At 48.7% G+C, this 57,671-nt stretch carries 53 protein-coding genes and 2 tRNA genes (1 of these 55 running past the window's edge); 14 read left to right on the top strand and 41 right to left on the bottom strand.

The annotated features are described in order from the left end of the window. Positions 1-74 precede the first annotated feature (74 nt). Both tilS and ACO5JD_RS07430 read right to left on the bottom strand, forming a co-directional pair. Positions 75-1,589: a tRNA lysidine(34) synthetase TilS gene (gene tilS / locus ACO5JD_RS07425; RefSeq protein WP_484988830.1), complete on the bottom strand. Its 1,515-nt coding sequence runs from the start codon at positions 1,587-1,589 to the stop codon at positions 75-77. Between the two features lie 196 nt (positions 1,590-1,785). Further along, positions 1,786-2,211: an Hsp20 family protein gene (locus ACO5JD_RS07430; protein WP_035437894.1), complete on the bottom strand. Its 426-nt coding sequence runs from the start codon at positions 2,209-2,211 to the stop codon at positions 1,786-1,788. A gap of 261 nt (positions 2,212-2,472) precedes the next feature. Between ACO5JD_RS07430 and ACO5JD_RS07435 the strand changes: the two genes are divergently transcribed. Next, on the top strand, positions 2,473-2,925 hold the full coding sequence (locus tag ACO5JD_RS07435; RefSeq protein WP_021625156.1) for a hypothetical protein: 453 nt from the start codon (positions 2,473-2,475) through the stop codon (positions 2,923-2,925). Positions 2,926-2,995: 70 nt separating this feature from the next. Here ACO5JD_RS07435 and ACO5JD_RS07440 read toward each other — a convergent pair whose 3' ends face one another. The 3 genes from ACO5JD_RS07440 to clpB all read right to left on the bottom strand — a co-directional run bounded on the left by ACO5JD_RS07440 (position 2,996) and on the right by clpB (position 7,387). Then, positions 2,996-3,238 carry a hypothetical protein gene (locus ACO5JD_RS07440; RefSeq protein WP_484988832.1) on the bottom strand — a complete coding sequence of 81 codons (243 nt, stop codon included), beginning with the start codon at positions 3,236-3,238 and terminating at the stop codon, positions 2,996-2,998. A 12-nt stretch (positions 3,239-3,250) separates the two neighbouring features. Continuing rightward, a complete protein-coding gene (locus tag ACO5JD_RS07445) occupies positions 3,251-4,672 on the bottom strand; it encodes a PASTA domain-containing protein (protein WP_484988834.1) in 1,422 nt (473 codons plus the stop codon). Between the two features lie 108 nt (positions 4,673-4,780). Further along, on the bottom strand, positions 4,781-7,387 hold the full coding sequence (gene clpB / locus ACO5JD_RS07450; RefSeq protein WP_484988836.1) for an ATP-dependent chaperone ClpB: 2,607 nt from the start codon (positions 7,385-7,387) through the stop codon (positions 4,781-4,783). 319 nt (positions 7,388-7,706) lie between these two features. Between clpB and ACO5JD_RS07455 the strand changes: the two genes are divergently transcribed. Further along, positions 7,707-8,681 (top strand): type I phosphomannose isomerase catalytic subunit, encoded by a 975-nt coding sequence (locus ACO5JD_RS07455; protein ID WP_484988838.1) that lies wholly within the window; start codon positions 7,707-7,709, stop codon positions 8,679-8,681. A 30-nt stretch (positions 8,682-8,711) separates the two neighbouring features. Here ACO5JD_RS07455 and ACO5JD_RS07460 read toward each other — a convergent pair whose 3' ends face one another. The 7 genes from ACO5JD_RS07460 to ACO5JD_RS07490 all read right to left on the bottom strand — a co-directional run bounded on the left by ACO5JD_RS07460 (position 8,712) and on the right by ACO5JD_RS07490 (position 14,906). Continuing rightward, a complete protein-coding gene (locus ACO5JD_RS07460; protein WP_484988840.1) occupies positions 8,712-9,326 on the bottom strand; it encodes an HAD family hydrolase in 615 nt (204 codons plus the stop codon). Continuing rightward, the gene (locus tag ACO5JD_RS07465) at positions 9,323-9,748 is read right to left on the bottom strand and encodes a heat shock protein transcriptional repressor HspR (protein WP_484988842.1); all 426 of its coding nucleotides are present in this window, start codon (positions 9,746-9,748) and stop codon (positions 9,323-9,325) included. Before ACO5JD_RS07465 ends, ACO5JD_RS07460 begins: the two co-directional genes overlap by 4 nt. Beyond that, on the bottom strand, positions 9,738-10,691 hold the full coding sequence (locus ACO5JD_RS07470; RefSeq protein WP_484988844.1) for a DnaJ C-terminal domain-containing protein: 954 nt from the start codon (positions 10,689-10,691) through the stop codon (positions 9,738-9,740). The genes ACO5JD_RS07465 and ACO5JD_RS07470 overlap by 11 nt, the downstream gene beginning before the upstream one ends. Positions 10,692-10,796: 105 nt before the next feature. Beyond that, positions 10,797-11,636, bottom strand: coding sequence for a nucleotide exchange factor GrpE (locus ACO5JD_RS07475; RefSeq protein WP_484988846.1), 840 nt, complete (start codon positions 11,634-11,636; stop codon positions 10,797-10,799). Positions 11,637-11,648: 12 nt separating this feature from the next. Then, positions 11,649-13,556, bottom strand: a complete 1,908-nt coding sequence (dnaK, locus tag ACO5JD_RS07480) for a molecular chaperone DnaK (RefSeq protein ID WP_484988848.1) — start codon at positions 13,554-13,556, stop codon at positions 11,649-11,651. A 469-nt stretch (positions 13,557-14,025) separates the two neighbouring features. Continuing rightward, on the bottom strand, positions 14,026-14,370 hold the full coding sequence (locus ACO5JD_RS07485; protein ID WP_484988850.1) for a hypothetical protein: 345 nt from the start codon (positions 14,368-14,370) through the stop codon (positions 14,026-14,028). Between the two features lie 41 nt (positions 14,371-14,411). Then, on the bottom strand, positions 14,412-14,906 hold the full coding sequence (locus ACO5JD_RS07490) for a DUF5067 domain-containing protein (protein ID WP_484988852.1): 495 nt from the start codon (positions 14,904-14,906) through the stop codon (positions 14,412-14,414). A 403-nt stretch (positions 14,907-15,309) separates the two neighbouring features. On the opposite strand from ACO5JD_RS07490, the gene yfcE reads away from it, so the two are divergent. From yfcE to ACO5JD_RS07515, 5 genes are all read left to right on the top strand, one after another. Then, complete coding sequence (yfcE, locus tag ACO5JD_RS07495; protein ID WP_484988854.1) at positions 15,310-15,867, top strand: phosphodiesterase; 558 nt, start codon at positions 15,310-15,312, stop codon at positions 15,865-15,867. Positions 15,868-16,771: 904 nt separating this feature from the next. After that, entirely contained in the window at positions 16,772-18,256 is a 1,485-nt protein-coding gene (locus tag ACO5JD_RS07500) for a glycoside hydrolase family 32 protein (RefSeq protein WP_484988856.1), read from the top strand. A 23-nt stretch (positions 18,257-18,279) separates the two neighbouring features. Further along, positions 18,280-19,578 (top strand): glycoside hydrolase family 32 protein, encoded by a 1,299-nt coding sequence (locus ACO5JD_RS07505; RefSeq protein ID WP_484988858.1) that lies wholly within the window; start codon positions 18,280-18,282, stop codon positions 19,576-19,578. A gap of 64 nt (positions 19,579-19,642) precedes the next feature. Further along, positions 19,643-21,058 carry a sucrose phosphorylase gene (gene gtfA, locus ACO5JD_RS07510; RefSeq protein WP_484988860.1) on the top strand — a complete coding sequence of 472 codons (1,416 nt, stop codon included), beginning with the start codon at positions 19,643-19,645 and terminating at the stop codon, positions 21,056-21,058. Positions 21,059-21,072: 14 nt separating this feature from the next. Continuing rightward, positions 21,073-21,972 carry a Cof-type HAD-IIB family hydrolase gene (locus tag ACO5JD_RS07515; protein ID WP_484988862.1) on the top strand — a complete coding sequence of 300 codons (900 nt, stop codon included), beginning with the start codon at positions 21,073-21,075 and terminating at the stop codon, positions 21,970-21,972. A gap of 532 nt (positions 21,973-22,504) precedes the next feature. On the opposite strand, the gene ACO5JD_RS07520 is transcribed toward ACO5JD_RS07515, so the two are convergent. From ACO5JD_RS07520 to ACO5JD_RS07555, 8 genes are all read right to left on the bottom strand, one after another. Further along, positions 22,505-23,311 (bottom strand): Cof-type HAD-IIB family hydrolase, encoded by an 807-nt coding sequence (locus ACO5JD_RS07520; protein WP_484988864.1) that lies wholly within the window; start codon positions 23,309-23,311, stop codon positions 22,505-22,507. 62 nt (positions 23,312-23,373) lie between these two features. Then, positions 23,374-23,838: a MarR family winged helix-turn-helix transcriptional regulator gene (locus tag ACO5JD_RS07525; protein WP_484988866.1), complete on the bottom strand. Its 465-nt coding sequence runs from the start codon at positions 23,836-23,838 to the stop codon at positions 23,374-23,376. Between the two features lie 154 nt (positions 23,839-23,992). Continuing rightward, on the bottom strand, positions 23,993-24,421 hold the full coding sequence (locus tag ACO5JD_RS07530) for a hypothetical protein (protein WP_484988868.1): 429 nt from the start codon (positions 24,419-24,421) through the stop codon (positions 23,993-23,995). 123 nt (positions 24,422-24,544) lie between these two features. Then, a complete protein-coding gene (locus ACO5JD_RS07535) occupies positions 24,545-25,396 on the bottom strand; it encodes a PTS system mannose/fructose/sorbose family transporter subunit IID (RefSeq protein WP_484988870.1) in 852 nt (283 codons plus the stop codon). Between the two features lie 2 nt (positions 25,397-25,398). After that, a complete protein-coding gene (locus tag ACO5JD_RS07540) occupies positions 25,399-25,653 on the bottom strand; it encodes a PTS sugar transporter subunit IIC (protein ID WP_232204011.1) in 255 nt (84 codons plus the stop codon). Positions 25,654-25,729: 76 nt separating this feature from the next. After that, a complete protein-coding gene (locus tag ACO5JD_RS07545; protein WP_484988872.1) occupies positions 25,730-27,253 on the bottom strand; it encodes a GH32 C-terminal domain-containing protein in 1,524 nt (507 codons plus the stop codon). Positions 27,254-27,310: 57 nt separating this feature from the next. Then, on the bottom strand, positions 27,311-28,261 hold the full coding sequence (locus ACO5JD_RS07550) for a carbohydrate kinase family protein (RefSeq protein WP_484988874.1): 951 nt from the start codon (positions 28,259-28,261) through the stop codon (positions 27,311-27,313). 112 nt (positions 28,262-28,373) lie between these two features. Beyond that, the gene (locus ACO5JD_RS07555) at positions 28,374-30,338 is read right to left on the bottom strand and encodes a PTS sucrose transporter subunit IIABC (protein ID WP_021625188.1); all 1,965 of its coding nucleotides are present in this window, start codon (positions 30,336-30,338) and stop codon (positions 28,374-28,376) included. A 402-nt stretch (positions 30,339-30,740) separates the two neighbouring features. Between ACO5JD_RS07555 and ACO5JD_RS07560 the strand changes: the two genes are divergently transcribed. Further along, entirely contained in the window at positions 30,741-31,169 is a 429-nt protein-coding gene (locus ACO5JD_RS07560) for a hypothetical protein (protein ID WP_021625190.1), read from the top strand. Between the two features lie 431 nt (positions 31,170-31,600). Here ACO5JD_RS07560 and ACO5JD_RS07565 read toward each other — a convergent pair whose 3' ends face one another. The 3 genes from ACO5JD_RS07565 to ACO5JD_RS07575 all read right to left on the bottom strand — a co-directional run bounded on the left by ACO5JD_RS07565 (position 31,601) and on the right by ACO5JD_RS07575 (position 35,294). Beyond that, positions 31,601-32,593: a LacI family DNA-binding transcriptional regulator gene (locus tag ACO5JD_RS07565; protein WP_484988876.1), complete on the bottom strand. Its 993-nt coding sequence runs from the start codon at positions 32,591-32,593 to the stop codon at positions 31,601-31,603. Between the two features lie 10 nt (positions 32,594-32,603). Next, complete coding sequence (locus ACO5JD_RS07570; RefSeq protein ID WP_021625193.1) at positions 32,604-33,560, bottom strand: homoserine O-succinyltransferase; 957 nt, start codon at positions 33,558-33,560, stop codon at positions 32,604-32,606. A 120-nt stretch (positions 33,561-33,680) separates the two neighbouring features. After that, a complete protein-coding gene (locus ACO5JD_RS07575) occupies positions 33,681-35,294 on the bottom strand; it encodes a helicase HerA-like domain-containing protein (RefSeq protein WP_484988878.1) in 1,614 nt (537 codons plus the stop codon). Between the two features lie 121 nt (positions 35,295-35,415). On the opposite strand from ACO5JD_RS07575, the gene ACO5JD_RS07580 reads away from it, so the two are divergent. Further along, complete coding sequence (locus ACO5JD_RS07580; RefSeq protein ID WP_484988880.1) at positions 35,416-36,723, top strand: DEAD/DEAH box helicase; 1,308 nt, start codon at positions 35,416-35,418, stop codon at positions 36,721-36,723. A gap of 108 nt (positions 36,724-36,831) precedes the next feature. Then, positions 36,832-37,641 carry a DeoR/GlpR family DNA-binding transcription regulator gene (locus ACO5JD_RS07585; RefSeq protein ID WP_484988882.1) on the top strand — a complete coding sequence of 270 codons (810 nt, stop codon included), beginning with the start codon at positions 36,832-36,834 and terminating at the stop codon, positions 37,639-37,641. Between the two features lie 96 nt (positions 37,642-37,737). Here the strand turns inward: ACO5JD_RS07585 and deoC are convergent, their stop codons facing one another. The 7 genes from deoC to ACO5JD_RS07620 all read right to left on the bottom strand — a co-directional run bounded on the left by deoC (position 37,738) and on the right by ACO5JD_RS07620 (position 43,940). Next, positions 37,738-39,141, bottom strand: a complete 1,404-nt coding sequence (deoC, locus tag ACO5JD_RS07590; protein ID WP_484988884.1) for a deoxyribose-phosphate aldolase — start codon at positions 39,139-39,141, stop codon at positions 37,738-37,740. Positions 39,142-39,182: 41 nt separating this feature from the next. Continuing rightward, on the bottom strand, positions 39,183-40,034 hold the full coding sequence (locus tag ACO5JD_RS07595; protein ID WP_021625199.1) for a class II fructose-bisphosphate aldolase: 852 nt from the start codon (positions 40,032-40,034) through the stop codon (positions 39,183-39,185). Between the two features lie 78 nt (positions 40,035-40,112). Then, positions 40,113-40,499, bottom strand: coding sequence for a hypothetical protein (locus ACO5JD_RS07600; protein WP_484988886.1), 387 nt, complete (start codon positions 40,497-40,499; stop codon positions 40,113-40,115). A gap of 141 nt (positions 40,500-40,640) precedes the next feature. Then, the gene (ulaA, locus tag ACO5JD_RS07605; protein ID WP_484988888.1) at positions 40,641-41,885 is read right to left on the bottom strand and encodes a PTS ascorbate transporter subunit IIC; all 1,245 of its coding nucleotides are present in this window, start codon (positions 41,883-41,885) and stop codon (positions 40,641-40,643) included. Positions 41,886-42,030: 145 nt separating this feature from the next. Continuing rightward, positions 42,031-42,333 carry a PTS sugar transporter subunit IIB gene (locus ACO5JD_RS07610; RefSeq protein WP_484988890.1) on the bottom strand — a complete coding sequence of 101 codons (303 nt, stop codon included), beginning with the start codon at positions 42,331-42,333 and terminating at the stop codon, positions 42,031-42,033. Positions 42,334-42,424: 91 nt separating this feature from the next. After that, positions 42,425-42,928 (bottom strand): PTS sugar transporter subunit IIA, encoded by a 504-nt coding sequence (locus tag ACO5JD_RS07615; RefSeq protein WP_021625203.1) that lies wholly within the window; start codon positions 42,926-42,928, stop codon positions 42,425-42,427. Positions 42,929-43,850: 922 nt separating this feature from the next. Next, a tRNA-Ser gene (locus ACO5JD_RS07620) sits at positions 43,851-43,940 on the bottom strand. 139 nt (positions 43,941-44,079) lie between these two features. Between ACO5JD_RS07620 and tadA the strand changes: the two genes are divergently transcribed. The 3 genes from tadA to ACO5JD_RS07635 all read left to right on the top strand — a co-directional run bounded on the left by tadA (position 44,080) and on the right by ACO5JD_RS07635 (position 47,975). Continuing rightward, on the top strand, positions 44,080-44,541 hold the full coding sequence (tadA, locus tag ACO5JD_RS07625; protein WP_021625206.1) for a tRNA adenosine(34) deaminase TadA: 462 nt from the start codon (positions 44,080-44,082) through the stop codon (positions 44,539-44,541). Between the two features lie 281 nt (positions 44,542-44,822). Then, positions 44,823-46,658: a magnesium transporter gene (locus tag ACO5JD_RS07630; RefSeq protein WP_021625207.1), complete on the top strand. Its 1,836-nt coding sequence runs from the start codon at positions 44,823-44,825 to the stop codon at positions 46,656-46,658. 3 nt (positions 46,659-46,661) lie between these two features. Then, complete coding sequence (locus ACO5JD_RS07635; RefSeq protein ID WP_021625208.1) at positions 46,662-47,975, top strand: Nramp family divalent metal transporter; 1,314 nt, start codon at positions 46,662-46,664, stop codon at positions 47,973-47,975. 13 nt (positions 47,976-47,988) lie between these two features. Here ACO5JD_RS07635 and ACO5JD_RS07640 read toward each other — a convergent pair whose 3' ends face one another. The 7 genes from ACO5JD_RS07640 to serS all read right to left on the bottom strand — a co-directional run bounded on the left by ACO5JD_RS07640 (position 47,989) and on the right by serS (position 54,107). Continuing rightward, positions 47,989-48,465, bottom strand: a complete 477-nt coding sequence (locus tag ACO5JD_RS07640) for a pyridoxamine 5'-phosphate oxidase family protein (protein ID WP_021625209.1) — start codon at positions 48,463-48,465, stop codon at positions 47,989-47,991. 8 nt (positions 48,466-48,473) lie between these two features. Beyond that, positions 48,474-49,352 (bottom strand): PRC-barrel domain-containing protein, encoded by an 879-nt coding sequence (locus tag ACO5JD_RS07645; RefSeq protein WP_021625210.1) that lies wholly within the window; start codon positions 49,350-49,352, stop codon positions 48,474-48,476. Between the two features lie 111 nt (positions 49,353-49,463). Continuing rightward, positions 49,464-49,925 carry a YtxH domain-containing protein gene (locus ACO5JD_RS07650; protein ID WP_021625211.1) on the bottom strand — a complete coding sequence of 154 codons (462 nt, stop codon included), beginning with the start codon at positions 49,923-49,925 and terminating at the stop codon, positions 49,464-49,466. 85 nt (positions 49,926-50,010) lie between these two features. Beyond that, positions 50,011-50,667, bottom strand: coding sequence for a hypothetical protein (locus ACO5JD_RS07655; protein ID WP_021625212.1), 657 nt, complete (start codon positions 50,665-50,667; stop codon positions 50,011-50,013). A gap of 65 nt (positions 50,668-50,732) precedes the next feature. Beyond that, positions 50,733-52,082: a hemolysin family protein gene (locus ACO5JD_RS07660; RefSeq protein WP_021625213.1), complete on the bottom strand. Its 1,350-nt coding sequence runs from the start codon at positions 52,080-52,082 to the stop codon at positions 50,733-50,735. Between the two features lie 11 nt (positions 52,083-52,093). Then, complete coding sequence (locus ACO5JD_RS07665) at positions 52,094-52,756, bottom strand: LbetaH domain-containing protein (RefSeq protein ID WP_021625214.1); 663 nt, start codon at positions 52,754-52,756, stop codon at positions 52,094-52,096. A 64-nt stretch (positions 52,757-52,820) separates the two neighbouring features. After that, complete coding sequence (gene serS, locus ACO5JD_RS07670; protein ID WP_484988926.1) at positions 52,821-54,107, bottom strand: serine--tRNA ligase; 1,287 nt, start codon at positions 54,105-54,107, stop codon at positions 52,821-52,823. Positions 54,108-54,347: 240 nt separating this feature from the next. Between serS and ACO5JD_RS07675 the strand changes: the two genes are divergently transcribed. Further along, entirely contained in the window at positions 54,348-54,575 is a 228-nt protein-coding gene (locus ACO5JD_RS07675; RefSeq protein WP_021625216.1) for a DUF6724 family protein, read from the top strand. Positions 54,576-55,307: 732 nt separating this feature from the next. Here ACO5JD_RS07675 and ACO5JD_RS07680 read toward each other — a convergent pair. From ACO5JD_RS07680 to ACO5JD_RS07695, 4 genes are all read right to left on the bottom strand, one after another. Further along, positions 55,308-55,394: transfer RNA gene (locus ACO5JD_RS07680), tRNA-Leu, on the bottom strand. 47 nt (positions 55,395-55,441) lie between these two features. Continuing rightward, the gene (locus ACO5JD_RS07685; protein ID WP_035437905.1) at positions 55,442-56,326 is read right to left on the bottom strand and encodes a bifunctional hydroxymethylpyrimidine kinase/phosphomethylpyrimidine kinase; all 885 of its coding nucleotides are present in this window, start codon (positions 56,324-56,326) and stop codon (positions 55,442-55,444) included. Positions 56,327-56,424: 98 nt separating this feature from the next. After that, positions 56,425-57,297 (bottom strand): hypothetical protein, encoded by an 873-nt coding sequence (locus ACO5JD_RS07690; RefSeq protein WP_484988892.1) that lies wholly within the window; start codon positions 57,295-57,297, stop codon positions 56,425-56,427. A 71-nt stretch (positions 57,298-57,368) separates the two neighbouring features. Further along, a protein-coding gene (locus tag ACO5JD_RS07695; RefSeq protein WP_021625221.1) for an NUDIX domain-containing protein crosses the window boundary here: on the bottom strand, positions 57,369-57,671 show its 3' portion. 423 nt of this gene lie beyond the right edge of the window; only the last 303 of its 726 coding nucleotides appear in the window; its start codon lies off the right edge, out of view; it ends in the stop codon at positions 57,369-57,371.

The following is a 57,671-nucleotide window of genomic DNA, read 5'->3' on the forward strand; positions in this document are numbered from 1 at the left end:
ACTGTCCTTAAATCTCCTCTTGAAAATGCTTGACAAGCCATAGCTGGTCTCCTTTGGCATGTGGTACTGCCACACTAAACCTGACCGCCAGGCAAGTCTTCTGTTGCAATAATGTCCAATTCTAGCAGCTCACGCGTATGAGACGTGCAACGGACACGTTCATCCGCCCGTATACCCGCAATCCAAACAATCTGTCCTCTCGGACCCGTACGCAAAATCGGCACACCAGCGCGATCTGCAGCTGGAATTTTTGCTTCATTAAGCAAATCAGAAAGCTTTTTTGACTGCCCATGCATCCCTAAAGGACAAAGTACATCCCCTGCGCTCGGTGCATCTACCCAAAGACGTCCTCCCCGCTCGGGATCGACCCCGCAGGCAACGGCATCCAGCAGCACCGATGCACCAGCCCATTCTTTACCATGCGCGCGCGCTAATGCAACAGGATCGGCACCACGCGGAACTGTGGCAAGTCGAGCCACCAAAGTACGCCCACCTGACAAGCTCAAGGTACCACGCGCATCAGGGGCAGTTGTGATTACATGCGGAGAAGGAACCTCCAGCCATGCAGCAAGCTCACCAGCCGCCTCTATACGACGTGCTCTCACAAATAGCAGACCATATTCCACGCGGGCGTCAATGCCTTCTACCACCTGAACAGAACCACTACCCGCAGCAACTAACTGCAAAACCGCATTAATATGTCGTGCTTCAACACGTGCGCCCGGTGCCAATCGCGCAATAACCTGCTTGACTACACGACGCGCAATCACCACCTCAGATGCCGCGAGTCTCCCTGCATCCAGCGCAATCATGCCTCCGTCCTGTCTACGCGTCAGTTCGCGCAAAGCTCGCGCCGCCAGTTGAGTCAAATATGCATCCTCATCAGACAAAATATCGCAGGTTGCAGACAAAGTAGTACTCAAGCGAGCATTCCGCTCCTTTGCCACAGGCAATAGCTTGTGTCGTACATAGGAGCGCAGATAGCGCGTGTCAGAATTAGTCTTATCCTCACGCCACACAATCCCCCGCATAGTCAGCAGATTGCAAAGCTCATCATGCTCAAAATCCAACAACGGACGCACGATGCGATTGCGCCTGCGCGGAATAGATGCCAAACCTGCAAGCCCCGTCCCACGCAATGCATTCATAAAGAATGTTTCAGCGCGATCATCTGCGGTATGAGCCGTCAAAATTCGAGCAGCCGACCTAGGAGTCCCCACCTTATCCGAAAGCATATTGGCAAGCTCTGCTGCTGCCGCATAACGCAACTCACGACCCGCATTTTCTACATTGCCATCGCCCGCCGCCGCTAGCGCTGCAACATCAGCACGTCGCACCGTACAAGGAATCCCGTAGCGCAAAGCCAGCTCACAAACAAACTCCTCATCCTCTTGTGCGTCAATACCACGCAATTGGTGATTGACATGCAGTACATGCAGACGCTCACGCGCAATATGCGCCTTGCCACGTCCATCAGCTATATCAAGAGTGGAGTTTGCCGCCAGCACAAGCAAAGCTGTCGAGTCGGCACCGCCCGAGACCATGAGCACCACCGGTGCCTTCAAATCACTAAGCTCATCCATTGGCATATTTACCCCTTGCGCAGCGCTCCGCCTTGGGGTGATATCGGCATATCTACTAGCAACGCTTGGCATCAACTCAACCTTTCCTTGCGTGGAAGTCCTAGTCTACTGAACTAATTGCGCACAAAAAGTTCCACGCATAAGAAAACGGCCCGAGACCAAATCTCGGGCCGTCCTACCACATTCAGCACCTAATCAACATCTAGTCAATCGAAACCTTAGTAACGTTGTTTTGCTCGACCTGCTTGGGCACGTTAATCGTCAATACACCCTCAGCGAGCTTGGCGCTAATGCCTGAGGTGGCTGCGTCCTTAAGATACACTCCACGGGTTGCATGCCACTCACTGGTTTCCTTGTGCAGATAATTCTTGGTCTTTTGCTCATCAGACTCTACATGGTTTACCGAAACCGAGAGACGCCCTTCATTGAGCTCGACATCCACCTCGTCCTTCTTTACACCAGGTACATGAGCAGTTACAACATACGCTTCGCCGGCATCTTCAACGTCCATCTTGAACACGCCGTCATCGGAAATGGTGGGCATCTTAAAGAGCTCATCCCAATCGCCAAACGGCCACATCGAGCGGGCAAGCCTGTTGTAATTGTTGTAAGGGATCATGTTCGTCATGACAATCACTCCTTTTTTACGTGCGACGCAGCACTTGCTGTGTCTTTGGTTGTCACTATTAAGTATTCCCAGAATGGAATTCTTTATACACATAGACAAAGGTTTTCTTATCTACATATACGCAATAAATCTAAGTCTTTCTATATCAGATATTAGAATCTATCTTGTGAGAGCTTTACGCAGAGCAAGAATTTAGACTGGGTACTGCGTTAGAATGACGGTGATTCAGCAACATCGGAATTCACAGCAAGAAGGACGCATATGAGCGACCTCGAACAGATTCCCACCAATACATCCACTCCTGCTGACAAGCAGCCACCCACTCCTGCCGCAACGAACAAGCAGGCTCCTACGCGCCCTGCCTATGTTCGTCCCCGCAAACCTCATATCACTCAGGATGCCATCGACGATCTAAGCCAAGACGATGGTTTTAGTGGGAATAGCGGTTATACACACGACTCAAATATCACAGTCAGTGGGGCAACGCCTTTTGCGGGCCGTTCTTATCGACGCTCGCGCGCTGATATTGGCAAACTCAAGCGTGACTCACATTATGGTCAGTACTTACAAATTCCCAAAGGCAGACGCTCAATTTTTGTATCGCGTGAGCGAGCCCGTCGCCGCAATTCAATCATTGCGATGACGCTCATTGTGCTGGCCTTGTTGGCTGTCATTGCTTTTGCCATCAAACTCATCTTGAGCAGCGTCCACTAAGCAAGTCCTTCTTTATCATGGGTTACCAAACCCATTGAAAGAGACGGCGGTGTACGGCTATCCCCATCTACTAATGCCAAGGATCACTTTGGAAGAGTGGCTCGGGTTCAGCTGGCCTATCCGAAAATGGGTCATATCCATCATCATCTTCGTTTTCTGCACGTAAATAGGGGGAATTTGGTTTTTGAGATGAAGGCGTAGTGGCATGAGAAGCAGGTTTTGCAACAGGCTTGGCAATGTGTTTTGACATCGTTTCCTCGCCCACAGTTTCAGCCTGTATCCTAGTCGATTCAAGTTCTTTTTCGTCTGTCATTTGCCAGTCCTCCTATGCATACATATCGACATAGGCCGCAAAATCACAAATCTTGTTGCCATTACCCGACATGTCATAGTCGCCATACAGACTTGTCGGTGCATAAGTAACAACTACACGCACTTCATCGGAACCCTTCTTGACCTGAGCAATCAACACTGTCCAGGTATAATCGCCCTCTGTGCCGCTCATACAACTAAATTTACGGCCGTCCTTCTTTGGCAAATCTTTGACCTTAGATGGCATGGTTATCGTATCTTCAGTGCAGCTTGCACTTGCATTACTAAGGCCGCATTCAGACATGACTGCATAGATCGCATCACTGCCCAAGCCCTTTGCCGAACTTGGGATCTCCGAGGATGCATACTCGTAGCGCACACCGCTAAAGTCGGCACCACCAGAAACTACATCTCCTTGCGAGACATGGTTTTTATTGACGCCACCGGCCTCACCATGTCCACCTTCTTTGGAACCAGACGCATCAAAGTTATGGTCAAAAGGATTTGAACACAGTCTCAGATTTGACTGCCCGTTGGAATAGAGTGCCTGTGCATCACCACGGGCGTCTATGTAGCCGCCCTTATAAGCAAAACCTTGCATGCCTAAAAACTCTGCAACATCACTCGGGCGATGGCGGAAATACTCAGCAAATTGCTTGATACCTGATGGATAGGGATAAGACACACTCAGTATAACCTTGGTGTCTTCCTTAATCTCACTACCTGCTCCAGGATCGGTTGCAACAACACTGTGACCGTCTTTGTCGGATTTTACATAGTCTTTCTTATAAGCAATACCTATGTCATCAAGGGCCTTCATGGCCTGTGACTCGTTTTTACCTACAAGATCGGGCATCGTACGTACGGTCGAAACGGTCAGCCTAATCTCCTGATCGGAGGTAAACGCTGTTCCTGCCTTTGGCTCAACTGCCAATACTCTACCCGCTTCTTTTGTAGAGGGTTGACGTAAAACTTTTATGTTGTTTGCACCCGCATCTTTGAGCTTTTGCTGCGCATCTTCCAGCCTCGTACCCACCACTTCGGGCATCACGCGAGCTTCACCAATCCAGATAGTCACCTCAGTGCCTTTTGCACGACGTTCGCCCGCAGGAGGCGTCTGCCCCACAACCAAGCCAACGCCCGTATCGGTAACTTTTGTTTTTTCGTTTATCTTAAATCCCAAGTCAGAAAGCTGTTTTTTTGCTTTGTCAACTTTTTCATTGCGTACCGAGGGAATGGTATGACCACCCCAAAGCTCTGCCCCATAAGAAACAAAAGCGGCAGTCGCAGCCAAAAGAACAATAAGCAGCGAAAAAGCCACCACCAAACGCTTGTGAGACTTTGCCCGCTGACGCTTGGCTTCAGCCTCAACCGTAATATCGTTTACCTCACGAATATGAGGGCGCACTGTTATCTCATCATTGCTGTTATTCATTTTGTGCCTTCACAAATCGAGCCGCAGTCCGAATAGCTGCCATTTTGACAACTATAACCGAGCTGCGGCCCTATCGCATAGCAGAGCATAGTTAGAACAACATAGAACTTAAGATTCTGCACCGTCTCCCAGCTTCTGCGCGACCAGTTTATCGCCTTCACCCACGTCTACTTGCACGGTATCGCCCTCATGGAGCTCGCCTGCAATAATAAGGTTTGCAACGTTATCAACTACCTGCCGCTGAATCAAACGCTTCAATGGGCGTGCTCCGTAAATCGGGTCCAAACCGTCAAGTGCTAACGACCCAACAGCGCGCGGAGTCAGTCGCAACGTAATGCGCTCATTTGCCAAACGCTCGCGCACATCAGCCAGCTGGATGTCAACAATTTTTTCAATATCATCCAAACCGAGTGCATGGAAAGTCACTACATCATCAATACGATTGAGAAACTCTGGTCTGAAGGTCGCACGCAAAGCTTCGTTAACTTGACGCTGTGTCTCCTTGGGGTCAGTAGCTGCATTTGCCGCAGCAATAAACTGACTTCCAACGTTACTCGTCATGATGATAATGGTGTTTTTAAAGCTCACCACACGACCTTGTCCATCAGTCAAACGCCCATCATCAAGCACCTGCAACAGCACATTAAAGACATCGGGATGGGCTTTTTCCATCTCATCCAGCAAAATGACCGAATACGGACGACGACGCACTGCTTCGGTAAGCTGACCACCCTCGTCGTATCCCACATATCCAGGAGGCGCGCCAATCAAGCGCTGGACTGAGAACTTCTCCATATACTCGGACATGTCGATACGAACAAGTGCTCGTTCATCATCAAAGAGATTCCTTGCGAGCGCCTTTGCTAGCTCGGTTTTTCCCACACCTGTTGGCCCCAGGAAGAAGAAACTACCAATAGGCCTATTAGGATCAGCCAGACCTGCACGGCTACGACGTACTGCCGCAGCGACTGCAGATACTGCTTCATCTTGGCCAACAACACTCTTGTGCAGTTCATCTTCTAGGTGCTTTAGCTTATCCATCTCGCCTTGCATCATCTTTGATACAGGCACGCCAGTCCAGTTGGAAACCACCTCAGCAATCTCGTCAGTAGTAACCTCCTCTTTAAGCAGACCACCAGATTCCTGCTTGGAGGCAAGTGCTTGCTCTGCTTCCTCATATTGGGCCTGGAGCTGCGGAATCGTGGAGTAACGCAGTTCGGATGCACGCGCCAAGTCGCCCTCACGGGTTACCCGCTCCATCTCGTTACGCGTAGATTCAATTTGTGCTTTTAGATCCTGCACGCGGTCAATCGCAACGCGCTCGTTTTGCCAATCTGCTTTGACACTATCAAGTTTTTCGCGTGCCTCAGCAATCTCACGACGCAGGGTTTCTAGACGCTCCTTGGAAGCAGCATCCTCTTCCTTCATTAACGCCTGTTCCTCGATTTGCATCTGAGTAAGCTGACGTTCCTGCGCATCAATATCTGCCGGCATACTATCGAGCTCCATACGCAGACGACTTGCAGCCTCATCTACCAGGTCAATTGCCTTGTCTGGCAAGAAACGCTCTGAGATATAGCGGTTAGACAAATCTGCTGCTGCAACCAAAGCTGCGTCGGTAATACGCACACGGTGATGCTGCTCGTAGCGCTCTTTGATGCCACGCAAAATCGAGATAGTATCTTCCACCGTTGGCTCGGACACCAACACTGGCTGAAAACGACGTGCCAGAGCTTGATCTTTCTCGATGTATTTACGGTACTCATCAAGTGTGGTTGCCCCGATAGCATGAAGTTCACCACGTGCAAGAGCGGGCTTCAAAATGTTACCTGCATCCATTGAACCTTCGGTCGCACCAGCACCCACAATAGTATGTAGCTCATCGACAAAGAGGATGACCTGACCATCACTCTTCTGTACCTCTTTGAGAACAGACTTCAGACGATCTTCGAACTCGCCACGGTACTTTGCACCTGCTACCAGCGCAGACATATCAAGCTCAACAAGATCCTTGTCCTTGATAGTCGAGGGCACGTCCCCCGCAACGATACGTTCGGCCAAACCCTCAACAATGGCAGTCTTACCAACACCAGGCTCACCAATAAGCACAGGATTGTTCTTGGAGCGACGACTCAACACTTGAATAGTGCGGCGAATCTCCTCAACACGACCAATCACAGGATCAAGTTTGCCCTGACGAGCAAGATCGGTAACATTGCGTCCATACTGCTCGAGCGCCTTGAATTGGGGTTTTGAATCCTGCGAAGTCACATGCTCATCTCCACGAAGCTCCCCGTACGCAGCGCGCACACGCTTTGCCGTCACTCCCGCTGTCTTGAGCACAGAGCCTGCAGCACCACGGTCATCACATAGCGCAATGAGCAAATGCTCAGTTGTTACATAGGAGTCACCCATTTGAGAGGAGAGCTTCTCAGCAGTATCAATTACTTTGAGCAGGTTATTACCAATGCCCATCTGACCGCCAGCACCAGTCACTTTGGGCTGACGTGCAATAGCGTCGTTGACCACAGATTCAAGTTGCGTCGGATCGACACCAATACGCTCAACAATTGCTCTTAAATTTCGTTCATTAGAGTCAAGCAAAGCCTTAAGCAGATGAATCGACTCCATCTGGCCTGCATCTGCATCTGCCGCGATACCCATCGCTGCCTGCAGTGCTTCTTGTGCACTGACCGCCCATTTATCAATTCTCATACGAGCCTCCCCTTTGTCTTGCACCCACCTCAGCTGCGACTCTTTTTTCAATCTCAAGTCACATAGTGGCACGCACCCTGGCATCTCACTGTTTATCGATGACAGTCTTCCCGCTCACACAGCTTCCTAATCAAATCTAAGTCTCTTTATATAAGATTTTCTAAACTCTCCAATATAGCTATATGGATTCCGTCTTGAGCATATTTCTGCTTTTCACTAAATGCGCTACCGTGAAGATGGAAAGTGCAGATGAGCTGCCAATCCCTTGGCAAGCAGAGCTCTGTAGCCACGTTTTGACACGGCTGATAAGGAGTAAGCAATGCAGGAAATGATTCGTCTAACACCGGCACTGGTTAGCAAGATCTGGGGTGGTACGCGCCTAGGCAGTCCTGCAGCTGGACAGGACAATTACGGAGAAGCATGGACTCTTTCTGCTCGCAATGATTATCCCAGCATCGTGGCTACAGGCACTGATGCTGGCAAGACCTTGGTCGAGTATCTTGCTGCACATCCCGAAGCTGCTGGTAGCAACGCCAATGTTATGGAAGCCTTCCCCACTCTCATCAAATTTATTGATGCTGCAAGTCCGCTGTCAATTCAGGTGCATCCTGATGATACCTATGCTCGTAGCCACGGTATGCCCTACGGCAAGACCGAAATGTGGGTCATTGTTGATGCCGACCCTGGCTCCTTCCTCTACCTGGGCCTTCGTGAAGACATGACCCCAGACGAGTTTGCTGCAGCCATTGCTGATAACAGTATCGAAGAAAAGCTCAATCAGGTACCCGTCAAGCCGGGCGATGTCTTCTTTATCCGCGCAGGTCTGCTACATGCAATTGGTGGTGGCATTCTGCTTGCTGAAGTACAGCAAAATTCCGATACCACCTATCGCGTTTATGACTTTGGTCGTGTTGATTCCCGTGGCAAGACGCGGGAACTCCATGTCGAGCAGGCAAAAGAAGTTGCTTTGCTAGAACAGCCTGGCTATTTAGGTGCGCCTGTACACCCCAGTGAAGTTGCTGGAGGCACTCGCCAGCTACTAGGCCAAGGTACGTGCTTCCGCACGGAGCGTTGGATTTTGAACGATACAACAGAGCTTCCCATAACTGACAAAAGCTATGTTGCATTGATGATGCTTAGTGGCAATGCTCAGGCCAAGCTAGGCGAGCAGATTGAACACATAAAAGCTGGTGAGACCTGGTTTATACCCGCAGGTAATGCAAATCTGCAAATTATGCCTACAGATGGCGTCTGCACTCTGCTGTATGTATGCGTTCCCTCGCAAGAGGCATAGTTCTGCTTGACAGCGTAATAACTCTAGGCACTAATATGCAATGCCAAGCGTGCTGCTAACATAATTTTCAAAGGCAGCCACATCGCCGTTATACACATAACCAGTCATGCCGGCAACTTCCGCACCCGCGCAGTTGTCGGCATTGTCATCAACAAAAAGACAAGTTGCAGGCTCTAATTGATAACGCTCACACAAGGTAGTAAAGATAAGCGGATCGGGCTTCATAATGCGCTCAAATGCCGATACTACAAAGCCATCCATCAGGGGCATGCAGGGGATTAGCTCGCGAATCTTCCACCAACGAACGCCCGCATTGGACAGTAGATAGCAGCCATACCCAGCATTATGCAAGCGCTCTACCTGCTGATTCATAAGGGGCAGGGGCGCATGATATTCATTCCAGTGCAAACAAGTCTGGTGTAATGGCTCCCACAAACGCTCGGGCAACTGACGCTGAGCAATCATTTCCATCGTGGCATCACTAATAGTGCCTGAATCAAGCAAAGCCCAGCTTGGATGCAAAAATAAGGCATTACGAATAAGCAGGGCATCTTGATCATTGTCTACATAGAGATGGGAGTACAAATCAGGATTAAAATCCATGAGCACGCCGCCCATATCAAAGACAAAGTTTGTGATGCTCACCGCTCGTCCTTTCGCTCCCCATCATCTAACAAGCCACGCAAGACTTGTTCGGGACTGCCTCCATCATAGCGAGCAAGTGCCACAATACGCTCTTGCATGCGAAATTCATGCACCTCGTCCTCAAGCTCACGAATACGTGCACGCATCTCATCGTTTTCACTCACGAGCGCTTCGGTACGTTCACGCATGTCGAGGATGCGCACAACACCAGCCAAATTGATACCCTCATCAGTCAGCTTGCTAATAAGGTTGAGACGCTCAACATCATGCTGTGAATACAGACGTGTGTTGCCGCGCGAGCGACCGGGATTCACCAAGCCCTTTTGTTCGTACACACGTAGGGTCTGGGGATGCATTCCCGTCAATTCGGCGGCAACGCTAATCATGTAGAGGGGCTTATCTTTGCCGTCACTACGAGACATAGCGCTCAACATCCTTTCGATATTCACGGTGGTCGGCATCGCGCAAATTCGAAAGCGCTTTGCGCTCATCAGCAGACAAACTCGTCGGAACCTTGATACGCACGGTCACATAGAGAGCACCCTTATTATTTTTGCTTTTGACATCAGGTGCACCCATACCACGGAAGCGGAAAGTTTTACCATCCTGTGTTCCTGCAGGAACCTTAAGACGCACTGTCTCGCCACCTGGAGTGGGTACTTCTACCTGTGCACCAAGCGCTGCTTCAAAGATAGAAATCGACAGCTCCATGCGCACATCGGCACCATCACGCTTCCAAAGCGGATGCTCGGCCACACGCGTTGTCACCACCAGGTCGCCGCGAGCGCCGCCATTAGCACCAAATTCACCACGACCGCGATAGCGCAATTTGCCGCCATCCACTGCGCCAGCAGGCACTTTAACCGTAAGGCTCTGTCGTTCTCCCGTTGAAGGTATGGTGTAGCTCACTTTGCGCTGGGTTCCCACAAAGGCTTCTTCTGCAGTCACACTTACGTCTAGCGTAAGGTCTCCACCTTTGGATGGACGATTTTGAGCGCGACCCGCACCTTGTCCGTTAAAGATTGAGCTAAAGTCAAAGCCGCCAAAAGCGCCGTCGCCACCACGCATGCTGCCAAGAATATCTTCCCAGTTCATGCCGCCGCCATAGCTATAGCCACCTGCGCCACCCGCACCGCCAAAGCCAGCTCCTGGAATACCACCAAAGGTCAAAAGCTGATCATATTCCTTGCGCTTTTGAGGATTGGAGAGAGTGGTATATGCTTCGCTTACTTCTTTGTACTTGGCCTCATCGCCGCCGCGATCAGGATGATATTTGGCTGCGAGCTTACGGAATGCCTTCTTAATTTCTGCATCGGAGGCATTTTTGCTCACGCCCAAAACGTCGTAATAATTCTTATCTGCCATGGCGGAAGCCGCCTCCTTTCGTTACATCGCCCCTACTCTTGCAGCGCGCATCTCAAAGATGCCAAACGTCGGACACCCGCAAGCAGGTGTCCGACAAAATCAAATCTAAGCCTCACGAGACTCTGTGACATCTGCATCAACATCAGTCGCCGCATCATCTTCCTTGGCAGGATCAGGACGCTTAGGGCCACCAAAGGTTACCTGCACCATTGCCTCACGAATAACCTTGCCACCCATGCGATAGCCACGCAGATACACCGCTGCAACTGACTCATCGTAGGCCTCTGTATCCTCCACGCGACCCACCGCCTGATGTTCTAGCGGATTAAAAGCGTCACCCAGAGGGTCAATGACCTCAACACCTGCCTTACCCAAGATAGATACCATCTTGTCGTGGACAGCCTGCACACCAGCAACAAACTGATCAAACTGGTTGTCCTCAGCGTCCTCCTGCGCAGCCTTACCAGCATGCTCAATAGCACGCTCCATATCGTCTAGCACAGGAAGCAGGGAAACTACCAACTTTTCACCTGCGCGGTCACGTTCGTTGAGTCGTTCCTGAGCAGTGCGACGACGGAAATTATCCCAATCTGCCTGAAGTCGCAGCAAGCGGTCAGTAGCATCAGCTGCTTCTTTTTTTGCAGCGTCAATTTCGGCTTGGGCACCATCCAACTTATCCTGCAACTCGCTGCGCACTGCCTCAGCAGCTTTGGCACGCTCGGCCTCCTTAGCGGCAATTTCTTCCTCTGCCGCCTGAGCTCCTGCACGCTTGGCTGCTTCAACTAGAGCTTCTTCGTCCAGCTCGGCCTCGGCGTCCATCTGGTCGTCGTCGACCTCGACTGAAACTTTCACGCCGTTCTCCTTTGGGTCCTGCCCGTTGGGGGCGGGGCTGGAAGTAGCCTCATCGGCCACCTCCTCTACCCTCTTCTCTTCCTTCTCGGACATGTCGGCCACCTACTAGTTCTGCTTGTTGTCGTCGTCGACAACCTCGTAATCAGCATCAACTACGTCGTCAGCGCTACCACCATCAGTAGGTGCACCCTGTGCAGTCTGTGCGTCAGTTGCGGAGTAAACAACCTGAGCCAAATCCTGGGCTGCAGTCTGGAGCTGCTCGCTTGCGGACTTAATAGTCTCAATATCGGTACCATCTAAGGCCTTGCGAACAGCAGCGATGCCATCTTCGGCTTTCTGCTTGGTGTCAGCAGGCACCTTGTCGCCGAGCTCCTTTAAGGTCTGCTCGGTAGAGTAGGCAAGGGAATCGGCCTGGTTGCGTACCTCAATCTCGTCCTTCTTGGCCTTGTCCTCCTCGGCGTGGGACTCTGCGTCCTTGACCATACGGTCAACTTCCTCATCAGACAACGCAGTAGAACCAGAAATGGTGATTTGCTGCTGCTTGCCCGTGCCGCGATCCTTTGCGGTGACCTTGACAATGCCATTGGCATCGATATCAAAGGTGACCTCAATCTGAGGCACGCCACGACGAGCCATAGGGATGCCCGTAAGCTGGAACTTGCCCAAGCTCTTGTTATCGCGAGCCATCTCGCGCTCGCCCTGCAGCACGTTAATCTCAACGGAAGGCTGGTTATCTGCTGCGGTGGAGTAGACCTCGGTTTTGCTGGTAGGAATGGTGGTGTTGCGGTCAATCATCTTGGTCATGATGCCGCCCATGGTCTCAACGCCCAAGGAAAGCGGGGTAACGTCAAGCAGTAAGATATCGGAAGCACCAGAAGCACCAGAAAGCACGCCGCCCTGAACTGCCGCACCGTCGGCTACAACCTCGTCAGGGTTAACCGACATGTTGGGCTGCTTGCCCGTCATCTGACGGACGAGCTCCTGAACAGCGGGCATACGAGTAGAGCCGCCAACGAGAATAACCTCATTGACCTGGGAGATCTGCAATCCTGCATCCTGAAGAGCCTTGGTAACGGGAGCTTTGCAGCGATCAAGCAGGTCGCGGGTAATCTTTTCAAACTCTGCGCGGGTCAGGGTGTAGTTGAGGTGCTTAGGACCAGTGGCATCAGCAGTAATAAAGGGGAGATTAATCTCGGCCTGCTGAGCAGAAGAAAGCTCCTTCTTTGCGTTCTCAGCCGCATCCTTGAGGCGCTGAAGAGCCATAGGGTCGCTGCGGAGGTCGATACCGTTATCCTGCTGGAACTTGTCAGCCATCCAGTCAATCACGCGCTGGTCCCAGTCGTCGCCACCTAGGTGGTTGTCGCCGTTAGTTGCAAGAACCTCGACAACACCGTCGGCAAGGTCAAGCAGGGAGACGTCGAAAGTACCGCCACCCAAGTCAAAGACCAAAATCTTCTGATCGATGTTCTTCTTGTCAAAACCGTATGCGAGAGCTGCGGCTGTAGGCTCGTTGACGATGCGCTGCACGTTAAGGCCAGCAATCTTACCTGCGTCCTTGGTTGCCTGACGCTGAGCGTCATTAAAGTAAGCAGGGACGGTAATGACAGCGTCGGTGATGGTCTCGCCGAGGGATTTCTCAGCGTCAGCCTTCATCTTGCCGAGAACCATAGCGGAAACCTGCTCAGGAGTGAAATCCTCACCATTAATCTCAACAACGGCGCGCTGACCAGTACCAGCCTTAACCTTGTAAGGAACAGTCTTGAGCTCGGAGCCAACCTCGTCATAGCGACGACCCATGAAACGTTTAATGGAAAAGACAGTGTTGGTGGGGTTGGTGACTGCTTGGTTTTTTGCAGCCTTACCAACAATGCGGTCGCCGTCGGCACGGAAGCCTACGACGGACGGAGTAGTGCGATCGCCCTCGGCGTTCACGATAATAGAGGGCTCGCCACCCTCAAACACTGCCATTGCTGAGTTGGTGGTACCAAGGTCGATGCCAAGAATTTTGCTCATAATGCTTCCTTTCCTTCTCCCTCTGCCTAAAGACCGAGAGTTTTAGTGCATTTTGGTGTCGCCGAGTCGCCGACGCCTTACCTATACAAGGCGATTGTTCCCTCGGCGTATAATTTTATACATAATCTAAGTCTCTACACATTAGATTTTTTGTATTCATCAATTTAAGAATTCTTAAGCCACATTTGCTCAAGAAAATATAGCGTTAATTACTCAAAAACGATCACCATCACGACCGCACGTAATTGAACTGCATTCCGCACAAAGAACGCGTCCATGAATGCTAAAGCCTTTGAAAGGGACTTTCGCCCGCAATGAAACTGCGCCTCGCACAAAGAGCGCGCAGGACTGGATTGATAATCCGCAGCAAAAGGCCGTACTCAGTTATGAAAACTGAATACGGCCAAGATGGCAATTTACATGAGAGACTTTTATATTGCTCGTCTCTTTTCTTGTCATACACCTTCTTTTATTGCGCCTTTTTTATCTGTGCAAAGCCAATATATGAAAGGACGGCTTCAAGCACGATAAACATGAAATACGGCGGGAACAAGACGATTGCCACGGTGTAGAGAATCGCCCCCGTAAGAGCAAAGCCCGCTTTACGCATGAAGAGCCCAAGGGCATTAAAAATAACCGCTATACCTGCACAAATGAGATGTGGGGTCACCAATACGCTTGCGAGAGCAGCACCAGCCTGATCTGTGGATGAACCGGCAGACATACTTGTGCCCCAATACCATCCGCTATAGATGAGATAAAGCAGTCCCAAGATAAACGCAATAAGCAGTAAAATGTTCAGCTTCTTTTTCATTCCAAATGCCTCTCGTTAAACCTTATTAATTGCCAAATCAACTATGAAAGGCTAAAGGTCTTTTCAGCAAGAGGCTTGTCGCTCAGGCTAACAAGTTCCTTGACAGACACTTCTATGTCGGAGTCGTCAGCAACGCTATATGCAAGAGAGCAGGAAATGGTAGCGCCTTTTTTGACGTTGTTCATATAGTTGTCTGCATTGATATCGGTATCTGTAACCGCCATATCGCATTGGACGTTATTTTGATACACCTCAATGCTGGTTGCGCTGGCCATTGACTGAGGGTCATCAGAATTATTTGTAAAGGTAAAGTCGATAATTACGCAAGGTTTACCCTCATAATCTTGGCCCTTTTTGCATCCGTCGATTGTTACCGCATAGTCAGAAGTTGCAGCCTCGGCTTTCTCCGCCTGAGCAGGCTTCTTCGTCTCAGCAGAACCAGCATCGTTGGTGCTGGGAGAACCACCACAACCTGCGATTGGGAGCGCAATAAGCGCAGAAATTGCAAATACGCAGAGGCTCTTTTTGATTTCCATACTGTCTCACCTTTCAGTCAAGATCCTGTCTTGTGGCAAGGCAATGGTAAGGGGGGGGTTACTTTTCAAGAGTTAGCCGTTTAAAATCTGTGAGCGGACTTTTGGACGCAATTTTATGTATGGGCAAATTGCTTACGGGCTCTTTGTCTATCCTTACAGACCCTTTGCCTATCTAGTACTCAATGGAGACTGAATGATGCGCCGTGGAGCACCACCTTAGCCAACCACAAGGTTCTGTGCACCCACTTCTTTTTCGTGAAGAAAGCCGCAATCACACGCTATATCTGCCATCGCCAAGCTATACCACTGGCAACATACATATCTAAATTGCTGCGCTGGCTTAGAGGTATAGCTGATTGGTGCATACTGAGTAGGATTACTTAAAAGAGATGGGACACCCACGATGAAACTTCTCATTGCGTCTGATATTCACGGTGCAGCAGCTTGGTGCAAGAAGTTAATGTCTGCCATTGAACAAGAACAACCTGACCGCGTATTGCTGTTGGGCGACCTTCTCTATCATGGACCGCGCAACGATGTGCCTGCCGATTATGCTCCGCGCGAGGTTATTGCAATGCTTAACTCCATTGCGACACAGATTGTGGCAGTCCGCGGCAATTGCGAGGCCGAGGTCGACCAGATGGTGCTTGATTTTCCTTGTCTCGCGGAAAGTACTGTAATTTTGGACAGTGCATCCGAAGGCAACCTACATGAGTTATTCCTCACCCACGGACACATTTGGGGCGCTGGACGAGATAACTCTATCGACCGCCTCCCGCCTCTGCCTGCACATACCAGTCTTGTCTATGGCCACACCCACATCAAAGCGAACGAAGCCAGTGCAAAACATCCCGATATATGGCTGTTTAATCCAGGTAGCGTTGGCATCCCCAAAGACGGAAGCCACAGCTATGGCCTCTACGCGAATGGACGCTTTGAGCACCGTATTCTGGACAACTAGTCAAATTCCAAACTTGCGACAGGCCCAACCTTCTAAACCCTGCGGCAAACCAATCGCAAGACTGTAAAAAAATAGAGGCGCTCAGAGGCCGTTTTAGGCACCTAAAAAAGCTTGCGTGATATTTAGTACCCCAACACAAAAAGCTCGAAAAGTGCCCTATTTCCACGGTGGGGAAATTTGACTCAAAAATACCCTTTTTAACTGCGGTTTTACATATGCTCATACTCAGCAGAACGCAAACAAGACAAAATATCACATTGCTGAGCTGTAGTTTCTTAGATCCCGATAAAGGCTGTTTTTATTTTTTAGCTCCAAAAACATCCACACTATTCTATAGTTTATTTAGATATTTATATTTTTAACTGCAATTTTATAAATACTGATGATAATAGTGTGGATGTTTTTACTCATTTATCGTGGCTGTAACCATAACCCCTCTACCCATATGCCCACACCTGATGTGTTTAACCCCCCCAGTGCCCACGCCTTAGGCTTTCAAACATCACACGTTTAACCCTCGCACGTCTAAACTTGGTGCACCTAAACCTTCCATACCTAAACACTCTGCATTTAAGGAATGGGTAGTTAATATTTTTAGCCCCGAGGAGCCCTTTTTGGTAGGAATACGAACAAAAAGGTTTCATCGGGGCTAAAAATATTAACTATCTGTATTATCTAGACAATTTGCACTACCCAAGCAGCTTGCGGAATTCATGCTATTTACGCGATTTACATTAGTTACACCATTTACTAAGTACGGGCTAATAACCGCTTGCACAATCTAGGTACCATTCACCGTCATTTGCCTTAATATGGAATCGTTCTCAGATAGGATTGTGTGCAAGTATGTCGATAAGTCGCCAGCACCCATAAAGCTCGGCGACATATGTGGAAAGGACCCCGCATGAGTGATGAATCCTGGCGTCCCAAGCTCCATCTTGCCCCCTATAAAGGCTCAATCAGCGACCCCAACGGTCTCTGCCAATTCCGCGGAACCTACCATATTTGCTGCCAGAACGCCCCTGAGTATCCTGGCAACTTCGACAGCCCTCATGGCTGGGGACACTACGTCAGCCGCGACCTCGTAAACTGGGTCTTCCTCGGCTGCCAAGTCATGCCCGATTGCCCTTCTGACAAAGATGGCTCCTACTCCGGCGGCGCATATCTCGCCACACCCGCAGATGGTGCCGAGCACGACGGCGAAGTCTGGTACTACTACACTGGCAACATCCGTCTACCTGAAGGCGACGGCACACTCGCAGGCCGCCTTGCCAACCAAACACGCATGCGTAGTTACAACGGCATCCACATGGGTCCCAAAGAAGTCATCCTCGATAACTCCAACTACCCTGCCTATTGTTCCAATCACGTTCGCGATCCCAAAGTTTGGAAGCAGAACAACTCTCTTCATATGCTCCTCGGTGCACGCACACGCAAAGACAGCCGCGGTGCCGTGCTGTGCTATCGCTCTGATGATGGCGCGAATTGGGAACTTGAAGGCTCTGTCACCAATACCGACAGCGAACCATTTGGCTATATGTGGGAGTGCCCCGACCGCATTGCTCTAACCGACGCACAAGGTACGGTTCACGAGTTTCTTGCCACATGCCCACAAGGCACAGATGAGCTTGGTCTGCCCTATATGCTTCAAAATGTGCACGGAAATGGCTATTTCCCTATTGATGGCTCGCTGCTGGACCTCTTGCACCAAGACCACGAACTTATGAATGCGCAGGCACCGCACCCTGCTATCGATCAGGCCACCTTTGTCGAATGGGATCACGGCTTTGACTTCTATGCGTGCCAGAGCTTCGTCGATGACAAGAACCGCACGCTTCTCGTGGGTTGGATGAGTCTCCCCCACGACAAAAATGATATTCGCCCCTACGACAACCCCACTGCCACTTGGCGCGGCTGTCTAACGGTTCCCCGCGAACTCACACTCAATGCCGATGGGCACATCCTGCAAAATCCTGTTGCTGAAATCGACTCTCTCCGCGGCGAAGCTGTCCCCTTCGACGAAGCAAGCGCGACTGTCCCCAAGGTCTCCGACCTCGTAATCTCCAATATTACAGGCGACGGCACTCTTCGCTTTGATGATGCGCTCGAGCTGCGTTTTTCCAACGGTGAAGCAGAGCTCATCTTTACTGACGACGCGGTGGGCCAAGGTCGCAAAATCCGCCGCACCAAGGTTGGTGTCATCCATGACATCCGAGTCATCATGGATACTTCCGTCTTTGAAATCTTTATCAATGGTGGCGAGACTGTTTTTGGCACCCGCTACTTCACTGAAGCAGACAGCGTCCAAGTCAGCATGGACTTCCCCAAGGCTCAAGCCTGCTGGTATCCCATGTCCCCCGTCAGCATTAACTACGTCGTAGACCGTTAGGCGCCAAACTTAGAAGGGTTCGCATGCAAAGTATCAACTTTCATACGCAGCGTGGTTGGATGAATGACCCCAACGGCTTCATCTACTACAAGGGTGAGTACCATCTCTTTTACCAGTACTTTCCTCATGCGACACAGTGGGGCACTATTTGTTGGGGTCATGCTATTAGCCCCGATCTCGTGAATTGGGAGCAAAAAGATATTGCTCTCTTTCCTTCAAAGCCTGCCGACCAAAACGGTTGTTTTTCGGGCAGCGCCGTCGAAAGCGGCGGCAAGCTCCGTCTCTTTTATACCGGTGTGCACTACGACGAGTTTGATCCCGAGGATATCAATAAGTGCGTTCCTGGACATTTCACATCAGCACAGCTCACCATTGAGTCTTCCGACGGAAAAACTTTTAACAACTTTGATGACAAGTACGTTATCATCCCGCCCATTGATGATCCCGAGCTCGGAGACGCCACGCATACTCGCGACCCAAAAGTCTGGCAAGGTGCTGACGGTTGGTACCTCGTGCTAGGTAGCAATATTCATCGCAAGCAGGGCGAAATCCTTTTTTACAAGAGCCAAGACCTTATGAACTGGGAGTATGTCAGTCGTACGCTTATGGATCCCCAGTTAGGCTGGATGTGTGAGTGTCCCGACCTCTTTGAGGTTGAGGGCGGTACCGTATTGCTTGCATCTCTGATGGGCTACGAGGGCGGTGATGACGATCAAAGTGTCTGCTTTGTTGTCGATTACAACAAAGACGATTGCTCCATCGACTTTACTGGAGAGCGCCGCCTTACCGATTATGGCCATGATTTCTATGCCCCCCAAACTACGACTGATGCCACAGGTCGTCGGGTAATGGTGGGCTGGATGCGCATGCCCGAACCCATTGACAATAAGTGGATTGGCATGTTTACCGCTCCACGTGTCGTCGAGGTTGTCGATGGTCACACTTACTTCCGCCTACACCCCAATATCCGTCGCGCTCTAACGCAGCGCACCAACACACCCACGCATCACCGCCCCTACCTTTTTGGTACTACGCTGCGCGAAGGTGATCATATCGACTTTGGTGGCTTGCGCGTATGGCAAGACAAAAACCGCGTCCACGTTGACCGGAGCAAGGTTTATCGCCCGCGCGAAAACTTTATGCATATGCATTCCGAAACGCCTGAGGTCGGGGCAGAAAACAAGATCGAGATGCTGGTACACGGCCATATTGTCGAGATTTACGTTAACGACGGTGAGTATGTCATCAGCAACATGGTCTACGGTTTGGGCAATTCACTATCAACCAACTCGTCGGCCGACTTCACCATTTTGGGCCTTTAGAACAAGCAAAACAGCAGGTAGTCACCAAGGCAAAGCCAGAGCACGTCAGCTATAGGAGAGTCCTATGAAGTTCGAAAACAAAATCATGCTCATCACCTATGCCGATAGTCTCGGCAAAAATCTCCAAGATCTTGAGCACGTGCTCACCAAGCACTTTGACAAAGCTGTTGGCGGGGTGCATATTTTGCCCTTCTTCCCCAGCTCTGCTGATCGTGGCTTTGCTCCCATGCGCTATGACATCGTCGATCCCAAGTTTGGTAGCTGGGATGATGTGCGTCGTATAGGCGAGAGTCGTTACTTGATGTTTGACTTTATGATTAACCACATATCCCGCCAGTCACCCTATTTCCAAGACTTTTTGGAGAAGAAAGACAATTCTGAATTTGCTGATTTCTTCATCCGCTACAAGGACTTTTGGCCAGGAGGAGCTCCTACCCAGGAGCAGATTGATGCCATTTACAAGCGTAAGCCCAAGGCACCAAGCATTGTGGCAGAGTTTGCTGACGGCAGCAAGGAGGATATCTGGTGCACCTTTGGCGAAGAACAAATCGACATTAATATCCACTCTGAGCGCGCTCAACGCTTTTTCCGCGAAACCCTAACACATATGGCCGAAAATAATGCGTCTATTATTCGTCTGGATGCCTTTGCATATGCCGCCAAGCGCGCAGGAAGCAACTGCTTTTTTGTCGAGCCTGATACCACTGAGCTGCTCCAAAGCATGCAAGAGGTGCTTGACCCTTACCAAGTTATGGTGCTGCCTGAGATTCATGAGCACTACAGTATCCAGATGCAAGTTGCCAGCAAGGACTACTGGATTTACGACTTTGCTCTACCTGTACTGACTCTACATGCTCTCTACTCAGGCAATGGTAGCTACCTTGCCCATTGGCTCAAGATGAGTCCCAAGCACCAGTTCACCACCCTTGATACCCACGATGGTCTTGGCATTGTTGATGTCAAGGATCTGCTTCCCGACGAGGCAGTTGATTACACCAAAGAAAAGATGTTCTCCGAAGGTGCCAACGTAAAGAAGGTATACAACACCGAGGCTTATAATAATCTTGATATTTATCAGGTCAATACCACCTACTATTCGGCGCTGGGCAACAACGACGATGCCTATCTGCTTGCGCGCGCAATTCAGTTCTTTGCACGTGGCGTGCCAATGGTCTACTACGTAGGCCTACTTGCAGGTAGCAATGATATCGAGCTACTAGAATCCACCAAGGAAGGCCGCAATATCAATCGCCACTATTACAGTGTTGAAGAGATTGACCACGAGGTAGAGCGTCCTGTTGTACGCAAGCTGCTCGAGATGATGGAACTACGCAATACTCATCCTGCTTTTGATATCGAAGGTGAACTTGAAGTTAGCGCAACGAATGATAAACTTTGCATCCGTCGCAACTCAGGTGATGCTTGGGCTCAACTTGATGCCAACTTAACCACGTACAACTTTGAGATTTCGCATTCTTAGCAAAGGAGCAGTGCATGCTACCCGCAAACTCACACAATCCCCAAGGTATTGGTGCGGCATTTTACGACCTAGATGGTACTATTTTGGATTTAACCCGCGTCTCCAAACGCACGATTGCCGCAATGGAAGCGGTACATGCGGCAGGCTGTGCCAACGTGATTTCCACTGGACGCAACTTGCCCATAGTGCCCGATGTGGTCAAGCTCCCCTGCGTTGACTACTACATCACCGTCAATGGTGGGCAAATTCTTGATGCGAATGGCAATCATCTGCTAAGCAAAGCAATTCCCCGCAATATGGCGCTTGAGCTGGCACATTGGCTACATTCTCGCGGCGCAGGTCTTAATGTGCTGACCTCAACAGGAGCTTATTTTGAAAATCGCCTAGTGTCCTACATGACCCAAGCCGTACATCGCACCGACAGTGATAGCACCTTGAGCGATGAGGGTCTAAGCGATGAAATCACAAGCCTACCCAATCGTTTTACCATCGAAGACATCGAACCTCAAATCCTGGCAGTTGATGACAAGACGAACTTTGTCGAGAAGATGGGTGCTTGCTTTGACACAGCAAAAGACCTTGCTCGCGATGTGACTGAGCTAGAGAAGCGCGGTGATTTGCAGATTGCCACGGTAACTCCCACAGAAATTGAGATTACGCTCAAAGGTGTTGAAAAAGGCTCTGGCATCGAATGGATACGCAAAGAACTGGGCCTAGACAAGGCACAACTTGTAGCCTTTGGTGACTCGGGCAATGATTTGCCCATGGTGCCTTATGTGGGTATCTTTGTTGCAGTAGGCAATGCTTCCGATGAAGTTAAAGCTCAGGCTACCTGTATCGTTGACAGCATGTGGGAAGACGGCGTTGCCAAATGGCTCGAACACGCGCTTAAAGGCGAATGGTACGAAGTCTAGCATCACTGCAACAACAAGATTTTACACGGGCACCCAAAAGCCACGTTCTACTTCATGCCAGATACCAAAAGCCACACTTTGTTTCATATCAAGTGCCAAAAGCCACGGATCGTTTCAACCAACAAGGCTTTGCTTGCCAAACGCCACGTTCTACTTCACCTTTTTTGCCAAAAGCCACACTCTGTTTCACGCGAAAAAAATCTACCTGCGCAAACGTGAAGGCCGTTGAAGAGATATGTGGCTTTTGACATTTTTTCTGAAACAGAACGTGGCGTTTGGCAAGCAGGACTGTGTCATTTGAAGTAATCCGTGGCTTCTGACAAGCAGGGCAGTATCATTTGAAATGATGTATGGCGTTTGGCAGGCAAAGCTGCGTTGATTGAAACAGTCTGTGGCGTTTGGCAGGCAGAGCCGCACTGCTTGAAAGAATGCGTGGCGTTTGACGTGCAAGGCATTATGGAAGTGGGTCTATAGCACATTTTTCCCATATGCCAACTTCTGTGGCACCCCTTTAAGCAATTAAGTTCGGGAATTAAAGTTCAAAAAGCGTGGCAAGGGTGCGCGCGACACCAGACTCATCGTTGGTCCACTCGATAACTTCGGTTGCTGCCTGCTTTACTGCGGATACCGCGTTTGCCATAGCAAAACTCCTGCCAACAGAGCCAATCATATCCAAATCGTTATATCCATCACCAAAAGCAATTGCATCATCAGCAAGCAGACCAAAATGCTCGCACAAATGAGCAACACCTGCCGATTTAGATGCGCGCTTACTCATGACTTCACAAAGCGTCGCGCTGGAACGAACCACATTGAGCTCGGGATAATGCTCGCCTACGCTCTGCTCTGCTGCACGAATATCATTAGGACTTCCCATCAACAAAAACTTATGGACACCTGTAGCAGTAAATATCCCCTCGATATCAATCGACGCACGCGCTCGAGCATGTACAACCTTTTCCTCGTATTTCACACGAGGATCGTCAGGATTTGCCACCACCCACTCATCAAATCCGTAGGTATTGACGCATATACTCGGCAAGCTCTCCGTAAGATAGGCATAAATCTCCAGCGCTTTATCTATAGGAATGATTTCGCTCGCAAGGGTGCACCCCATCTCGTCCAACACGTAGGCCCCTGAATAACACACAATCGGCCCCTCAAAACCCAAGCTACGTTGAAAAGGATGTAAACCCTGAGGTGGACGAGCAGACACCAAACACACAGGTACACCCATAGCAACTACCGCCTGAACGATAGGTGCATCTGCAACTATGGGCTGATGATCCTTGTCTGCGAAGGTACCATCGACATCAGAAAAAACAATTTTTGGCTTCACGGTTCAGCCCCTTATAATGCAAACCCCAACCAGCAGAGCTAGGAAGCGCACTCCTGAACTCTTCAAACGTCAAGGTCGTCAGGCGAATGGGATCCGTAAGTAATCTTGTATCCCTTGCGCAAAATACGTAACAACTCTTGGGAATCTTCTTCACCAAGTCCCTCGAGAAAATGCGAAAGTGCCTTGGTGCTCTTTGCGTTGTGCTCCGAAATTGTGCGACGACCATGCTCGGTGATATATACCAAAACACGACGTCTATCCTCGCTGTCATGTACACGAACTATTTCATCCCGCGCTTCAAGCGCGTCAAGAATACGCGTCACACGAGCTCGAGAATAACCCATCTGAGCTGCGATTTCAGAAGGAATCACACCTTCTTCTGGATCGCATGTCGAAAGATAGTGGAGTGCCGCAGACTCACTAGCCGCAGCACCCTTTGCCGAGCCTGAACCTACAAGACCTTTAGGGAGAGCTTGCGAATAAATGAGGAGCTTACGAGCAACCGCTTCGCTATTTTTTTCACCCATTTTTCGCACCTCCCCAATTTTGGCTCAATTGACAGAAGCAACTTCAATACAAACGCTTACTATCCTGCAAACCGCAAGAATAGAACCTCCGAATTATTGCATCTCCAAAACTATTCCACCACTGCATATTGCTAAGTTTTGGTATTAAGGTTTACTATTCCCCATCTAGTTCGTTGCTATGCTTACTCAAAAAACCTTCAGCTTTTGTATTTGCACGGCGCACCATTTGAGCAAACTTGCTATCTTTGCCATTACCAAGCGGCATCGAATCTAAATCAATCCCCGCAGCAGCCACAATTGCTTTGATATTCTTTTTTGCATTGGCAATGCCTACAGTCAAAATCAGTGCTGCAATACCAAATATGACAAGCAGCGCGATACCCAATCCCAAAAACCACTCGGGACCAGATAGATATACCTGCCAATAGATGAGTAGTGCCGCCGCCGCAACTCCGGTATAACCGAGGCGTTTATAGACTTCTAGCCGCATGACTGCCTGAGTTTGACGATCGGCCTCAGTAATGAGATTGCGACGCTCAGCTTCGCTGATATCTTTTACTACTTGGTGAACCTCGGCGGCCATATAAGGCTTCCTCTCAAATAACGCTAGATGCAAACAACCTATGCAGTATGCAGGATTACAAATAAGCCCGTGGTGCCAGCTGACAAATATCGCAGCTAGCACCACAGGTCTCAAGCATGGGTATTAATAAGAAAGACCCGTGTTGAAGAACGAAGTGTTGATGCCAGGAATTGTGATGCAGCCAAGCAGCGCAATCACAACAAGAATCAACATAACGATAGTCGGGGAAATCTTCTTTTTGGTCATCAACCACCAGCACAGCCAGACAAAGAAGAAACTCAGAAACTTGGGCATAATGGCATCAAGCGTATTCTGCAGGTTAAATGCTGAATCTTCAGCAAATTGTAGATTGAAGCTTGTGGAGATAGAAATCCAGGTAGCAGCAACGGCGCCGATAACCATGGTACCAACCATAACAATAGAGCTGCGCAGAGCAGCAGAGTCAGGACCAACAAGAGCCTCAACTGCATTGCCACCCAAGGTATAACCCTGCTCGTAAGCAAACTTCATACCAAAGTACATGATGGCATTCCATGCAATCATGTAGAAAATCGGGCCCAAAGGATTGCCGCCCGTAGACAAGCCCAAGGCAATGCCTAGTAGGATAGGAATAAAGGTACCAACAATGATGGAGTCACCAAGACCCGCCAAAGGACCCATCAGACCAGCACGAATACCGTTGATGGTCTCGGCATCCATGGGCTCACCATTGGCGCGTGCCTCCTCAAGACCCACCGTCAAACCAACAACCATGGTGCCAATCTGAGGTTCGGTATTAAAGAAGGTGGTGTAGGTACGCAGCGCCTCAACCTTGTCTTCATCTTTGTCATACAAATCGTCGACAACAGGCATCATCGACCACAAATAGCCAAAGGTCTGCATATGTTCCTGAGAAAAGCAGGTGAGGTTACCGTAAATCCAGCGCCTAAAGGACTGCTTTAGCGCAGCGGGGGAAACTTTTTTAAGTTCTGCCATGATTAGATGTCCTCCTCTTCCTCATCATCAATGGAAGCAGCGCCTGCGGCAGCAAGGGCACGCTTGCCAGACTTGAGAGACTGCAGCTCAAAATTGATTAGTGCAAAGAAGACCGCGATGATTGCAGCGGCAATCAAGTTGCAACCCATGACTGCAGCGAGAATAAAGCCAAATGCAAAAGTAACCCAGTCCAAGGTCTTGGTATTCATCCGTGAACGGTAGGAATTTAGGCTATTGAGCTGTATAGATATGCACATAAAAGCCCCTAGACAACAAATGCACCCGCAAGATATGTCCCGCAGGTGCATTCATATATTTCAATCTGAAGGGAGCTTACCCAACATTCTCAAAGCCAAAAGCGCCCATTTCCCACGCAGAGTAGCGCGCCTGCAAAGTTGAGGTCACATGCAGGTTATTAATTTCTAGGGGATACCAACGCGTAGTCATGGTCTTCTCCCCTCCATTGATATAAATCTCAATGACCGAGGTATCCACCAAGATGCGCAAATCAGTAACGCGACCCGCACTGAGCGCAGAAAGTGGTAGACGACGATTAGTACGCCAGCGCCCCGACGGACTTTGGAAGTCCAACTCAAGCATATCTCCATGCAAGAAGAGTTCCAAATCAGAGCCAATAATCACACGACCCTCACCTTGGATATCTTCAATTAACACGTCGGCTGTGCCATTTGGGAAGCATGCAGCTTGTGCACCCGTTACATCAAACATATCACAGGTTGTCTGTGAACCAACGTAGCCCGTAGCCCCAGGAGCTGCTTCCACACTAAATTCCACAGGAGTCTCTCGCAATGCATTGATTTCCTTAACAGGCCAGAAGCACACCTGTTCTGCTTCATTCAGCGAAAGTTCACGCGGCAAGGTCAGCGTATGCACCCACTCGCGCGTTGGCGTCTCGTACTGAAATTCGATGTCTGGCAGACCAATCCAGCCTACGTAGAGCACGCGTCCCTGCTCATCTTCAAAAATCTGTGGACAATAAAAATCAAAACCATAATCTGTTTCGACAAAATCATTCTCATCAAAGCAAGCATAAGGTGCTTTTGCATCCATCTTGTCTGCATCTTTGCCAAGCAAATCAATAACCTTGCCATCCACAGGGAAATAACCGCAGTTGTGAATGTTTTGATACTTAAAAGGCTGCTTGGGAACACCTTGAGGGCAAATAAAGAGAAACTCTCGATTACCTAGGCGTGCTACATTAGGGCACTCCCACATGTAGCCAAAACCGCCTTTGCTATACGCCGTTGCTGAGCCTTCAAACTCCCACGTATAACCGTCGCCTGAGCGATAGAGCAGAACCGCACCACGACTGTCTGTTGTACGCGCACCCAACAGCATGTGCAAGAAACCATCCTGCTCCCACACTTTGGGATCACGCACGTGGTTGGAGCAATAGGCGGGATAGCCCGCATTGTCGAGCACACAGATCTTCTTGCTAAAGCTATTACCGTCCTCAGAAATCACGAGGTTTTCGTTGGCAAGACGTCCTGCGAAGTCATAGTCATAATCACCAAGCTCAAGCACATTACCCGTGTAGTAACACCAAAGCTTGCCGTCTTTCACCAACGCAGAGCCAGAATATGCACCGTTGCGATCGAGCTCGCAATCAGGGCGAATTACTTCACCATGGAAGGTCCAATTGATGAGATCTGTACTTGTCCAATGACCCCAACCATGCCCTACTGCAGGCCACTTTGGTGTGTACTGATGAAACCAGTGATACACACCATTGAGCTGTGACAAACCGTTAGGGTCAGTCAAGCCACCTGTAGGGGTTTGTAGATGGAATCGCAGGCGCCAATTGTGCTTGGGGTTCCAGTTGATATCTACAGCCATGGAGCTCCCTCAATTCGAATGTAGCGTACATACAGAAAGGCTGATACTCAGCAGAGCTTAGGCAAGAACCTCAAGTACTTCGGCACGCTCGGGCATCGCAGGAATACCACCACGCTTGCGAACACAAAGTGAGGCTACGGCATTGCCCATACGGGCCATCCTCTTTGCATCTTCAAGCGTAACGTCTGCAGGAGTCAAGCCACTCTCTAAGAAGGCGGCAAGGAAGCCTCCCCAGAAGGAATCTCCCGCTCCTGTAGTGTCCACAGCCTCAGTCTTGAACGGAGGAACAGTAGTTACGCCGTCTTTGGTGCATATCAAAGCACCCTCAGAACCTAGAGTCACACAGCATACTTTGACATTGCCTGACACAATCTTTTTTGCAGCCTCAGCGGGATCAGCAACATCGGTTAATAACTCACACTCATTGTCACTCATTTTCATAATGTCCATATAGGGCAGCACGGCACGCATCTGCTCCATAGCAGCAGGGGCACCAGGCCAGAGGTTGGCACGGTAATTGGGATCGTAGCTCATCACACAACCAGCAGCCTTGGCAATTTCCAGCGCTGCAAAGGTAGCTGCACGCGCAGGTTCGTCGGTCAATGAGAGAGATCCAATATGGAAGATTTTGCTCTCTTCGATAAGCTTGGTATCCAGCTCTTCTGCAGAAATCTGTGTATCTGCTCCAGGCTTGCGTGCAAAGGAGAAGGAGCGGTCGCCTTGGTCATCTAACGCAACAAAAGCAAGCGTTGTGAAGTAATGGGGATCTACCAAAAGACCGCGCACATCAATATTGTTGGCTTCCATCGTGGCACGCAAAAACTCGCCATGCATGTCGGCACCAACCTTGCCTAAAAAGGCAGTCTGATGCCCTAGACGCTGTAGTGCTACCAGCACATTTGCAGGAGCGCCGCCAGGATTGCGTTCAAAGAGTTTTTGACCAGCGTCAGAAATACCCGCATCCGTAAAGTCAATAAGTACTTCACCTAGGGCAGTAACATCAATCATGCTGCACTCCTTTTAAGGATTTTTCATTCCAAGTTTAAGGATTCTTCATTCCAAGAAGGGGCAGTCGCACGTGGCGACCGCCCCAACAGTTGCTAATTCTCAGCCAAGCACTTTACTTAAGCTCAATAAGTGGGACACCAGCTTTGACCGTGCCACCGGTATGAGTGTTGATGTTCTTGTACTCATCGGTGTTGGTAATAATGACCATGGTCATCGTGTCGAGGTTAGCAGCCTTAATAGCGCCAAGGTCAACTTCCATCAGCAGGTCACCCTTCTTGACTGCTGCACCCACGGTGGTATGCGGCGTAAAGGGAGCACCCTTGAGGTTAACGGTGTCGATACCAATGTGAATCAAAATTTCTGCGCCTTCATCGGAAAGCAGACCAATTGCGTGGCCAGTGTCAGCAAGGACGGTAATGGTACCAGACACAGGAGCGTACATTTTGCCATCGCTAGGAAGCACTGCTGCGCCATCACCCATTGCTTTGCTGGCAAAAACAGGGTCAGATACCTGGTCAAGAGCGACTGCCTGACCCGCACAAGGAGTAAAGACAACCTCAGCATCGGTGGGAGCGGAAACGCCTTGGTTAGACTGAGCAACGCTTGCGGCAACTGCTGCGGTCTGGTTGGCGGCAGCCTGAGTGGAAGCTACGGCCTGCTCGGGCAGAGTCTTGCCCTGCTTCTTTGCGTCAGCATCGTCGGAGTAAATGGTCCAAGTGATACCAAAGGCAACTGCAAAGGCTGCAGCAAACATGATGGCGTAGCCCACGGGATTTGCGATGCACAGCAAGATACCAAAGATACCCGTGACGCCCGTACCAGAAGCGGAGAGGTTGGTGAAGTAGCAAATCACGCAACCAACTGCAGAGCCAATCATACCTGCAACGAATGGCTTGACCTTGGGCAGGTTGACACCAAAGATAGCGGGCTCAGTAATGCCAAGCAGGCAGGAAATACCAGAAGGGATAGCCAGTGCTTTGGTCTTGTCAGACCTCGTCTTAAACGCAACGGCTAGGCAGGCACCACCCTGTGCAATATTTGCAGCAGAGGCAAGAGGTAGCCAGTAGGTAACACCATGCTGGGCAATCATCGAGACGTCGATAGCGGTATACATCTGGTGCAAACCAGTAACAACCGAGGGGCTGTAGATAAGACCAATGATTGCATTACCGATACCAAAGGGCATAGCAAGCAAAGCCATCAGCAGACCAAGGATTGCATTCTCGAGATATACAAAGATCGGGCCGATAAAGAGAATCGTGATATAGGCGGCTGCAGAAACAGACAGCAACGGAGTCAAGAAGAGGTCGAACATCTCGGGAACAACCTTGTGGAGACGCTTCTCAAAGAAGCAAAGAATCCAGACGCCTACAAGAATGGGAATAACGTGACCCTGATAGCCAACCCAATCGATGGTATAGAGGCCAGGGATAACATCAAAGCGAATCATCGAGCCATCAGCAATTGCAGACGACGCATTATATGCATTGATGAAGTCACCGCTAATAAGCAAGGCACCCAGCGATGCACCAAGATAGGGATTGCCACCAAAGACGGTAGCAGCAGAAAAACCGAGAAGAATCTGCAGATTTGCAAGTGCGCACGCATTAATCAAGCCTGCAATCTTCCAGTACACATTGCCCGAAAGGTCGACGCCTGGGAAGAGGAAGGGAATTGCTCCCATGATACCCATGAGCATACCGGAGGCAACGATTGCAGGAATGATGGGTACAAACACGTCAGAGAGGACTTTGATGGCAGCCATAAACTTGTTTTGATTCTTGGCGGCGGCTGCCTTCACTTCAGCTTTGCTAGCTGCACTAATGCCACCTTGGCTGGTAAATTCGTCATAAACTTTATCGACGGTACCTGTACCAAAGATAATCTGTAGCTGACCAGAAGCCTCAAAGTTACCTTTTGCGCCGGGGATATCCTCGAGCTTCTCCTTGTCAATCTTGTCGTTGTCGGCAATTACGAGACGCAGACGGGTGGCGCAGTGAGCAGCAGACACGACATTTGACGCGCCGCCTATCGCCTCCAGCGTAGCCCTTGCAGCCTCTTTGTAATCCAACGCCATATTTCCTCCCTTTCCTGCGACAGAAAACTGTCATAGGCCTGTGTGAAATCGTTCTCACAACTCGCTACCAGAGTAAACTGATGTCTTCACAAAGTGTACACCATTTGCCAAGCGCGTACGAACGGTAGTATTTTTTCGGCGAATGGTAATTCTAGAATCTCTACTAAATGCTTTTGAATCCATCAAGATTGGTTTGAAAAAATTATTGAATGAGAAAGACACTTTGTTAGCTTTAAAAATAAACAAAGCTAGCCGTCTGTAGTAAAAAGTAAGCCGCTTGCTCCTCTTTAAGGTCACCTTAAGAATTTCTCTCACAATCCTATGCAATCCCATGATATTAAGAAGATAGGTTTTGCATATAGCCGTAATGAATGGGCTAAGTGGGTTCGCTAGGAGCACGTCATGTCGACATCTAAGGTAAAAATTACTCCTATTACTGTAATTGCTATCATTGGCATCGTCTGCTCAATTGTGTTTATAGTCTTATTTGCTTCTGTCAAGGGCCAACTCAATACATACCAACATGCAAAAATAGTAGGCACGTTTCAAAGTGGTGAAGGACCTCTTGAGACCAATCAATATTTAGCATTTAGCCCCCAAGAAAGTAAGAGTTACTTTTATAACCAAGATGCAGCTCCTGAACATTTTTTCAAAGAAGGGGCGTATGAATACCTATACGAGCGCATATATCTCATGAAGACAGAAGGCGTTGACTATGAGCTGCTTCTTGCAAATAACGACGAACTATATCTTGTAAAAGACAATCAACTCATCTTGTTTAAGCGCATTTCAGATAGCTGTAGCATCATTGGAGTAGATCAAAGTAAATAACTGCTGACGTATTAGGCACTAAATTGTGCTCACCATTTTAATACCGCTGGTTTCGTAGGACTTTGCACACGAAGTAAGACACGGTGCTACTTGCCAAAAGCCACGTTCTGTTTCAATCAAAGTGGTCCTGTTTGCCAAACGCCACGTTCTGTTTCAGAAAAAATGTCAAAAGCCACGTTCTATTTCAAAGAGCCTGGCGTTTGCGCAGGTAAATTTTTTGGGCATGAAGAGATACGTGGCTTTTGGCTAAAAAAGTGAAGAGATGTGTGGCGTTTGGCACTCGGTGTGAAACGAAGTGTGGCGTTTGGCACCTAGCGTGACGTGACGTGAATTAGAACGTGGCATCTAGCAAGCAGAACGAGGCGGGCTGAAACAAAATGCGGCTCCTGACGCCCGGACTAACAGCCGCTAGGCAAAACACGGCAACAGCGCTAAACAGGACGCTGGGTGGAGTCCCCCAAAACAAGCTTGAAGCCCATCTTGGTTTCGCGTGGTGCTGCTTCACCTTGCTCCATAGCCTCGAGTAACATACGCGCTGCCTCAACACCACTCGTGCGATAGTAGTAATGAGCCGTGGTCAAACTGGGGCTAACTACTTTAGCAAGAGTGGAATCCCCGAGACCTGTTACACGGACATCATCTGGCACCTTGTAGCCTTTGTTGCGTAAATAGGTTAGAGCGCCTGCGGCAATCTCGTCGGTTGCACACACAATCGCATCAGTTTCGGGATGAGCTTCCATGATTTTGGTAGCGCAGGTATAACCAGACCATGCATTAAATTTTCCCTGTTCAATTGGCGCTGCTTCCACATCAAAACCTTGATGCTCGATAGCATCAAGAAAGGCTTTGCGACGCAAATAACCTGTAGCATAGTCCCGCTCGGGAACCGAGATGTAGGCAGGATGGCTGCTTCCTACTGTGCAGCACAAAGTTAGATCATAGACGCTATTGTAATCGTCAAAATAAATACAGCTAATACCAGTAACGTGCTGACCCAACACTACCAAAGGCAGTTGGAAGTTTTTGAAAAGCTTCTTATGTTCATCAGTAATAACGGTACCAATAAGGATAATGCCGTCGCTTTGACCCTGTTCAACAAAGGACTTGAGATAGGACAGCTCGCTATCCACATCACCATCAGTATTGGCAAGTACAGCACTGTAACCCGAGGCACTAAGAACAGAGGTAATGCCTGAAACTTCGCGTCCAATAGACTCGGAGCTAATCTTGGGGATGATGACGCCCACAAAATGCGTCTTGCCCGTACGCAGAGTACGCGCCTGTTGCGAGGGTACATATCCAGTCTGCTCGATAACACGAGCGATGCGTTCACGCTTTTCCTCACTGACATAGCCATCATTGAGATAGCGCGATACTGTGGCTCGCGAAACATTTGCCATCTGGGCAATCTCATTGATGGTCATACCCTGCTCCTTAGAATTTCTCGGTGTGCTGCACCTGAAGTTCATGGATTACCTCAGGAATGCGCTCAGGCTCATATGGTGTCATCTGATAGACCCAGTTGAGCCAGTTGCGGTACAGCAGATTGGCATGAGCGCGCCACGTAAAGATGGGCTGCTGCTCGGGATCATCATCAGGGAAGTAGTTCTCGGGCAGACGGATAGGCAAGCCACGATGGAAGTCACGCCAATACTCATCAGCTAGCGTATCACGGCCGTACTCAAAGTGGCCTGTGACATAAATCTCATGAAAGCTTGGTGAAGCAATAAGAGCAGGACCCGAGCTAAATCCCTCAGACAGTACGTGAAGCTCAGGATGCTGAGCCAACTCACCCACATCGATTGCAGCGTGGCGAGAGTGAGGCATGTAATGCACCTCATCAAAGCCGTTGGTAAGAAAGCTATATTCATCACAAAGTCGTTGTGGGAACACGCCAAAAAGTTTGGCACCTAGCTGGCGCTTGGGAATTCCATAGAGGTGATAGAGACCCGCAAGTGCACCCCAGCACAAATAGAGAGTGGAAAAGACGTGCTCCTGACTCCAATCGATGATTTCGCAGAGCTCATCCCAATAGTCCACATCTTCATAGGCCATCTGCTCCACAGGAGCGCCTGTAATAATGAGACCATCGTAATTCTTATCCCGAAAAGCATCAAAAGTATCGTAAAACTTGACCAAGTGATCTGCCGAGACGTGCGTGGACTTGTGAGTCGAAACTCGCATAAAGTCGCAGTCCACCTGTAGGGGGGTCTTTGAGATGAGACGCAAGATTTGCGTCTCGGTCTCAATCTTGGTGGGCATAAGATTGAGGATAGCCACCTTAAGCGGGCGAATATGCTGGGCGTCCGCAATCTCTTCTTCCAACGCAAAAATATGCTCTTCATGCAAAGTCTTTTTGGCAGGAAGTCCATCTGGAATATTAATAGGCATGGGTGGTTCCCCTCGCGACATACAAAATATCAGCAATCATCAGCTCGTACATAACGCACGAGCTGTCACACTGTAACGCAAACGCGTGACTTTTATAAGACTGAGCTGCCATTTTGAGGCTTAAAAAAGGCCTTTCTTCAAGCTTCCTAACAAACCGCGGGTCAAAGTTGTCGCAGCAGTACGAGCAACGGAGACGCCGATACTTGCAATTTGACGCTGGCGTCGCTCAGCCTCGCGTTCTGCCTTGGCTGCTGCTTTCTCCGCTGCCTTCTGTGCCTCACGAGCTTGACGCTCCGCCTCTCGCTGTGCTTCACGAGCCTGGCGTTCTGCTTCGCGTACAGTTTCGCGCTCTTGTCGAGCGGCTTCTTTCTCTTGTTCACGCGCAGCTTTTGCCTCTTCTGCAGCAGCAAGCTTTTCCTTTTGTGCCTCTTCCGCTGCTTGAGCTTCAGCTACTACTTTGGCATTAAGCAGTTCGTAAGCACTTTCGCGATCAACGGCTGTGCCATATTTCGTAGCAAAAGGTGAATTCGCAACCAGATAACTATGATCCGCAGCAGAAGCAGCCGCCATTGAGCAACCTGGCGCAACAATATAGGCACGCTCAACAACCTCAGGAATACTCTTGGCATCTAAAACGCTAACCAAAGCCTCACCTGTGCCAAGCTCACCGATAACCTTGGAGGTATCAAATGCTGCATTTACACGGAAACTCTCAGCAGCAGCCTTAACCGCACGCTGTTCGGCAGGAGTGTATGCCCTAAGTGCATGTTGTATGCGATTTCCAAGTTGCGCAAGCATTGCCTCGGGAATATCAGCAGGGCTTTGGGTAATCATCCATACACCTACACCCTTAGAACGGATAAGCTTAACCACCTGCTCAACTTTTTGGACAAGAGCGCGCGGCGCATCGTTAAAAAGCAAATGAGCCTCGTCAAAGAAAAAGACCATCTTGGGCAGAGAGGCGTCTCCGACCTCAGGTAGACGTTCATAGAGTTCAGAGAGCATCCAAAGCAAGAAAGTTGAATAGAGTAGTGGAGACTGTACAAGATGCACGGCATCTAAAATGTTGACAAAACCATGTCCGTCAGCATCGACGCCAATCCAATCAGCAATATCAATAGCCGGTTCGCCAAAGAAATTGGCACCACCCGCATCTTCTAGCTGCAGCAGCGCGCGCTGAATAGCGCCCACACTTGCACTGGACACATTTCCATAGGCAAGCCTGAGCTCATCGGCATGTTCGCCCACCCAGCCAACCATAGCGCGCAGATCTTTTAGATCCAGCAATAATAACCCACGGTCATCAGCTACATGGAAAGCAATGTTTAGTACGCCTTCCTGTACGTCGGTAAGACTCAACAGGCGTGAAAGCAATAAGGGGCCCATCTCACTGATAGTGGTACGTACTGGTACGCCCTGCTCACCATAGACATCCCAAAAATGCACAGGACTTGCGTGGAAATCAGGAGTTGGGACACCTGTTTCTTTGCAGCGCTCGGCAAGCTTGTCGCTCATCTCGCCTGTAATTGCCATACCCGAAACATCACCCTTGATATCAGCCAAAAACACTGAAACACCTGCATCGGATAGGCTCTGGGCAATTGCTTTGAGCGTGACTGTCTTGCCCGTACCTGTAGCTCCTGTAATGAGGCCATGACGATTGCACATCTCGGGAAGCAAGTAGACAGGTCGGGTGCCTTGTGCAAGCAAAATCTTGCCTTCGCTGGTATACATACTGCTTCCTTTCGCCACTACCAAACCAACGCACGATCAAAACTGGCTGTACATTTAAGTTCTTACGCGCTCTAAGTTCTTACGCGCTCTCGACAAGACTAACACCTCTACGAGATGTCCCATGCAGCAAATCGGCAGTTGGGCGATACTTAACTGCATGAATACAACATTTGCCGAGCTCGGGCTAAACGAGCAGATCCTCTCAGGCGTTGCAGAACTTGGTTTTGAAGCACCAACTCCTGTTCAGGCGCAAACCATCCCGCAGATTCTTAAGGGTCGCGACATGGTCGCCTCCGCTCAGACCGGTACAGGAAAAACAGCTGCTTTTGCGCTGCCCACTCTGCAGCTGATTGCTGATTTACCTACAGCAAAGCAGGGTAAAAAGAAGACGCCTACACCTCATGCGCTTATCATTACTCCTACCCGAGAACTGGCGCAACAGATAGAAAAAGTTGTCTCAGCAGTCTGTAAACACACTGGCCAACATGCCGTCATTATTATGGGTGGCGCAAGATTTGATCGTCAGATTCGCAACTTGCGCGCAGGCTGTGACCTACTGGTAGCCACTCCCGGACGTTTACTTGACTTAATGGAACGCGGTAGTATCAGCCTTGCGCAAGTACGTGTAATGGTGCTTGATGAAGCTGATCGTATGCTTGATATGGGCTTTTGGCCAAGCGTACGCCGCCTGCTCCAGGCGCTGCCAAAACAACATCAGACCCTGCTCTTCTCGGCCACGCTTCCCCCATCAATAAAGTCCACAGTCGACGCAATGCTACACACGCCGGCGGTGGTCGAAATTTCCCAGGTGGGCGAAACCGCCGATACGGTTGAAGAACATCTGTGCCCTGTTACTCAGGGGCAAAAAGCAAGTCTGCTTATTGCCTTGCTGAATGCAAGCAAACCTGAACGCATGTTGGTATTTTGCCGCACTAAGCGCCGCGTCGATGAGACAAGCAAAGCCCTTAAGGCAGCAAATATCAAGGTTGGGGAAATGCATGCAGACCATCCTCAACGCGCTCGACAACGAGCTCTTGAGAGGTTTCGCACAGCAAAGGTGCAGGTACTCATCGCAACTGACGTTATGAGCCGTGGTATTGACGTGTCTGGCATTGATGCGGTTGTCAACTACGACGTGCCTATGGACCCCGAAGACTACATTCATCGCATTGGCCGTACTGGTCGTGCAGGCGCCACGGGTATGGCTTATACCTTTGTTGCTCCCGATGAAATCAGTCAGTTGCGCGAGGTTGAGTACTTTACAAAGAAGCTCATTCCCAGCTGGGATCTTCCTGGCTTTGCCTACGATACGTCACGCATTGTGCCTAACGCTGGTCGCAGCACCAACAAACCCATGCGTACCATGTTTCGCGGGTCTAGCGCACGCGGACACAGCATGTCTGGCGGACGCTTTGGTAGGCACCTGTAAACCACATGTAAGCGGAATCTTTCTCAGCATCCATGTTCTCAACCACAGCGCGGTCTCTACTTCGTATTATTAATGTACTAATCCATTTGCAAATGAAAGGCAGCGAAAATGTCCACTTCTTCTCTTAGTCCGGAGGGACGCCGCGCGGCCATTCTCGAATACCTTGCACGCAATGACAAAATAACGGTGGAGCAAGTAGCAAAGCAATTTAATGTGTCTGAAGTCACTGTTCGTAATGACTTTAGGACACTTGAGTCAACAGGCAAATTACATCGAACTCGTGGTGGCGCATCATCTACCATGCGCGCAATTTCTCTTTCATACCCTGAGGAGCGTTTGGGTATCAATGCAGAGGCGAAGGATGCTATTGGAAAACTTGCCGCTCGCTTAGTAAAAGATGGGGACACTATAGCGGTAGACTCTGGATCTACCACTTATTATTTTATCCGCCATCTTGTGAATAAACGCAATCTCACGGTAGTTACAACTGATATTACGATTGCAAGCTTTGCAGCATTTAGTATTCCAAATGCTGAAATTACTATGCCAGGAGGCACGCTTTATAAAAACCATCTTTACTTAACAGGGCCAATTACAATTAGAGATCTTCGTAACCTATATGTCGATAAATCTTTTTTGTGCTGTGATAGTTATAGTTCCGGCCATGGATTTACAACTAAACATGAAGAAAGTTCTGAAAATAAGCGTGCGATTATTTCTCATTCAAAGATAAGAGCGTTGCTCATGGACGCTTCAAAAGTAGGGCACCCTAATTTTAGTAAATTTGCTGGAATAGCTGACTTGGATTACATCGTTATGAATGATGATCCCAATGGAATTGTCGCATCTGATATTCAAGCAGCTAGCGAAGTATGGAGCAGTGTACCCAAACTACTGCTCACTCGCGATTTTGAGTAACTATGTCTTTGTGTCTACTCGTCTATTACCTAAAGCATTGTTCCAATTGCCTCGCCTTGAATACCTAAGACGAGGCAATTTTTATCTCCCTAGGTTTTAGTTTTCTAAACGCTTTTTAATTACTTCTACTAGACTGCTAGCACCTAGGCGCGTAGCCCCAGCTTCAATAAGCGCTTGTGCTTCTTCGATGCTATGTATACTGCCAGATGCTTTTACTGCCACTCTTTCTCCTGCGTGTGTATGCAAAAGCCCTACATCAGCAACAGTTGCCCCATCCATTGAAAAGCCTGTAGAAGTTTTTATAAAATCAGCTTTCGCTTGAGTTACAAGTTCACAAAGTTGGACTTTTTCCCAATCGGAAAGCAAGCAGGTTTCAATAATCACCTTAAGGATGCGTCCGCCACTTACTACAGAACGAACTCCGCGAATTTCATCAAGCACACTATCAAAATCACCTGAGGCAACAAGACCAAGATTGACAACCATATCAATCTCATCCGCTCCATCATCAATAGCATGTCGAGCCTCATTGACCTTGGTTATCGTATCGACATTTCCATTAGGGAATCCAACAACTGTTGTTATCTTTAGTCTTCCTTCTACATATTTGTGTCCCTGATACACAAAATAGGGAGGAATGCATGCGGATGCACATCCAAAATGAATAGCATCGTCAAGTACAGTTTTTACATCATTCCAAGTGGCACGCTGATTGAGCACCGTATGATCACATAATGCCAATACTTTGCGCTCTTCTTCTGTAAGTGCGGGAGCGCTATCCCAATAAGCTTTATCCGCTTCAGTTGCCACACAATTAGTACCCATGGGTTGTAAGTTTTTAAGTTTTTCATCCAGCTTATCTACGATGTCGTTTGGATTGATGTTTGCGATGTCCGTAGCATCAATTTCAATTAAATCACCCAAACAAAACTCACCGTAATGCTTGGAAGTAACACGCCATTTTAAAAGCTCAAAATCGACAAACTGATCTGCCTCAGAGGGATTTTCAAGTGTTGTTCCTTTACGGTAATGACTCACTATATGAGCGAGATGGCGATGTCTTAACGCATCACGCTGGCGCAAGCGCTCATAAATTACGTGAAGATCTCCAATGAAACGTATAGTCACGCTTCCATATTCAAACTTTTTAACTAATGACTTCAGATTGGCATATTGCTTTTCACTAAAAGGATAATCAGTGACTATACGTTGTCCCTGACGCATAATACGTTCGATTTCGTTGTAATACTCAACCCATACGCTACGCTCAAGCTCGTCTTTTTGTTGAGCATTATCAAATCCAATATCCTCCCACATACGCTCTTTAATCATATCGGGAGTCATTAAAATAAACTCTGGATGTCTCTTGAGCAGAGCCTTGGTAAAGGTGGACTTACCAGTTGCGGGATAGCCAGCAAGAATAACAATCGCGTTTGTCATAGGTTCTCTTTCTGGAAAGTAATCAACTCGCATATTAAAGAATGGGTCGGCATCATGCATGCTGCCGACCCAGCCCTATACTCGTTTATTTTGAACCACGCCTAGATACGGTACAGGGCAATTTTCTCTTTAATAACCTCTGCAACTTTCTCGTTTGCGGGAACCAAAATATTACGAGCGGAATAAACGGGAGTATTCTCAGGTTTCTCAAGATTTGCTTTAGCAACATCTTTCCAAACCTTCAGCAGCTCAGTTCCCACATTGAATTTCTTCATACCTTCGGCCGCGAGACGACGCATATCATCATCCGAAACACCCGTACCACCATGAAGGACAAGCGCTACGTCACCAAGTTGGGCTTTAAGGGTATGCAGTAGATCGTAGTTAATCTTGGCCTTAGATTTCCATTGTCCATGTGTCGTACCGATAGAAACTGCCAAGGCATCAACATTTGTCTCATTTACAAAACGCATAGCGTCTTCTGGGGTGGTATACATTGCTTGGTCTTTAGCAACGACAACGCCGTCTTCAGATCCGCCAATTGCACCAATTTCCCCCTCAACAGAAATTTTTGGACTGTGGTTATGCGCAAAAGCAACAACCTTCTGAGTGTTAGCAATGTTTTCCTCAAGAGGCAACGCAGATCCATCGTACATAACCGAGGTAAAGCCAGCGTCAATCGCCTTTGCAAGCGCTTCAAAACTCTTGCAGTGATCCATATGGAGGGCAACGTTAATAGGAGAATCATCAGCAATGGAACGTACAACTGCAACCATTTGCTTATATCCAATGTATTCAACCGTACCAGTAGAAGTTTGAAGGATGATGGGGGCGTTCATTTCCTCAGCAGCGCGAATCATTGCAGGAATGACCTCAAGACTGTGAATATTAAAGGCGCCAATACCGCCTTTGCCCTCGTTTTCCTTAAACATATCAATCATATTTTTATACATGCGCTGTATCCTTTCATTCAGAGAACTCTGATATATAAATTGGAGCTATCAGGCGGTAAATTGCTTTGTAGAGTTAGGCTATTTACCTCGCAATTGGTCTTTTGCAACCTGCATGATTTCCTGCATTTTTCCGAGATAAGCCATAGCGCCTTCAGAGTCTCCCGCTTTGGCAAGCTGCTGTCTTTTTTTGTTATAAAGAGATTGAAGCGCTTTTGAAGCAGGTCCCATTTCGCGCTTATTCTCAAAACTTAGCTCGTACACTTCAATTGCTTTATCAAGCTCTCCCGCAGCATCAAAAGCGGCGCCAGCCCTGTTGTACAAGTCAACAAGCGCATCAGCCGAGGAGGTTTCCGCCTGTGCAAGCAAATCGTCAGCCTGTTTGACTAGGGCATCATGATCAATAGCTAGATCTTCTTTGACTTGAGGAGTGGCGGCTGCCTTTTCTTTCCTTCTGAACCTAAACATAGATTCTTCCCCCATCAAAATACGCTTTGGTAACTGTATGAAAAGGGAGTCCACCCCCGATAATAAGTGTGGACTCCCTTAAAAAAATATGTTTAACCAAAGAGGCCAGGAAGCATTGCAAGCATGCCAGCAAGAGCAGTATCAACGTCGGTAACAGTAAGATTTACAAAGCCAACCTGAGCAAGCATAGGACCAAGAATTGCGGGGATGAGCATAATAAAAATGCCATGCGCAATGCAGCCAATAATAGTGACCACCAACTGCGTTGCAGAAGACACCTGCGGTACCACCTGCAAAGAAGTTACTCATAACACCAGGAATAACAATGGGGAGGCCGGGGATTGCCATGGTTAAGAACATACCGATAATCGAACCAATTGTAGTAAAAATGAAACCCATAATTACTGCATTAGGTGCATATGCAAAGGTAACTGGGCAATCAAGGGCGGGGCGAGCATCTGGAACCAACTTCATGGAAATACCCTGGAATGCAGGAACGATGTTAGCAAGCAAGAGGCGTACGCCAGACATCAGGACATAAAGACCCACAACAAATTGCAAGCTCTGGAGGAAGCATGCAACAAGCCAGTGCAAGCTAGAGCTGCTACCAATGGACTCAAGGTAATACTGATAGCCTGCATCGCCACCAGCGATGGCTGCAACCAGATAGAAGATAAACATTACCACCCAAACAGAAACATATGTATCGCTTAGGAAAGAGAGACTTTCGGGAAGCTTGACATCTTCAGTGGAGTGATCAACATCGCCAGTCACCTTAGAAACACCTGCTGCGACTAAGTAACCGATAGTGCAAAAGTGACCAAGAGCAATATCGTCACTACCCATAATTTTGCGCATAATTGGCTGTGCAATAGCGGGCATCATTGTTGCAAAAATACCGCCAAGAATAGAAGCCGCGATAACCAGCGCGGGGCCGCGAAGACCAGTAAAGAAGAAGCCAACGACTGTAAGAGTAGACATCCAGAGAAGAGCCTGACCAGTCAGAAAGACATACTTGAACTTGGTTACACGGGCAAGAATAATGTTCACGATAAAAATGCCAAGTAAGGTAAGCGCAATACTTCCACCGAGACCAAGCTCATTCATTGCTTGGCCATTAATGCCCTCAATAGAAGCAACTAATGCGCCGCTGGTACCCGTGAGCCCAAAACCAAAATTAAAAACATCACCAAAATAGGTCAGGGATGCTTGGACCACAGCAGAACCAGCAGAAAGTACCAAGAAACCAAGCATAGTAGAAAATGTACCAGTAAGAACTTCCCCCACAGATTTCTTCTGAAGCGCGAGGCCAAGAAGTGCGATGAGTCCAATGACAACGGCTGCCTGGGTTAATACATTACTGATAATCCAGTTAATGATTGTCATATTCCCTCCTCCATCTCATTACAAATCTTTCATGCATTTGTGCTTTTATAAGGAGGTCTCTTCGATCGTACGATTCGCCTACCAAGCAATTTCTGTCGAACGAAGAGTGCCTTTGGTGTCGACGCGAGAGCGCCGGCACCTTCTTTTAGGAGATAACTCCCATTTCTTTCAACACGGGACTGACTCTGCTTTCAATCTCGTTAACATCTACAAGACTCTTGAGAAAAACAAGGGGTTTATCCGCAGAAACCTTTCCCCTAATTTGCTTTTCATAAGTAGAAGCTGCAACGATTAAATCAACGTTGTTCGCAAAACCACCAATACTTGCAACATCCGTATGATCAACCTTTGCATCAACGCCAAGCTTTTTCATTACCCTCTCAATGGACATTTGAGCAACAAAACTACTTCCCAGTCCCGCACCGCATACCGCCATTATCTTTAGCATGGAATTCACCCCCTTATTTCCCTCAAGCAACTTGGACCTATATATGTGCAGCAACAAAGTACATTGCAGAACTTACTAATATATAAATACTTTAATCTTCTAGTTGATTTCCCGCCTCGATTATTGCGGTATAGAGTTCCATGGGGTTTTCTTTTTCGAGTAGTGCATCTACAGCAGCATCATCCATGCAAATAGAGGCTATAACTCGAATAACTTGCACATGGGATGTAGGATCCTCGGCTGAAAGAGCAAATAGTAATCGCACAGGCCATTCGGGCATGCCGCTAAGAGGAATTGCTTTGTCTTTAAACACTATTGGGTGTGCAAGGCGTGTGACTGACAACTGCTTTTTTATAGCCCCTTCTTCAGGACGAGCGTGAATTAAAGCAATATTATTCGCAAGAACATAATAGGGACCAACGCTCAGTGTATCCGCAATGATGTTATTCGCATATTCCGGAGTAACGAACCCACCCTCTTCAAGAGCTTTAAGACTCACGTGAATTGCCTCGCGCCAATCATCAACATGGTCAACAAAGCGCACGTTTTCAGGAGCAAGCAATTCAGAGACGGTAGGTAACGTTTCATCACTCATATTTACTCTCCTTGCGCTCGTTAGCCAAGAGGCTCATGTCGCACCGATTTCCCTTAAATAAGAACTGTCAGAGTAATTACTTCTTTCATTAGAAAGTAATTTCGATAATAACCATATAAATATACTCGCAAGATATTTCTTGCTTGCTTTACTGTAAACGGTAGATATATCTCCATAAACGGTAGTTATATATCATATCTTACAATTTTATACTTACGATTCGCTTTCAACTTGTATTTTATTAACTCCTATAACGATATATTTTTTCTTTCGTTTGATAATTCATATTATATAGAGGCCGTTAAGAAAAGCTGTGCAGCTGAACGCATGCCGTATCTGTTTATCTATGTGTCGATCTACGCCTTATCTACACCTCAATCTGTTGCAACCTCAGGTTGCAACAGATTATTCTGCAAGTCTTCTAGCTGCATATATATGTAAAACACGCAGTTAGAAAGCCTGACGTTGCAACCTGAGGTTGCAACATCTTGGAGCAGGCTGGGTGTTAGAAGCCACACTCCATTTCACACGAGACACCAAAAGCCACGCTCTGCTTCATGTTAGGTGCCAAACGCCACATTCCATTTCACACCGAGTGCCAAAAGCCACGTTCTGCTTCACCTTTTTTGCCAAAAGCCACACTCTGTTTCACGCGAAAAAAATCTACCTGCGCAAACGTGAAGGCCGTTGAAGAGATATGTGGCTTTTGACATTTTTTCTGAAACAGAACGTGGCGTTTAGCAAGCAGGGCCGTGCTGCTTGAAAGAATGCGTGACCTTTGACATGCGATTGCGGAAATAGACCGAAGATTCAAAAGCACCTCTAGTAACATATTTGTTGATGAAACATGTTTTTGGGTCAAAGGCCACAATAGCAGCTTCATAAAAAGAAAACCCCGCCGGGTAGACGGGGTGAAAGATGCTGGCGGAGGGAGAGAGATTCGAACTCTCGGGACGCGATGGCGCCCGACGGTTTTCAAGACCGTTGCATTCAACCGCTCTGCCATCCCTCCAAAGGATGTGCAATATCCTAGCGCAAGAGCTTTTTGCGTGTGGGCGACACCATAGCGGCACTGATAATTGCTGCACATAGAACGCATTAGCTACATTGGTACACATAATAAATAGCGTCATAGCAACGTAGGAGCAAAAATGAGCGAAATCGACGAATACTGGATGCACATTGCTCTTAAAGAAGCTGCTGTTGCAGCACAAGAAGGCGAGGTGCCTATCGGTGCCTGTGTCGTCGCGGATGGCAAGCTTATTTCACGCGCGCACAACCGCCGCGAGATAGATGCTGACCCAGCAGCACATGCAGAATTTCTTGCTATGAAAGAAGCAGCACGTAAACTCGGCCGTTGGCGCCTGACAGGTTGCACTGTCTATGTAACTCTAGAACCCTGCTTTATGTGTGCTGGTCTGATGATTAACTCTCGCATTGACCGTTGTGTCTATGGAGCCGCTGACCCCAAAGGCGGTGCCCTTGGCACGTTATACGATCTCAGTAATGACACACGTCTCAATCATGCTTTTGATGTAACTGCTGGTATTTGTGCTGAAGAATCGGCACAACAACTCAGAGAGTTTTTTCGAAATAGACGCAAAAAGAAATGATATGTATTGCTAAGCCAAACACCCAACTTCTGTCATATCCAATTTTTTTGCATTCGAGCACGATAAAGCTAGCATTTTGCGCTAACGGTCCAAAATCGGCGTGTACAATACCTTGTGCAAAACAATTTGCGCCGTCGTGCGCACAAATAGAAAGGTCATCGATGAAACCTCGACCTCACAGTCGATGACCCCAAGGCGTCCTTGCTGGTCGCACCTTGGGGTGCCACTCGTCGGCAGCAGCTGCTGAGCCTTGCTGCCCCAACCAGCTAAGGAGCCCTCTTATGATTTATCTCTCCCAAATGGTGGGAAACCCTGTATACGACCTCGAAGGTGAGCAGATTGGTCGCGTCAACGACCTTGGTATTGCTACTGGCGAGGTGTTTCCCCGCGTTACGAGCCTTGCAATCGTCGGACCAGGCAAGACACCTTTTATGATTTCCTGGCGCAAGTATGTTGACACCTTTAATGAATCCGAAGTGCGTCTAAGAGTTATCAAAACGGATATTCGCTTCTCGTATCTCCAGCCCAACGAGGTTCTTATTGCTCGTGATCTCTTGGACAAACAGATTGTAGACACCCGCGGCATGCGTGTTGTCCGCGTCAACGATCTTAAGTTCTCAGATACCAGCTCTTCCCAGTTACGACTGCTGGGTGCCGAGGTAGGCGCCCGCGGTATTTTGCGCACTCTCTCCCCTCACCTTGAGACTATTGCCCTCAAACTGGCAAAAACCTTTGGCAAGTCCTTACCTGAGCGCATCATCGCTTGGAACTACATGGATCTGCTTGACCGCGACTTATCTGATGTAAAGCTCTCGGTATCTCACAAGACACTCGATGATATGCACCCTGCTGATATTGCAGACATTATCGAGCGCCTGGATCCACGTCTGCGTGGTCAGGTTTTTGCCCAGCTTGATGACGAGCAGGCCGCCGACGCTATGGCAGAAATTGATGAGGACAAGGCTGCCGAGATTATGGGCGACCTCGATGAGCGTTCGGCATCGCGCATGCTATCCGAGATGGACCCCGACGACGCAGCTGAGCTTGTGAGCGAACTTGATTACGATAAGGCGGAAAAACTCCTTGCCCTGATGGGCATCAAAGAACAAAAGGCAGTGCGTCAGCTGTTAGGATATCGCGAGGATACCGCTGGACGTATCATGACTTCAGAGTTTCTCTCGCTACCTGAGGATGCAACCGTTGCCGATGCAGTAGAGGCAATGCGCAGACTTGATGAGGATTTTGAAACCATTCGCTATCTCTACGTCGAAGATGAGGAAGGTTTGGTCACAGGTGCCATCTCACTCAACGATCTCATTGTTGCAACGGATGGTACTCATCTCAAAGATCTCGCTTCCGATGAACTCATCACTGCTGGTCCCGATGATGACCAGGAAGATGTTGCCGAAGGCATTGCCAAATACAATCTTCTTGCAATGCCTGTAGTAGATGACAAAGGCAAGATGTTAGGTGTTGTCACCGTTGACGATGCACTTGATGTTATGGAAGAAGAGCATGCCGAAGACCTGCAAATTGCTGGTGCTCCGCGTAGCGACACGGGCGACCGCCCGCGCGATCTCTTTATTATTGTTGTGCGCAACCTTTGGTTTCCCTTTTGGATTGCAGGTATTGTCGCTTGTATTGCGCTCTTTGGTAAGAGCTTTGGCACCCCTGCTGCGCTTGCGTCGGCAGCCGTCTTGCCTGCAGCGCTTATACTTGCCGATGCCGCCGCTAGCTACGCAACGAACTTCTTTCTTGAATACAACTCTGATGATGAAGACAGTCCTTCTATCGCAGGCTTCTTCCTCAAAGGCATCGCAATTGGATTGCTCTTTGGCTTGGTGTTAATAATAACCAGCGGCCTTTTACTGCCCGCACTTCATCTACCTCATGAGCTTGCAATTCTTGGTGATGCAGTAGGTCATAGCTTTGCCGCAGGCGCTGGCACTGTAATAGCATCCTTTGCACTCTCGCTAGTCTGGTTGCTCATTTTGCGCCACCGTGATAACAAAAACAAAGAGACTTCGGGACTTGCGCTGAGCGTAGCTGCACTAACTGCGGCACTCATTATTTTCCTTGCCCTCATCAATCTTTGCGGCGTAGGAATCACGGGGTAGCGTATGGCAGAAGCTATCAAGCAAAACGAAAAATTACAGCACAGCCTATCTGACGAACACTCCGAGCCAAGTTCTAAGAGCAAGGTGACAAACACAAACAAAGCTGGTATTGCAGCAATTCTTGCCGCTATGGGTCCTGGCATACTTACTTCACTTGCAGGTATGGATGCGGGTGGTATCGCAACCTTTTCGACCGAAGGTGCAAGCTATGGCTTCGGAATGCTTTGGTCGATTCCTATTACCTGCCTGTTATTGATGGTGGTGCAGGAAACCTCAGCACGTATGGCATGCGTCACTGGCAAGGGTTTTGCAGCTCTTGTACGCGAGCGTTTTGGTATCCGCATCTCAGCGGTTGCTATGGCAGCAACTATCATCTCTAACTTTGCCGTTACCCTATCTGAGTTTGCAGGCATCGCCTCGGGCATGCTGCTTTTTGGCGTGCCTCTACAGTTTTCGGTACCCGTAGCCGCTGTTGCGTCTTGGCTACTTGCCATGTCAGGCTCCTACCGTCGTATCGAAAAAATCTTACTAACCATTTCCTGCGTTTTTGTAACCTATATCATCGCTGGATCCATCGCTTGTAAAGACTGGGGCGGAGCGCTTACCAGCACGGTGATTCCGCAAATGTCAGGTAATCCCGCCTATATTTCACTATTAGTTGCCAGTATTGGCACTACTATCTCTCCCTATATGATCTTTATGGTCTCAAGCAATGTGGTCGAGAAAAACCTCAATGCCAGCGATATCCCAGGTCAGCGCGCTGATAATATCTCTGGTGCCCTTGTCTCACAAATTATTGCTTGGTTTATTGTGCTCACTACCGCAAGTGTTTTGCCCCTGGGCACACCCGTTAATGATGCAGCAAGCGCTGCCGCAGCGCTGGTACCTTTTGCTGGTCGCTATGCCATGATTATGTTTGCAGCCGGCCTTGTTGGAGCATCATTTTTGGCAGCCTGCGTACTTCCTGGTATCACCGCGAGCGCTGTATGCGAGGCTTTTGGCTGGGAGCGTGGGGCCGATCGTAGCTGGGCAGAGGCTCCCACCTACCGCGGTATTATTACAGCGATTACCCTACTTTCTGCAGGTATTGTTTTGATTCCCGGTGTCAATCTTTTTGGCATTATGATGGCTGCACAAGTTATCAACGGCGTGCTATTACCTGTTTTGCTCCTTTGCATGGTAAATATTGCAAGCGACCGTCACATCATGGGCAAGCATGTTAGCAGCAAAGCATGGACAATATTGACTTGGTTCACCATTATTACTGTCATAGTTTTGACCGTGATAATGTTTGTGCTACAGGCAGCAGGCGTGTAGCATCCCAACAAAGCTAAGACAACTTACGTAGGTTTTGCTTGGCAGAAAGCTCACTAACATCGATTCGCCAGGTCTTGGTATGAGCGAGGCTTCCGCAATCCGCCGGGTCAAAAAGCTTATAGCCACAATGCTCACAAAGACGACGAAGTGCTTTGCTCTTTTCTTCAGGCTCATTTAATTCATAGGCGATACCTCGACCAATCAAACTCTGATAGCGTGCTGTTATCCCATGTTTGATCTGGTCATAGCGGATAAAGCGATCAAATTCTACACAGACATGGGGATTTGCTTTTAGCAGTTCAACCTTATATCCACTCGGCGCGCCGTGAACATAAATGCGAGGAAATTCACCTTCCCAATCCCAGCCAAACGATAGAGGCACAATATAGGGAAACTCTCCGTCACACATTGCCACGCGCACGACATCACACGCATCTAAAAACGCACGCATCTCTTTGGGATTTGTCACCTGACGGTCTTTGCGAATCATAGTCGCCCCTATTTAGATGATTTTTTATATTCGTCAGCAAAAGAGCCAAGCATCGAACCAAATTTACCTAGTTGCCGACCTACTGCACGGGCGGCTTTGTCGCTGGATTTCTTATCCGACTTACTCGTGTGAGAAGCTTTTTTCTCCTGAGAAGACTTTTCAGCAACAGCAAGTGAATCTTGCGCCACACGCTTAGTTTGACCAATCATCTTGCCTAGGGCATGCGAGCCTTTATCCACCGCCTGAGTTGCTTCTTTACCTAGGCGTTTACCCGCTTCCTGTGCAGCTAAACTTGCACGGGCTGTCGCCTCACCCGCCTGAGCAGCAAGACCACCATTAAGTCCCAAATGTGCTGCTTCCCCATCTACAATCATGAACCCCTTTTGATAGCCACGTAACATCCGAACAGGGATTTCGACGGATCCCACCAAAGAACGTGCAGTACCGCCATCGCCTACAAAAAAAGTTTTAACCGCACCGGTGTGCTCATCAAAGGCAATATCGTTGGCATAACCCAACTCACGACCCGTATCGGTCTTAACATCCATGCCTTCCCAGAGAATGCAGTTGTCCCAATCAAGACCTAAACGGCTACGCGCCTCATCATCAAAACTTTCCATTACCCGAGTGGCATAGATACCATCTGCGTAAAACTCGCAGGAGTCCAGTGCCAAAAAAACATCCTCACGTTTAAACATCATCGCCATATCGCGACGTTTCACCAAAAATCCTACCAAGCGCTTACCACCAGGCGCAAACACCGCCATATGCACCTTGCCAATACGCAAAGGTTTTTTATCGGAGGCATTTTCGGGCGTAGTCAATTTTCCGCGTTCGTCACGAGGAATATAAACTGCTGTGTTGTACAGCTTGTTTGCCTGAAGCATGGGGTCTCCGTTCAAAAGTACAAGTCAAAGCAAATGGAGAAAAGGGACACCATCGCTCGATAGTGTCCCTCAGTTATTTATGAAGCAAAACGCAAGCTAATATCCACCTATTTACTCGGCGTCATCCTCTTCGGAATCCTCATCCTCGGAAACTACCTCAATGTGAACACCTTCAGCAGCGGCCTCGGCCTCAGCAGGCATATCCGCTACGGCAGCAACCTTGTCCTGAACAGTCTGCATGACATCCTGAACCTGCTCAGAGGTACTACTTACGGCACTTGAGAGTGAGTCGCGAAGCTGGTCCATGCGCTGACGAGCCAAATCGACCTTGGCACGAAGTTCATCTGTTGCAGCCCCCGGATCAGCCTTAGTGCTTGCCATCTTCTCATTGACAATGCGAGCACCACGCTCATAGGAATCAACAGCACTATCCCACACGTCGTTGACAGCATCAGCTGCCATGGCGCGGCTTTCAGCACCCGTGCGAGGGGCCAGCAATACACCAGCAGCAAAGCCGGCAGCAGCCCCAACGAGGGTTCCGCAGAGAAGACTTGCAACGTTTTTAGCACTCATGAAAGTTCCTCCTGTCAGTAAGCCCCTTGGGACTTGTTCTCAAACTCCAGAACAAGTATACCCGCGCAGGGGTAAATCAGCAGCCTTAACGTAGAACCCGAGGTGCGGGCATTGAGTCAAGCAGATCGTCAGCAGAGGTATTTTGCTGCTCTGCAAGTTCTGCTTCCTCATCTTCCTCTGGCTCAGACTCCTCATCGTCCACAGCTTCAAGCTCTTCTTCTGCAGACTCCGACTCATCCTCAGCAGCGTACTCGTCTTCATCTGCAGTATCGAGGCTCTCAACCATATTAATCAGACCCCGAACCGTCGCTTTAACATCAGGCTTAGGATCTGCGCCATCAGTGTATGCCCATTGCAGCAACCAAGAAGCGCTCATCAAAGCTCCTGCAACCAAAACGTCATCTGTACAAGCTAGCTCGATGTCCCAACCACGCGGATCGTCAGCTACTGCAAAGGTGCGACCTGAGAGAGTATCTCCTGCAATATCGGTCTGCGCAAGCAGTTCCACTGTTGTGTGCTCCAAGAGATGCGCGAGCTCTGTTGCGCCCATCACATCCTTGAAAGTTTTGCTGCTATCACCCAAACACACATGATCAACAATGTGCGGAAGCAGGTAGTACACACGAGCAGTGCCTTCAAGGTCGTCGCTTGTCATCAGAGGAGCATCGTCAGCAAGATGCACACGCGCAGTAAGCTTGCGCGGACCTACCTCGACTCGCGTAATCTCAAAGAACTGTGACATATCGTCTCCTACCTATTTCTGATAACTCTTTGCTACTGCCTCAGCACAACCGTCTATCTCTCTCGTTATTGTAGTGCTTGGGCTGCGTTCTCATCTGCCGAGCCAGCTATCTTGCCGTCAGCGGAAGCGTCTTTTTGTGGTGCCTTAACGCGCAGCATCGAGACGCGACGACCACGCGTAGATTGCACGCGAAAGACATAGCCTTCAAGTTCGAGCTTCTCACCAGGACGAGGCAGACGATCGAATTGCTCGATAACAAAACCCGCAACGGTCTCGTACTCCTCTGAGTCTTCAATAGGCCAGCCCAAATCAGCAGCATCCTCAATGGAAAAACGACCGTCTACCAGCCATTCATTTTCACTCAATTGGGTAAGATATTTGTTATCGGGATCAAACTCGTCTTCAATCTCGCCAACCACTTCTTCAACGATGTCCTCAACAGTAATCACACCTGCTGTGCCGCCATATTCATCCACTACGATGACCATTTGATCATGACTAGACTGCATCTCGGAAAGTAGAGGAATGATGTCTTTGGTATCGGGCACAAAATCAGCCGAACGAATAAAACCCGAGATAGGGTCATCCGCAGCAGACTCATCAATAATGGGCTCAATGATATCTTTGATGTGCGCAATGCCCACAATACGGTCAACCGTATCGTGATACACGGGAATGCGAGAATAGCCTGTACGACGCATGACCTTAAGCACCTCGCGTAGGCTCGTAGTATCCTCAAGTGCTGTCATATCTACACGTGGCACCATAACCTCACGGGCAATGGTATCGCCTAAGTCGATAACCTCATGAATCATCGACTTTTCTTCTTCACTTAGCTCATCAGAATCGGTAACCATATAGCGAATCTCATCTTCAGAGACATCTAAACGGTCATCGGTAGATTTGATACCAAAAGCAGTTGCAAGCCCATTGGCAGAAGCCGAGGTAAACCATACAAGAGGTTTTGCCAGCTTGGAAAACCCGTTAAGGAACCCGACCACACTCTTGGAAACCTCTACGGCATTTGCCATTGCCATGCGCTTGGGCACCAACTCACCAACAACAATGGAAAGATAAGAAACCACCAAGGTGATAAGGATGGGCGATAAAACCTTCGCAGTAGACGCTGAAAGTCCACAACCTACCATCCAGGCTGCAAAGGGTGTAGACAAATTGGTTGCCGCAAAAGCTGAGCTCGCAAAACCTACCAACGTAATTGCCACCTGAATAGCAGCCAAAAAATCGCCTGGCTCCTCGATGGTCTTGGAAACCTCAGCAGCGCGCTTGTCACCCTCTTCTGCCTCATGGTCAAGCACAGCTTTTTTGGTAGTCGACAGTGCCATCTCTGACATCGAGAAAAACCCATTGACAAGCGTCAAAAGAATAGTGACAAAAATACTAAGCGCAATATCCATATAGGGGGCCTCTAGCTCAAAGGAACGATGTCGTCGGGGTCCTTAAAAATGTGGTTAGCAGGAACAAAGCCGCGCACGCGCGATAGTGGATAAATACGCGAATGTGCGCCAATAACCGTACCAGGATTGAGGACACTATTGCATCCCACCTCAACCCAATCACCCAACATGGCACCAAATTTGCGTAAGCTGGTTTCAATTTGCTCGTCATTTGCCTTGACTACCACGTTGCTGCGATCGCTCTTGAGATTGGAGGTAATGGCACCAGCACCCATATGAGCATGCCAGCCCAAGATCGAATCGCCAACATAATTGTAATGAGGGACTTCTGCATTATCAAAAATGATGACATTCTTGAGTTCGGAGGAATTGCCTGCCACAGAACCTTTACCCACGATGGCACTAGTTCTCACAAAGGCACATTGGCGCACCTGTGCCTCATGATCGATGATAGTTGGACCCCCAAGATACGCAGAATCAAATACCTTGGCATCGCGGGCAACCCATACCTGTTCTGCGATCTGCTCGTATTCACTGCTTGGCAAAGTGGAGCCCAACTCAAGAATAAAGTCCTTGATACCAGCAAGAGCCTCCCAAGGATATTCAAACTGGGCCAGATAATCTCCCGCAATACTATGAGACAAATCGTATAGGTCCGAAATGCGAGCTTGCATTTTGGGTTCCTTCCCCTTATTCCCCTTACAAAGACCTACTGTACCCAAACCGTAAAAACATCGACTAGTCCTCAGGCTTAATAACTTCAAGTCCACCCATATAGGGGCGCAGTGCCTCGGGAATCGTAATAGAGCCATCGGGGTTTTGGTAATTTTCCATAATGGCAGCCATGGTACGACCAACAGCAAGGCCAGAGCCGTTAAGAGTATGAACAAAACGCGTACCCTTAAACTTCGCTGGATCCTTATAGCGAATGCCGGCACGGCGAGCTTGGAAATCCCAACAGTTAGAGCAGCTGGAAATCTCTTTATAGTTGTTGTAGCTCGGCAGCCACACTTCAATGTCATAGCATTTACGAGCAGAGAATCCGATATCTCCTGTGCAGAGGGTTACCACATGATAGGGCAAACCTAGCAGCTGCAAAATTTGCTCTGCTTCCTCGACCATAGATTCCAGCTGATTTATAGAATCTTCGGGACGAGCAAATTTGACCATCTCTACCTTGTCAAACTCATGCACGCGAATAATGCCACGAGTGTCACGACCAGCAGAACCCGCTTCCTCACGGAAACAAGGAGTAAAAGCTGTGTACCAGAGCGGTAGTTTGGAACCATCTAGGATTTCACCGCGGTGAATGTTGGTAAGCATAACCTCGGCTGTAGGAATCAAATACATTCCACCTGAAACGTGAAAAAGATCCTCATCAAATTTGGGTAGCTGACCGGTACCAAAAAGAGAGTCATAGTTGGTTAGCACTGGTGGCCACCACTCTTTAAAGCCTGCCTTTGCATGGGTCTCTAGCATAAAGTTGATTAACGCGCGCTCCATGCGAGCACCCATACCGCCCAACAAATAAAAGCGCGAGCCAGCAATCTTGACACCGCGATCAAAATCGATCATACCCAGCTCGGGACCTAAATCCCAGTGAGCCTTGGGGGTAAAATCAAACTGCCGTGGCTCGCCCCATTTGCGGACCTCGGGATTGTCGGAGTCATCCTTACCATATGGAACGCTGGGGTCGGGAATATTGGGAATAGCAGCAACTAAGTCAAAGAGCTGCTTTTCCACATCCCCGCGCTTTTCGTCGAGCTCTGCAATGCGATCTTTGTTTGCAGCAACAGCTGCCTTGGCAGCTTCGGCCTCTTCGCGCTTTCCTTCACGCATAAGAAGACCAATTTCTTTGGAACGAGCATTGCGATCTGCTTGTAAACCCTCAACCTCAGAGATAAGAGAGCGGCGCTGCTCATCCAATTCAAAAAACTTTTCGCGGTCCCAGTGAGCATTCTGTCTATCTGCGCAAGACTTGTCTACCGCGTCAGGATTCTCACGAACAAATTTGATGTCGAGCATCGTGTCCCTCTCGTCCTTCTTTTCTTGCAAACTCAAAAACCGCAAGTTTGTATCTCTAGTGCTACATTGCAGCCGACAACCTAGCAATAAAGCCGCGCTATGCTGTCGTGGCATATTCTTTCCAAGTATATACTTGTAGACGTCCAGCACGTCTATGGGCATATATGCTAACAACGAGAACATGCGATTTATACGAGTAGATAACAGATTTTGAGCTGTTTTGACATAGGAGGTTATTCCATGGATGCCGTTTCTCATTTTTTTACGTGGCTCTTTAACGACAAAACCGGAGTAATCTGTCTGCTTTTGGGCGGCGTAGTACTTTTCTTCATCATTGCATGGTTCCTTGAATCCAAGACACGCAAGCAGTATTTCAACCATGCAAAAAGCAAAGATGATTGGGATCTCTTTGACGACGACGATGACTCCGAGAGCGGTTGGTCTGCTTTTGACGAGGATAATAAATAGGTCCGTTGTGTATCTTTCTTAGATGCGTATATACGCGCATAAACAGCTGGTATATCGCATATAAGAAAACATGCATCTGGTTATGGCTCCTATCCACGCCCCAATCTATCCCAACCTCAGGTTGAAACAGCTAATTTGATAAGCCTTCTAGCTGCGTACCTATGCAAAACATGCAGGTAGAAAGTCTGCCGTTGCAACCTCAGGTTGCAACATCTTGGAGCAGAACGCGTGAAAAGCACATGTCCGCACTATCAACTCGTCTTGTAGCAGCGCATCGTAACTGACAGAAGCTACACCTCATTCCACACGAGATGCCAACACACCCTGTTTCATGCCAGATACCAAAAGCCACGGATCGTTTCAACCAACAAGGCTTTGCTTGCCAAACGCCACGTTCTACTTCACCTTTTTTGCCAAAAGCCACACTCTGTTTCACGCGAAAAAAATCTACCTGCGCAAACGTGAAGGCCGTTGAAGAGATATGTGGCTTTTGACATTTTTTCTGAAACAGAACGTGGCGTTTGGCAAGCAGGACTGTGTCATTTGAAGTAATCCGTGGCTTCTGACAAGCAGGGCAGTATCATTTGAAATGATGTATGGCGTTTGGCAGGCAGAGCCGCACTGCTTGAAAGAATGCGTGGCGTTTGGCAAGCAGAACACTATGGAAGTAAGCCGATAGTATGGGCTCGTTGCATAACAAAAGACCCCTCGGAAAGGGGTCTTGGTCGTTCATGGTGCGGGCGAAAGGACTTGAACCTTCATGAGATTGCTCTCATACGGACCTGAACCGTACGCGTCTGCCAATTCCGCCACGCCCGCGTGCGTAGGGATAATACTACGAATACACGCAGATAGCAAGAAACTATTTATCGAAATTCAGGCCCTACAAGGGCGGTAACCTCACCTAACACGCTTTCAAAGCTCACGCCACGCTGCTCAAAGTCTGGCTGATGGCGAGTCATGCACATGGCATCAACAACAAACTTACCCGCAAACTCAACCGCCGCACGCAAGGATTTACCACACATAATCGCAGCTAACAAGCTTGAGGCATAGAGATCACCTGTGCCGTGAATCATAAAGGGCATCAGCTTGCTCTCAACCTCTTCGCCCTCAAAATCGCGACCACACACAAAGTTGCGAATCTTGTTGTCACCACGCACTACGCCCTTGATAACCACATTTTTTGCACCCATCTCAAGCAGAGCATCTGCCAGACGGCGAGTATAGTCAATGGAAACTTCCTGACCCTCATAGCCAATACCCGTCAATATAGATGCTTCCGTCAGATTGGGAACAAGCAAATCTGCTCCATCAACCAAACCGCGAGTGGCGTCGCACATTTCATCGGTATAGGTGGGATATTTCTTTCCCGCATCACCCATCACCGGATCAACAATGCGCAAAGCACGGGGATACTCGTTGTAAATACGCTGGATAACTGCAACTTGCTCGGCAGAACCCAGAAAACCCGAATACACTGCATCTAAATCAATGCCATGAATTTGCCAAGCATCAAGATAACCTTTAAGCATTGAGGTGGTGTCATGCATATAGAACTGAGGGAATCCCGTATGAGCAGAAAAAAGTGAGGTAGGCACTGGACACACATCACAGCCAGCTGCAGATAAAACAGGGATAGCTACTCCAAGTGAGCATTTTCCGTAACCACAAAGGTCGTGGACGGCCGCTATGCGCGGAATGTAGTCTCCAGAACGCTGATACAAAACCAAATCATTTGCGTTTGCCATAATGTGTTTCCTTTCACGTGGACTGATGGACCTACGCTGCAGGACAGAATAACCCAATAGCAGAGCCTATGGCTAGTTTTAATGAGAAAAACTTTTTACTAAAGAGTGGCGTCAGAGGTTTCGCTAGTAGCTGCAGTCTGCTCATCTGTAGGAGTGGCCGCACTATCACCTTGCCCTATGTTGGCAAAAGGCGTATAGCTCGAAGTAATCTTTTTGCGCAGCGCTTCCTGAGTCTTGGCATCCATACCCTCAATCGTGCAATTGTAGCGCACGCCATTTGAGGTGTTTTCCTTGGTCCAGATAAAAGTCATAAAGGGATGGGTCTCGCCGGTTGGCTTGATAAAGTTAAAAAACTGCGAGGTCAGCAAGTTCCCACTGTCATCCATATATACATTCACATGATAAATAACGGTATTAATATTGGGATTCAGCAGCGCATTAACCGAAAGTGCTGTGGCTTGAATCTGAGAACTAGAAAAGCAGGTCAAGACATTTTTTGAAGTGGTATCGCGTACTGACACTTCAACACGATGGGTATGTTGATCGGCTTCTTGAACGGTAAAGTCCTCAGGGAACTGCGTAAAGCCATTACCCCACTCAACGCCGCCACGAAGCGCAGACGCAACAGTTACCACACTTACATCTTGAGAAAGGTTGGCAGTATTGACACGTCTTACCACACCACAGCTCACCTGCGCCAAAATAACCACCACAAGCAAAGTCATCACAAAACCAACGGCGGTTCTGCGAATATGCAGTTCGACATCAGAGCCAGAAGGGTCGGCATCTGATAGTGGGTCGATATCTACGCCATGACCTTTTTCGTGGCGACGCTTGCGCTCACGAGCAGCGCGCTCCCTGTTGCTATGGCCCGTTTCATCTACCGTTGAAAAAAGTTGTTCCGCCTCTTCGTGGCCAAGGGTGCCTTTGGCAGGACGACGCCCCAAAACCGTACGCGGCCTATGTGCCATAACACCCTCCCCCACTCTTTTGACAAGCAAAACTTACCATCGATTATCAAAACCACGACAGCCTAAGTTACCTAGCTTAGACGATGAGCTACCGCATCACAAACCAGGGCACCAACCACAGTCTTTGCATCCTCAATGCGTCCATCAAGCACAGCATCAATAAGCTCCTGCAAAGGCACAAGATCAACGTTAATAAACTCATCAGCATCGGGGTTTGAACCACACATGTGTAAACCTGTTGCCATATAGAGATGAATGAGCTCGTCAGCAAAACCACAGGATGTAGCAATAGTTGTCAAAAAGGCAATCTTGTCAGCTTCATAGCCCGTCTCTTCCAAAAGCTCACGACGGGCACAATCCAGCGGATCCTCACC

Source organism: Olegusella sp. (assembly GCF_057238325.1).

What these genes read in the sequence shown, in the direction of transcription:
- tilS (WP_484988830.1), bottom strand. Translation starts at nt 1,589, where the DNA reads ATGCCAATGGATGAGCTTAGTGATTTGAAGGCACCGGTGGTGCTCATG.
- ACO5JD_RS07430 (WP_035437894.1), bottom strand. Translation starts at nt 2,211, where the DNA reads ATGACGAACATGATCCCTTACAACAATTACAACAGGCTTGCCCGCTCG.
- ACO5JD_RS07435 (WP_021625156.1), top strand. Translation starts at nt 2,473, where the DNA reads ATGAGCGACCTCGAACAGATTCCCACCAATACATCCACTCCTGCTGAC.
- ACO5JD_RS07440 (WP_484988832.1), bottom strand. Translation starts at nt 3,238, where the DNA reads ATGACAGACGAAAAAGAACTTGAATCGACTAGGATACAGGCTGAAACT.
- ACO5JD_RS07445 (WP_484988834.1), bottom strand. Translation starts at nt 4,672, where the DNA reads ATGAATAACAGCAATGATGAGATAACAGTGCGCCCTCATATTCGTGAG.
- clpB (WP_484988836.1), bottom strand. Translation starts at nt 7,387, where the DNA reads ATGAGAATTGATAAATGGGCGGTCAGTGCACAAGAAGCACTGCAGGCA.
- ACO5JD_RS07455 (WP_484988838.1), top strand. Translation starts at nt 7,707, where the DNA reads ATGCAGGAAATGATTCGTCTAACACCGGCACTGGTTAGCAAGATCTGG.
- ACO5JD_RS07465 (WP_484988842.1), bottom strand. Translation starts at nt 9,748, where the DNA reads ATGTCTCGTAGTGACGGCAAAGATAAGCCCCTCTACATGATTAGCGTT.
- ACO5JD_RS07470 (WP_484988844.1), bottom strand. Translation starts at nt 10,691, where the DNA reads ATGGCAGATAAGAATTATTACGACGTTTTGGGCGTGAGCAAAAATGCC.
- ACO5JD_RS07475 (WP_484988846.1), bottom strand. Translation starts at nt 11,636, where the DNA reads ATGTCCGAGAAGGAAGAGAAGAGGGTAGAGGAGGTGGCCGATGAGGCT.
- dnaK (WP_484988848.1), bottom strand. Translation starts at nt 13,556, where the DNA reads ATGAGCAAAATTCTTGGCATCGACCTTGGTACCACCAACTCAGCAATG.
- ACO5JD_RS07485 (WP_484988850.1), bottom strand. Translation starts at nt 14,370, where the DNA reads ATGAAAAAGAAGCTGAACATTTTACTGCTTATTGCGTTTATCTTGGGA.
- ACO5JD_RS07490 (WP_484988852.1), bottom strand. Translation starts at nt 14,906, where the DNA reads ATGGAAATCAAAAAGAGCCTCTGCGTATTTGCAATTTCTGCGCTTATT.
- yfcE (WP_484988854.1), top strand. Translation starts at nt 15,310, where the DNA reads ATGAAACTTCTCATTGCGTCTGATATTCACGGTGCAGCAGCTTGGTGC.
- ACO5JD_RS07500 (WP_484988856.1), top strand. Translation starts at nt 16,772, where the DNA reads ATGAGTGATGAATCCTGGCGTCCCAAGCTCCATCTTGCCCCCTATAAA.
- ACO5JD_RS07505 (WP_484988858.1), top strand. Translation starts at nt 18,280, where the DNA reads ATGCAAAGTATCAACTTTCATACGCAGCGTGGTTGGATGAATGACCCC.
- gtfA (WP_484988860.1), top strand. Translation starts at nt 19,643, where the DNA reads ATGAAGTTCGAAAACAAAATCATGCTCATCACCTATGCCGATAGTCTC.
- ACO5JD_RS07515 (WP_484988862.1), top strand. Translation starts at nt 21,073, where the DNA reads ATGCTACCCGCAAACTCACACAATCCCCAAGGTATTGGTGCGGCATTT.
- ACO5JD_RS07525 (WP_484988866.1), bottom strand. Translation starts at nt 23,838, where the DNA reads ATGGGTGAAAAAAATAGCGAAGCGGTTGCTCGTAAGCTCCTCATTTAT.
- ACO5JD_RS07530 (WP_484988868.1), bottom strand. Translation starts at nt 24,421, where the DNA reads ATGGCCGCCGAGGTTCACCAAGTAGTAAAAGATATCAGCGAAGCTGAG.
- ACO5JD_RS07535 (WP_484988870.1), bottom strand. Translation starts at nt 25,396, where the DNA reads ATGGCAGAACTTAAAAAAGTTTCCCCCGCTGCGCTAAAGCAGTCCTTT.
- ACO5JD_RS07540 (WP_232204011.1), bottom strand. Translation starts at nt 25,653, where the DNA reads ATGTGCATATCTATACAGCTCAATAGCCTAAATTCCTACCGTTCACGG.
- ACO5JD_RS07545 (WP_484988872.1), bottom strand. Translation starts at nt 27,253, where the DNA reads ATGGCTGTAGATATCAACTGGAACCCCAAGCACAATTGGCGCCTGCGA.
- ACO5JD_RS07550 (WP_484988874.1), bottom strand. Translation starts at nt 28,261, where the DNA reads ATGATTGATGTTACTGCCCTAGGTGAAGTACTTATTGACTTTACGGAT.
- ACO5JD_RS07555 (WP_021625188.1), bottom strand. Translation starts at nt 30,338, where the DNA reads ATGGCGTTGGATTACAAAGAGGCTGCAAGGGCTACGCTGGAGGCGATA.
- ACO5JD_RS07560 (WP_021625190.1), top strand. Translation starts at nt 30,741, where the DNA reads ATGTCGACATCTAAGGTAAAAATTACTCCTATTACTGTAATTGCTATC.
- ACO5JD_RS07565 (WP_484988876.1), bottom strand. Translation starts at nt 32,593, where the DNA reads ATGACCATCAATGAGATTGCCCAGATGGCAAATGTTTCGCGAGCCACA.
- ACO5JD_RS07570 (WP_021625193.1), bottom strand. Translation starts at nt 33,560, where the DNA reads ATGCCTATTAATATTCCAGATGGACTTCCTGCCAAAAAGACTTTGCAT.
- ACO5JD_RS07575 (WP_484988878.1), bottom strand. Translation starts at nt 35,294, where the DNA reads ATGTATACCAGCGAAGGCAAGATTTTGCTTGCACAAGGCACCCGACCT.
- ACO5JD_RS07580 (WP_484988880.1), top strand. Translation starts at nt 35,416, where the DNA reads ATGCAGCAAATCGGCAGTTGGGCGATACTTAACTGCATGAATACAACA.
- ACO5JD_RS07585 (WP_484988882.1), top strand. Translation starts at nt 36,832, where the DNA reads ATGTCCACTTCTTCTCTTAGTCCGGAGGGACGCCGCGCGGCCATTCTC.
- deoC (WP_484988884.1), bottom strand. Translation starts at nt 39,141, where the DNA reads ATGCATGATGCCGACCCATTCTTTAATATGCGAGTTGATTACTTTCCA.
- ACO5JD_RS07595 (WP_021625199.1), bottom strand. Translation starts at nt 40,034, where the DNA reads ATGTATAAAAATATGATTGATATGTTTAAGGAAAACGAGGGCAAAGGC.
- ACO5JD_RS07600 (WP_484988886.1), bottom strand. Translation starts at nt 40,499, where the DNA reads ATGTTTAGGTTCAGAAGGAAAGAAAAGGCAGCCGCCACTCCTCAAGTC.
- ulaA (WP_484988888.1), bottom strand. Translation starts at nt 41,885, where the DNA reads ATGACAATCATTAACTGGATTATCAGTAATGTATTAACCCAGGCAGCC.
- ACO5JD_RS07610 (WP_484988890.1), bottom strand. Translation starts at nt 42,333, where the DNA reads ATGCTAAAGATAATGGCGGTATGCGGTGCGGGACTGGGAAGTAGTTTT.
- ACO5JD_RS07615 (WP_021625203.1), bottom strand. Translation starts at nt 42,928, where the DNA reads ATGAGTGATGAAACGTTACCTACCGTCTCTGAATTGCTTGCTCCTGAA.
- tadA (WP_021625206.1), top strand. Translation starts at nt 44,080, where the DNA reads ATGAGCGAAATCGACGAATACTGGATGCACATTGCTCTTAAAGAAGCT.
- ACO5JD_RS07630 (WP_021625207.1), top strand. Translation starts at nt 44,823, where the DNA reads ATGATTTATCTCTCCCAAATGGTGGGAAACCCTGTATACGACCTCGAA.
- ACO5JD_RS07635 (WP_021625208.1), top strand. Translation starts at nt 46,662, where the DNA reads ATGGCAGAAGCTATCAAGCAAAACGAAAAATTACAGCACAGCCTATCT.
- ACO5JD_RS07640 (WP_021625209.1), bottom strand. Translation starts at nt 48,465, where the DNA reads ATGATTCGCAAAGACCGTCAGGTGACAAATCCCAAAGAGATGCGTGCG.
- ACO5JD_RS07645 (WP_021625210.1), bottom strand. Translation starts at nt 49,352, where the DNA reads ATGCTTCAGGCAAACAAGCTGTACAACACAGCAGTTTATATTCCTCGT.
- ACO5JD_RS07650 (WP_021625211.1), bottom strand. Translation starts at nt 49,925, where the DNA reads ATGAGTGCTAAAAACGTTGCAAGTCTTCTCTGCGGAACCCTCGTTGGG.
- ACO5JD_RS07655 (WP_021625212.1), bottom strand. Translation starts at nt 50,667, where the DNA reads ATGTCACAGTTCTTTGAGATTACGCGAGTCGAGGTAGGTCCGCGCAAG.
- ACO5JD_RS07660 (WP_021625213.1), bottom strand. Translation starts at nt 52,082, where the DNA reads ATGGATATTGCGCTTAGTATTTTTGTCACTATTCTTTTGACGCTTGTC.
- ACO5JD_RS07665 (WP_021625214.1), bottom strand. Translation starts at nt 52,756, where the DNA reads ATGCAAGCTCGCATTTCGGACCTATACGATTTGTCTCATAGTATTGCG.
- serS (WP_484988926.1), bottom strand. Translation starts at nt 54,107, where the DNA reads ATGCTCGACATCAAATTTGTTCGTGAGAATCCTGACGCGGTAGACAAG.
- ACO5JD_RS07675 (WP_021625216.1), top strand. Translation starts at nt 54,348, where the DNA reads ATGGATGCCGTTTCTCATTTTTTTACGTGGCTCTTTAACGACAAAACC.
- ACO5JD_RS07685 (WP_035437905.1), bottom strand. Translation starts at nt 56,326, where the DNA reads ATGGCAAACGCAAATGATTTGGTTTTGTATCAGCGTTCTGGAGACTAC.
- ACO5JD_RS07690 (WP_484988892.1), bottom strand. Translation starts at nt 57,297, where the DNA reads ATGGCACATAGGCCGCGTACGGTTTTGGGGCGTCGTCCTGCCAAAGGC.